This window comes from Streptomonospora wellingtoniae, from assembly GCF_031845375.1.
Lineage (GTDB): Bacteria > Actinomycetota > Actinomycetes > Streptosporangiales > Streptosporangiaceae > Streptomonospora > Streptomonospora wellingtoniae.
Genome location: NZ_JAVREK010000001.1, coordinates 228,319 through 285,989 on the forward strand (window position 1 = coordinate 228,319; position 57,671 = coordinate 285,989).

At 70.1% G+C, this 57,671-nt stretch carries 48 protein-coding genes (2 of these 48 only partly in view); 23 read left to right on the top strand and 25 right to left on the bottom strand.

Annotation, left to right across the window (positions count from 1 at the left end; all coding sequences use genetic code 11):
* The 3 genes from RM446_RS00985 to RM446_RS00995 all read right to left on the bottom strand — a co-directional run.
* Positions 1–196 carry the beginning of a DctP family TRAP transporter solute-binding subunit gene (locus RM446_RS00985; RefSeq protein WP_311543105.1) on the bottom strand. Its footprint begins 803 nt before the window's first position, so only the first 196 of its 999 coding nucleotides appear in the window; it begins with the start codon at positions 194–196; its stop codon lies off the left edge, out of view.
* A gap of 119 nt (positions 197–315) precedes the next feature.
* Positions 316–1,590 (bottom strand): TRAP transporter large permease, encoded by a 1,275-nt coding sequence (locus tag RM446_RS00990; RefSeq protein ID WP_311543106.1) that lies wholly within the window; start codon positions 1,588–1,590, stop codon positions 316–318.
* Positions 1,587–2,153: a TRAP transporter small permease subunit gene (locus RM446_RS00995; RefSeq protein WP_311543108.1), complete on the bottom strand. Its 567-nt coding sequence runs from the start codon at positions 2,151–2,153 to the stop codon at positions 1,587–1,589. The genes RM446_RS00990 and RM446_RS00995 overlap by 4 nt, the downstream gene beginning before the upstream one ends.
* 149 nt (positions 2,154–2,302) lie before the next feature.
* Here RM446_RS00995 and RM446_RS01000 point away from each other — a divergent pair, with 149 nt between their 5' ends.
* The 3 genes from RM446_RS01000 to RM446_RS01010 all read left to right on the top strand — a co-directional run bounded on the left by RM446_RS01000 (position 2,303) and on the right by RM446_RS01010 (position 5,559).
* The gene (locus RM446_RS01000) at positions 2,303–3,304 is read left to right on the top strand and encodes a LacI family DNA-binding transcriptional regulator (RefSeq protein ID WP_311543110.1); all 1,002 of its coding nucleotides are present in this window, start codon (positions 2,303–2,305) and stop codon (positions 3,302–3,304) included.
* Between the two features lie 196 nt (positions 3,305–3,500).
* Positions 3,501–3,914, top strand: a complete 414-nt coding sequence (locus tag RM446_RS01005; RefSeq protein WP_311543112.1) for a MerR family transcriptional regulator — start codon at positions 3,501–3,503, stop codon at positions 3,912–3,914.
* 16 nt (positions 3,915–3,930) lie between these two features.
* Positions 3,931–5,559, top strand: coding sequence for a peptide chain release factor 3 (locus tag RM446_RS01010; RefSeq protein ID WP_311543113.1), 1,629 nt, complete (start codon positions 3,931–3,933; stop codon positions 5,557–5,559).
* An 87-nt stretch (positions 5,560–5,646) separates the two neighbouring features.
* On the opposite strand, the gene RM446_RS01015 is transcribed toward RM446_RS01010, so the two are convergent.
* Both RM446_RS01015 and RM446_RS01020 read right to left on the bottom strand, forming a co-directional pair.
* Positions 5,647–6,855 (bottom strand): FAD-dependent oxidoreductase, encoded by a 1,209-nt coding sequence (locus tag RM446_RS01015; RefSeq protein ID WP_311543114.1) that lies wholly within the window; start codon positions 6,853–6,855, stop codon positions 5,647–5,649.
* A 196-nt stretch (positions 6,856–7,051) separates the two neighbouring features.
* Positions 7,052–7,702 (bottom strand): PadR family transcriptional regulator, encoded by a 651-nt coding sequence (locus RM446_RS01020; protein WP_311543115.1) that lies wholly within the window; start codon positions 7,700–7,702, stop codon positions 7,052–7,054.
* Positions 7,703–8,058: 356 nt separating this feature from the next.
* On the opposite strand from RM446_RS01020, the gene RM446_RS01025 reads away from it, so the two are divergent.
* The 5 genes from RM446_RS01025 (at position 8,059) to RM446_RS01045 (ending at position 12,254) form a co-directional block, all read left to right on the top strand.
* A complete protein-coding gene (locus RM446_RS01025) occupies positions 8,059–8,532 on the top strand; it encodes a nitroreductase/quinone reductase family protein (protein ID WP_311543116.1) in 474 nt (157 codons plus the stop codon).
* 100 nt (positions 8,533–8,632) lie between these two features.
* The gene (locus RM446_RS01030; protein ID WP_311543117.1) at positions 8,633–9,208 is read left to right on the top strand and encodes a GNAT family N-acetyltransferase; all 576 of its coding nucleotides are present in this window, start codon (positions 8,633–8,635) and stop codon (positions 9,206–9,208) included.
* A gap of 297 nt (positions 9,209–9,505) precedes the next feature.
* The gene (locus RM446_RS01035; RefSeq protein ID WP_311543118.1) at positions 9,506–10,789 is read left to right on the top strand and encodes a sensor histidine kinase; all 1,284 of its coding nucleotides are present in this window, start codon (positions 9,506–9,508) and stop codon (positions 10,787–10,789) included.
* Positions 10,777–11,415 (top strand): response regulator transcription factor, encoded by a 639-nt coding sequence (locus tag RM446_RS01040; RefSeq protein ID WP_311543119.1) that lies wholly within the window; start codon positions 10,777–10,779, stop codon positions 11,413–11,415. The genes RM446_RS01035 and RM446_RS01040 overlap by 13 nt, the downstream gene beginning before the upstream one ends.
* 215 nt (positions 11,416–11,630) lie before the next feature.
* Positions 11,631–12,254: a class I SAM-dependent methyltransferase gene (locus RM446_RS01045; RefSeq protein WP_311543120.1), complete on the top strand. Its 624-nt coding sequence runs from the start codon at positions 11,631–11,633 to the stop codon at positions 12,252–12,254.
* Positions 12,255–12,377: 123 nt separating this feature from the next.
* On the opposite strand, the gene RM446_RS01050 is transcribed toward RM446_RS01045, so the two are convergent.
* A complete protein-coding gene (locus RM446_RS01050; protein ID WP_311543121.1) occupies positions 12,378–12,797 on the bottom strand; it encodes an ArsR/SmtB family transcription factor in 420 nt (139 codons plus the stop codon).
* Positions 12,798–12,900: 103 nt separating this feature from the next.
* Between RM446_RS01050 and RM446_RS01055 the strand changes: the two genes are divergently transcribed.
* On the top strand, positions 12,901–14,859 hold the full coding sequence (locus RM446_RS01055; protein ID WP_449657167.1) for a heavy metal translocating P-type ATPase: 1,959 nt from the start codon (positions 12,901–12,903) through the stop codon (positions 14,857–14,859).
* 93 nt (positions 14,860–14,952) lie between these two features.
* On the opposite strand, the gene RM446_RS01060 is transcribed toward RM446_RS01055, so the two are convergent.
* The 5 genes from RM446_RS01060 to RM446_RS01080 form a co-directional block, all read right to left on the bottom strand.
* On the bottom strand, positions 14,953–16,659 hold the full coding sequence (locus RM446_RS01060) for a tripartite tricarboxylate transporter permease (RefSeq protein WP_311543122.1): 1,707 nt from the start codon (positions 16,657–16,659) through the stop codon (positions 14,953–14,955).
* 42 nt (positions 16,660–16,701) lie between these two features.
* Positions 16,702–17,379, bottom strand: coding sequence for a tripartite tricarboxylate transporter TctB family protein (locus tag RM446_RS01065; protein ID WP_311543123.1), 678 nt, complete (start codon positions 17,377–17,379; stop codon positions 16,702–16,704).
* Positions 17,379–18,380, bottom strand: a complete 1,002-nt coding sequence (locus RM446_RS01070; protein ID WP_311543124.1) for a Bug family tripartite tricarboxylate transporter substrate binding protein — start codon at positions 18,378–18,380, stop codon at positions 17,379–17,381. Before RM446_RS01070 ends, RM446_RS01065 begins: the two co-directional genes overlap by 1 nt.
* A 158-nt stretch (positions 18,381–18,538) precedes the next feature.
* Positions 18,539–19,321 carry an enoyl-CoA hydratase-related protein gene (locus tag RM446_RS01075; RefSeq protein WP_311543125.1) on the bottom strand — a complete coding sequence of 261 codons (783 nt, stop codon included), beginning with the start codon at positions 19,319–19,321 and terminating at the stop codon, positions 18,539–18,541.
* 6 nt (positions 19,322–19,327) lie between these two features.
* On the bottom strand, positions 19,328–20,542 hold the full coding sequence (locus RM446_RS01080; protein ID WP_311543126.1) for a CaiB/BaiF CoA transferase family protein: 1,215 nt from the start codon (positions 20,540–20,542) through the stop codon (positions 19,328–19,330).
* Positions 20,543–20,643: 101 nt separating this feature from the next.
* Between RM446_RS01080 and RM446_RS01085 the strand changes: the two genes are divergently transcribed.
* Positions 20,644–21,462 carry an IclR family transcriptional regulator gene (locus RM446_RS01085; protein ID WP_311543127.1) on the top strand — a complete coding sequence of 273 codons (819 nt, stop codon included), beginning with the start codon at positions 20,644–20,646 and terminating at the stop codon, positions 21,460–21,462.
* Between the two features lie 177 nt (positions 21,463–21,639).
* On the opposite strand, the gene RM446_RS01090 is transcribed toward RM446_RS01085, so the two are convergent.
* The 5 genes from RM446_RS01090 to RM446_RS01110 form a co-directional block, all read right to left on the bottom strand.
* Entirely contained in the window at positions 21,640–22,434 is a 795-nt protein-coding gene (locus RM446_RS01090; protein WP_311543128.1) for a potassium channel family protein, read from the bottom strand.
* Between the two features lie 134 nt (positions 22,435–22,568).
* The gene (locus tag RM446_RS01095; protein WP_311543129.1) at positions 22,569–23,408 is read right to left on the bottom strand and encodes a carbohydrate ABC transporter permease; all 840 of its coding nucleotides are present in this window, start codon (positions 23,406–23,408) and stop codon (positions 22,569–22,571) included.
* Complete coding sequence (locus tag RM446_RS01100; protein WP_311543130.1) at positions 23,401–24,399, bottom strand: carbohydrate ABC transporter permease; 999 nt, start codon at positions 24,397–24,399, stop codon at positions 23,401–23,403. Before RM446_RS01100 ends, RM446_RS01095 begins: the two co-directional genes overlap by 8 nt.
* A gap of 64 nt (positions 24,400–24,463) precedes the next feature.
* Positions 24,464–25,783, bottom strand: a complete 1,320-nt coding sequence (locus tag RM446_RS01105; RefSeq protein WP_311543131.1) for an ABC transporter substrate-binding protein — start codon at positions 25,781–25,783, stop codon at positions 24,464–24,466.
* Between the two features lie 223 nt (positions 25,784–26,006).
* Positions 26,007–27,047, bottom strand: a complete 1,041-nt coding sequence (locus RM446_RS01110; RefSeq protein ID WP_311543132.1) for a LacI family DNA-binding transcriptional regulator — start codon at positions 27,045–27,047, stop codon at positions 26,007–26,009.
* Between the two features lie 158 nt (positions 27,048–27,205).
* On the opposite strand from RM446_RS01110, the gene RM446_RS01115 reads away from it, so the two are divergent.
* From RM446_RS01115 to RM446_RS01145, 7 genes are all read left to right on the top strand, one after another.
* Positions 27,206–27,706: a GyrI-like domain-containing protein gene (locus tag RM446_RS01115; protein ID WP_311543133.1), complete on the top strand. Its 501-nt coding sequence runs from the start codon at positions 27,206–27,208 to the stop codon at positions 27,704–27,706.
* A gap of 1,271 nt (positions 27,707–28,977) precedes the next feature.
* A complete protein-coding gene (locus tag RM446_RS01120) occupies positions 28,978–29,481 on the top strand; it encodes a hypothetical protein (RefSeq protein ID WP_311543134.1) in 504 nt (167 codons plus the stop codon).
* 99 nt (positions 29,482–29,580) lie between these two features.
* Positions 29,581–29,928: a hypothetical protein gene (locus RM446_RS01125; RefSeq protein ID WP_311543135.1), complete on the top strand. Its 348-nt coding sequence runs from the start codon at positions 29,581–29,583 to the stop codon at positions 29,926–29,928.
* A gap of 141 nt (positions 29,929–30,069) precedes the next feature.
* Positions 30,070–34,815: a DEAD/DEAH box helicase gene (locus RM446_RS01130; RefSeq protein WP_311543136.1), complete on the top strand. Its 4,746-nt coding sequence runs from the start codon at positions 30,070–30,072 to the stop codon at positions 34,813–34,815.
* Positions 34,803–36,617 carry a UvrD-helicase domain-containing protein gene (locus RM446_RS01135; RefSeq protein WP_311543138.1) on the top strand — a complete coding sequence of 605 codons (1,815 nt, stop codon included), beginning with the start codon at positions 34,803–34,805 and terminating at the stop codon, positions 36,615–36,617. The genes RM446_RS01130 and RM446_RS01135 overlap by 13 nt, the downstream gene beginning before the upstream one ends.
* Positions 36,614–39,784 (top strand): helicase-related protein, encoded by a 3,171-nt coding sequence (locus RM446_RS01140; RefSeq protein WP_311543139.1) that lies wholly within the window; start codon positions 36,614–36,616, stop codon positions 39,782–39,784. The genes RM446_RS01135 and RM446_RS01140 overlap by 4 nt, the downstream gene beginning before the upstream one ends.
* Complete coding sequence (locus RM446_RS01145) at positions 39,781–41,517, top strand: DUF1998 domain-containing protein (protein ID WP_311543140.1); 1,737 nt, start codon at positions 39,781–39,783, stop codon at positions 41,515–41,517. Before RM446_RS01140 ends, RM446_RS01145 begins: the two co-directional genes overlap by 4 nt.
* A 39-nt stretch (positions 41,518–41,556) precedes the next feature.
* Here the strand turns inward: RM446_RS01145 and RM446_RS01150 are convergent, their stop codons facing one another.
* Positions 41,557–41,931 carry a very short patch repair endonuclease gene (locus tag RM446_RS01150; protein WP_398694272.1) on the bottom strand — a complete coding sequence of 125 codons (375 nt, stop codon included), beginning with the start codon at positions 41,929–41,931 and terminating at the stop codon, positions 41,557–41,559.
* 142 nt (positions 41,932–42,073) lie between these two features.
* Here RM446_RS01150 and RM446_RS01155 point away from each other — a divergent pair, with 142 nt between their 5' ends.
* Complete coding sequence (locus RM446_RS01155; RefSeq protein WP_311543142.1) at positions 42,074–43,195, top strand: DNA cytosine methyltransferase; 1,122 nt, start codon at positions 42,074–42,076, stop codon at positions 43,193–43,195.
* A gap of 95 nt (positions 43,196–43,290) precedes the next feature.
* Here the strand turns inward: RM446_RS01155 and RM446_RS01160 are convergent, their stop codons facing one another.
* A complete protein-coding gene (locus RM446_RS01160; protein ID WP_311543143.1) occupies positions 43,291–43,581 on the bottom strand; it encodes a hypothetical protein in 291 nt (96 codons plus the stop codon).
* Positions 43,582–43,586: 5 nt separating this feature from the next.
* Complete coding sequence (locus RM446_RS01165; RefSeq protein ID WP_311543144.1) at positions 43,587–43,844, bottom strand: hypothetical protein; 258 nt, start codon at positions 43,842–43,844, stop codon at positions 43,587–43,589.
* Positions 43,845–44,100: 256 nt separating this feature from the next.
* Between RM446_RS01165 and RM446_RS01170 the strand changes: the two genes are divergently transcribed.
* Positions 44,101–45,309: a helix-turn-helix transcriptional regulator gene (locus tag RM446_RS01170; RefSeq protein WP_311543145.1), complete on the top strand. Its 1,209-nt coding sequence runs from the start codon at positions 44,101–44,103 to the stop codon at positions 45,307–45,309.
* Between the two features lie 34 nt (positions 45,310–45,343).
* On the opposite strand, the gene RM446_RS01175 is transcribed toward RM446_RS01170, so the two are convergent.
* Together RM446_RS01175 and RM446_RS01180 are read right to left on the bottom strand one after the other, a co-directional pair.
* The gene (locus RM446_RS01175; RefSeq protein ID WP_311543146.1) at positions 45,344–46,006 is read right to left on the bottom strand and encodes a response regulator transcription factor; all 663 of its coding nucleotides are present in this window, start codon (positions 46,004–46,006) and stop codon (positions 45,344–45,346) included.
* Entirely contained in the window at positions 45,994–47,283 is a 1,290-nt protein-coding gene (locus RM446_RS01180; protein WP_311543147.1) for a sensor histidine kinase, read from the bottom strand. The genes RM446_RS01175 and RM446_RS01180 overlap by 13 nt, the downstream gene beginning before the upstream one ends.
* A gap of 223 nt (positions 47,284–47,506) precedes the next feature.
* Here RM446_RS01180 and RM446_RS01185 point away from each other — a divergent pair, with 223 nt between their 5' ends.
* From RM446_RS01185 to RM446_RS01195, 3 genes are all read left to right on the top strand, one after another.
* A complete protein-coding gene (locus RM446_RS01185) occupies positions 47,507–47,959 on the top strand; it encodes a DUF6069 family protein (protein ID WP_311543148.1) in 453 nt (150 codons plus the stop codon).
* Positions 47,960–48,020: 61 nt separating this feature from the next.
* On the top strand, positions 48,021–49,208 hold the full coding sequence (locus tag RM446_RS01190) for an alpha/beta hydrolase (RefSeq protein WP_311543149.1): 1,188 nt from the start codon (positions 48,021–48,023) through the stop codon (positions 49,206–49,208).
* A gap of 218 nt (positions 49,209–49,426) precedes the next feature.
* Positions 49,427–50,038 (top strand): DUF1707 domain-containing protein, encoded by a 612-nt coding sequence (locus RM446_RS01195; RefSeq protein ID WP_311543150.1) that lies wholly within the window; start codon positions 49,427–49,429, stop codon positions 50,036–50,038.
* A gap of 282 nt (positions 50,039–50,320) precedes the next feature.
* Here the strand turns inward: RM446_RS01195 and RM446_RS01200 are convergent, their stop codons facing one another.
* The 4 genes from RM446_RS01200 to RM446_RS01215 form a co-directional block, all read right to left on the bottom strand.
* A complete protein-coding gene (locus RM446_RS01200; RefSeq protein ID WP_311543151.1) occupies positions 50,321–51,277 on the bottom strand; it encodes an aminoglycoside phosphotransferase family protein in 957 nt (318 codons plus the stop codon).
* 274 nt (positions 51,278–51,551) lie between these two features.
* Positions 51,552–53,624, bottom strand: coding sequence for an acyltransferase family protein (locus RM446_RS01205; protein ID WP_311543152.1), 2,073 nt, complete (start codon positions 53,622–53,624; stop codon positions 51,552–51,554).
* 600 nt (positions 53,625–54,224) lie between these two features.
* Positions 54,225–54,899 (bottom strand): DedA family protein, encoded by a 675-nt coding sequence (locus RM446_RS01210; RefSeq protein WP_311543153.1) that lies wholly within the window; start codon positions 54,897–54,899, stop codon positions 54,225–54,227.
* Positions 54,900–55,071: 172 nt separating this feature from the next.
* A complete protein-coding gene (locus tag RM446_RS01215; protein ID WP_311543154.1) occupies positions 55,072–56,109 on the bottom strand; it encodes a LacI family DNA-binding transcriptional regulator in 1,038 nt (345 codons plus the stop codon).
* Positions 56,110–56,533: 424 nt separating this feature from the next.
* On the opposite strand from RM446_RS01215, the gene RM446_RS01220 reads away from it, so the two are divergent.
* On the top strand, positions 56,534–57,671 hold the 5' end (the start) of the coding sequence (locus tag RM446_RS01220; protein WP_311543155.1) for an AbfB domain-containing protein. It continues 1,211 nt past the right edge of the window; 1,138 of the gene's 2,349 nt are visible here — the first part of the coding sequence; it begins with the start codon at positions 56,534–56,536; the stop codon falls past the right edge of the window.

Below are 57,671 nucleotides of genomic sequence, written 5' to 3' on the forward strand. Positions count from 1 at the left end.
TCATGCCCACGTCGGCCTTCTCGACCTTCTCGGCGACGACGTCGATGCCGCAGCGGGTGTGCGGGTGGTCCTGGGCGTAGCTGTTGGCGAAGGAGAGGGTGAGTCCGTCGTCGGCGGACTCGCCGCCGGAGCCGCAGCCGGCGAGGGTCAGGGCGGCTACCGGCAGGACGGCCGCCCAGCGAAGGGTGGTGCGCATCGAACGCCTCCTAAGGGGGTCCTCGGGGGATGGCGCCGCTTCCGGCGGCGCTGGGTGTGCGGTACGGGGTAGGGCGCTTTTCGGCCGGACGGGTCGGGTCCGGGTCGGGGGCAGACGGGCTACAGGCCCAGGTATCCGGGCAGGAACAGCACCAGGTCCGGTGCGGCGGTGAGCAGGGCGAGGACCGCGATGAGCGGGAGGAGGAACGGGGCCGTGCCCCGGAACACCTCCTGCATCGGGGTGCGGGTCGCCGAGCCGAGGACGAACAGCACTCCCCCGATGGGCGGGGTGAGCAGGCCGATCATCAGGTTGACGATGGTGATGACGCCGAAGTGCACCGGGTCCACGCCGAACTGCACCGCCACGGGCAGGAGCACCGGAACGGTGATCACCAGCGCGGCGACGGGCTCCAGCACCGTGCCGATGAGGATCAGCGCGACGTTGACCAACAGCAGGAAGACCACCGGGCTGTCGGTGAACCCGAGCAGGAACGTCGCCAGGGCCTGGGGTACCTGCTCGCGGGCGAGGATCCAGCCGAGCAGGCCGGACGCCGCCAGGATGATCGCGATGGACGCCGCGGTCGTGGCGGTCTCCACCGCGATCCGCCACAGCGCCTTGAGGCCCAGCTCCCGGTAGCAGAACCCGAGGAAGAACACGTATGCGGCGCCGACGGCGGCGGCCTCGGTGGGGGTGAACAGGCCGCTGAGGATGCCGCCGAGCAGGATCACCGGCGCGCCGAGGGGGCCGATCACGCGCAGCACGGCGCCGCGAACCTCGCCGGGTTCGGGGCGGCGCCCGGCCAGGTGGGGCTGGCGGCGCCCCCAGATGAAGACCGCGACCGCGAGTCCCGCCGCGATCAGCAGCGCCGGGACGACGGCGGCGGCGAACAGGGCGGCGGTGGAGACGGCCGCCACCGAGGCGTAGACGATGGCCGGGATGCTCGGCGGCATCACCGGTCCGATCAGGCTCGACGCCGCTGAGAGGCCGAGCGAGAAGCGGCGGGAGTAGCCGCGGCTCGTCATCGCGGGGACGGTCATCTTGCCCACGCCGGCGACGTCGGCCAGTGCACTGCCGCTCATCCAGGAGAAGCCGACGCTGACGCCGATGTTGACGTAGCCCAGCCCGGCGCGGACCCGGCCGAAGAGCACCTGGGCGAACGCGAAGATCCGGTCGGCGATACCCGTGTGGTTGGCGGTCACCCCGACGAGGATGAACAGCGGCACGGCCAGCAGCGGAAAGCTGTCGATCTCCTGCGCGGCCGTGCGCAGGCTCAGCCCGGTGGACTGGTCGGTCAGCGCCATGTAGGCGATGCAGGGGCCGAGGATGGCGAATGCGATGGGCACCCGCAGTACGAGCAGGAGCAGGATCCCGCAGACGACCAGCGTCGCGCTCATCGGTCGGCCTCCCCGGTGTCGGCGTCGGTGTCGGTGTCGGCGGGCAGCGGCTCGGCGGGCGGGCCTGGCAGGAACGCGTTGGCGGCGGCGCGCAGCGCGGCGAGCGCCAGCCCGACCAGCGGGATCGCGTACACGAAGGACATGGGAATGCCGAGTGCGGGGGTCGTCATCGGCGAGCCGCCGAAGACCAGCTCGGCGGCCTCGGCGGTGAACGCCGCACAGACGGCGGCGACCACCAGGTTGGCCACGACCCACACCCCGCGGCGGACCCACGCCGACGGCGCGAAGTCGACAAGCTTGAGGGCGATGTGCTCATCGCGGCCGAGCAGGTAGCCCGCCAGCGAGAACGCCAGCCACACCAGGCCCAGGCGGGCCAGCTCGCCGGTCCACACCCATCCGGTCACCGGCAGGTGGCGCTGGAGGGCCTGGGTCAGCATCAGGACGAGGATCAGGGCCAGGAGCGCTACCCCCACGGCAAGTTCCGCGGTCTCCAGCCACCGCACCGCCGCCGGGCGGGACCGCGGCGGCGGCCCTTCGCCGGTTCCTTCGGAGGTGTCGGACATCCGGGGCTCCACTCGACGAGGACAACGACAGCGCTGCTCAGACCGGTCGACGCCGGTCCGCAGCGCGGATTGTGTGAACCCTAGGTTTCCGCCACATTGCATGACAAGCGATTGCCAAATGTTGTCATTCCGCGTACAACAGACGCATCATGACCACCCCCAAGCGCACGACCGTCTACGACGTCGCCCGTGAAGCCGGTGTCGCCGCCTCGACGGTCTCCCGCACCTTCGGCAACCCGCGCCGGGTCAACGCGGCCACCCGCCGGCACGTGCTGGCGGTGGCCGAGCGCCTCGGCTACCACCCCAACCCGCTGGCCACCGCCCTGCAGTCGGGCCGCACGGCGACGGTGGCGATGCTTGTGCCCGACATCGCCAACCCGCACTTCTTCGGCACCATCCGCGGTGCGGAGCGCCGCGCGACGGCCGCGGACATCACGTTCATCCTGGGGTTCACCGACGAGTCCGGCGACACCGAGCGCGACAAGATCGAGCGCCTGGCCCGCTCGGTCGACGGCTTCGTGCTGGCGTCGAGCCGCATGCCCGACGCCACCACCGCCGACCTCGCACGCGAGCACAACCTGGCCCTCATCGACCGCGAGGTCGACGGGCTGCCCGGCGTCGTCATAGACAACGCCTCGGGCAGCAGGCAGCTCGTGGACCACCTCGCCTCTCTGGGGCACCGCTCGCTGGTCTACCTGTCGGGCCCGCACGGCTCGTGGCTCGCGGGCGAGCGCTGGCGGGCGCTGAGCGCGGGGGCGGAAGAGCGGGGGATGGCCGCGACCCGGCTGGGCCCGTTCCCACCGCAGGTCGCGGGCGGCGGGGCGGCCGCCGACGCGGCGCTGGTCTCGGGCGCGACGGCCGTCGTCGCCCACAACGACCTGCTGGCGATCGGGATACTGCGGCGGCTGGCCGAGCGCGGCGTGTCCGTGCCCGACCGGATCAGCGTGGCGGGCTACGACGACATCTTCGGCGCCGACTTCTGCGTGCCCGCCCTGACCACGCTCGCCGGCCCCCAGGAGGAGGCCGGCCGCGCCGCCGTGGAGATCCTGCTGAACAAGGCCTCGGCCCGCGCCGCCGAGGACGGCCCCCGCCGCGTAGTGCTGCCCTCCCACCTGGTCATCCGCGACTCCACCGGACCGGCTCCCGCGTGACTTCGGCACCGCCCGCGCGGGAGCCGCGCGGGCGGTGGACGGAGGGTCGGTCCCGCGTCCGTGTAGCGGGGCACTCGGGACCGGCGGTCCGCGGCGCCCGGGGAGCGCAGGAGGGCTACGCTCGACGGCGGAACGGCGGTTCGGCCGGGCCCGCGTTTCTCACGTGAGGGTAGAGTTGTAGCCAGGAGGTGCGTGGATGGGCGCCGAGCACATGCAGATCGGCCAGGTCGCCCAGCGCACGGGCCTGTCGCTGCGAACCATCCGCTACTACGGCGAGGTCGGGCTGGTCGAACCCTCGGCCCGCTCACGCGGCGGGTTCCGGCTCTACACCGAGGCCGACCTCGACCGACTGCTGCTGATCAAGCGGATGAAACCGCTCGACTTCAGCCTGGAGGAGACCCGCGACCTGCTGGAAGTCCTGGACAGCCTCGCCGAGCCGGGCCTGGACGAGGACCGGCGGGCGCGACTCGCCGCCCGGCTGGACGCCTTCGAGCAGGCCGCCGACGAGCGATGCCGCGCGCTGCGCGGGCAGTTGGCAAGGGCCGAGGAGTTCGCCGAGCGGTTGAGCGACCAGCGGCGCACGCACCTCGCACCGACCGGCGACAGGTGAGGAACGAGCAGCAGCGTTGAATACCACGGCCACAGACAGCGACGCGAAGGCCACCGCGGAGGTCACCGACCAGGCCGCGCGGCGGCGCACCTTCGCGGTGATCTCCCACCCCGACGCGGGCAAGTCCACCCTCACCGAGGCGCTGGCCCTGCACGCCGCTGCCATCACCTCGGCCGGCGCCGTGCACGGCAAGGGCGAGCGGCGCGGCGTCACCTCCGACTGGATGGAGATGGAGCAGTCCCGCGGCATCTCGATCACGTCCGCGGCACTGCGCATCGACTACGGCGACTGCGTGTTCAACCTCCTCGACACCCCCGGCCACGCCGACTTCTCCGAGGACACCTACCGGGTGCTCTCGGCGGTGGACTGCGCGATCATGCTGCTGGACTCGGCCAAGGGCCTGGAACCCCAGACCCTGAAGCTGTTCGACGTCTGCCGCGCCCGCAACATGCCGGTGATCACCTTCGTCAACAAGTGGGACCGGCCCGGCCGCGAACCCCTGGAGCTGCTGGACGAGATCGAGCAGCGCATCGGCCTGCGCCCCACCCCGCTGAACTGGCCCGTGGGCATCGCCGGCGACTTCCGCGGGCTCATCGACCGCTCCGACGGCACCTACACCAAGCTCACCCGCACCCCCGGCGGCGCCACCCGCGCCGTCGAGGAGCGGATGGACGCCGAGCAGGCGGCCCGGGCCGAGGGCGAGGAGTGGGGCCAAGCCCAGGAGGAGATCGAACTGCTCGGCGAGATCGAGGCGCATTACGACGAGAAGTCGTTCCTCGCCGGGGAGTCCTCGCCGGTGCTCTTCGGCGCCGCTCTGCCCAACTTCGGCGTCTCCCAGCTGCTGGAGACGCTTGTGAAGCTGGCGCCGGCGCCCGAGGACCCCGTCGACGTGCTCGGCGAGCGGCGGCCCGTCGGCGCGCCGTTCTCCGGCCAGGTGTTCAAGATGCAGGCCAACATGGACAAGGCCCACCGCGACCGGATGGCGTTCCTGCGCATCTCCTCGGGCCGCTTCGACCGCGGCATGGTGCTCACCCACGGCGCGACCGGGCGCCCGTTCGCGACCAAGTACACCCAGGCGGTGTTCGGCAGCGAGCGCTCCACGATCGAGTCGGCCTACCCCGGCGACGTCATCGCGCTGGTCAACGCCGCCGCGCTGAGCGTGGGCGACACCCTCTACTCGGGGCCGAAGGTGGAGTTCGCGCCGATCCCCAGCTTCTCGCCGGAGCACTTCGCCGTGTGCCGGGCCAAGGACTCCGGTCGCTACAAGCAGTTCCAGCGCGGGATCGCCCAGCTGGACGCCGAGGGCGTGGTGCAGGTGCTGACCTCGGATGTGCGCGGCGAGCAGGCGCCCGTGCTGGCGGCCGTGGGCCCCCTGCAGTTCGACGTGGTCTCCCACCGCATGGCCGAGGAGTTCAACGCCCCGGTCGAACTGGCGCACCTGGAGTACTCGCTGGCGCGGCGCACCGACGCCGACTCGGCCCCGACCGCGCACGCGCTGTCGGGAGCCGAGGTCCTCAAGCGCCGTTCCGACGGCGAGCTGCTGGTCCTGGTCCACAACAAGTACCGGCTGCGCGTGATCAAGCGCGACAACCCGAACCTGATCCTGGAGCCGCTCCTGGCCGGCGGCACCGACGCCGACGCCTGACACCGCCCCACCCCCGCTGATCTTGTAGCTATCGTGAAGAAAAACGATTTCCAGTGACGATAGCTACAAGATCGACGGTGATGTGCCTCAGGTTGCGGCTGACTCGGCCGCCCGCACCGGAGCGTCCCAGTCGATCCGGTACCGCTGCTCGGCACCGAACGCCTTCTCCGGATCGAGCGCGGTCTTGAGCAGCACCCGCATCAGCACGGGCGTCAGCACCCGGGCGACGGGGCCGGGCGCCTTGAGCGTGTTCGTCTTGGCCGCGCGGGCGGCCACCTTCTCCACCCGCGGCCGACGGCTGCGCTCGTAGGCGTCGAACGCGCTGCTGGGGTCGGGGATGTCGCGCAGGCAGCGGGCGAGCTCAACCGCGCTCTCGACCGCCAGCGACGCACCCTGCCCTGAGCTGTTGGAGGGCGCGTGCACCGCGTCACCCACCAGCACCATGCGCCCGGTGTGCCAGCGCGGCACGTGCGGCAGGATGTGGAGCGACCCGCTGACCTGCAGGTTCTCGGCGGGAGTGCTGCGCATCAGGTCGCCGCCCGGGTCGTCGTCGCCGTAGGTCTCACGCAGCAGCCGCAGCCACTCCTCGGCGGGAACCTCGCGCGCCGCCGCCAGGGGCATCGGCTTGTCCTGCGGCAGGTTCGCGCCCCAGCCGGTGCGGCCGTCGGGGCGGGGCCAGTAGAGGTAGTAGGCCCGCCTCCCGAAGGTGAAGGTCTGGGATCCGGGTTCACGCCGCACCCGGTGGTCGGCAACACCCTCGAAGCCCAGGACGCCGGTGTAGCCCGGGTCGGGCGCGCCGGGATCGATCAGCTTGCGTACCACCGAGTGGACGCCGTCCGCGCCGATGAGCACATCGGCGCGCGCCGAGGTGCCGTCGGCGAAACGCGCCGTCACACCGCCGGCGTCCTCCTCGGCCCCGACCAGGCGCTTGCCGTACTCTGTTCGGACTCCTTGCGACGTCGCCAGATCGTGCAGCGCGCGGTACAGCTCGCCGCGGCGCACGAGCCGCATCGGCGGCAGTCCGGCCAGCTGCGGCAGCTCGACCTCCCGCCCGCCGAACGACAGCGCCGAGCTGTGGAGCGGGATCGAGCCGGCTTCCGCGGCGGCGCGGGCGCCGACCACCTCCAGCGCCTCCTGGCCGTTGGGGGCGATCGCGAGGCTGCCTCCGACGCCGTCGGCGGTGGAGGCGTAGGCCTCGTAGACGGTCGCCTCGACGCCCGCTTTCTGCAGCGCCAGCGCCGCGACGGGGCCGGCGATGCCCCCGCCGACCACCAGGGCGGTTCTCGTACTGGACATGACACTCCTCAGGACTCTCCGAGGCAGCGGGCGGTGCCCGTGCCCTCTGTGTTCGGTCTGCTCCGAACCGCGTCCGGTGAGGTGAGCCGGATATGCTGCGCTTGCCACATCGCGACCGGACTCGCTTCCACCGGGTGCGGTTCGAGTGCCCGGCCCCGGCGGCGGTGCTGCAACACCTCCGCCGGGGCCGTTCTCCCTATCGGTCTGCCTCCCCTTCCGCTTCTGCGAGCTCGGCGACTCCGGAGGGCGCCTCGCCCGTCGAGTGCCACCTGGCCCACTCCCCCAAGCCGGGGAAGCTCCCGGAGGACAGTTCGCCGACGAACGAGCGGACCCAGTCGGCCTCGGCCTCGCGGACGGCGATCTCGTACTCGTCTTCGACGAGGAACAGCCGCGGCACGTCACCCCGGTTCCGGTCGAGCTCCTCGCGCAGGGACGCGTTGCCCCTGTCGAGGGCGTCGAGCCGGCGCCGGAGCATCGTCAGGGCCTCCTCGGGTTCCAGGGCCGCGAGCACGGACAGGCCGGCCTTGAAGCGCGGGCGCTCCGGCTGCGGCGTCGAGACCAGCTCGGCGGCCCAGTCGACCAGCTCCGCCCGGCCGGCGTCGGTGATCCGGTAGACCGTGCGCTCCGGGCGGGCGCCCGCGCGCTCGCTCTCCACCGCCTCCACGAACCCGTGCTTGGCCAGGTTCCGCACGACGGTGTAGAGGGAGCCCCACTTGATCTCCATGTCGTCATCCTTGCTGCGGGCGCGCAGCACCGAGGCGACCTCGTAAGGGTGCATCGGCCGCTGGACGACGACGGAAAGGACGGCGAGAGCGAGCAGGTTTCCTACTTTGCGGCGGTTTGCCATGGGTGTTCCTCGTTTACGATTACTCGCTTACGAATATACGTTGGCGAGTTCCGGTTGGCAACACCCGCGACAGCGTTCCTGGCTCGGGCGACCGGGGATGCCTGCACGTGCGGCCCGGCTGCTCCCGCTGCGGTGGAGACTGAACGTCCGGGGTCGGGACGCCTGCGCCACGCCTCCGATGCCTCCGAACCTCCGACGCCGAACCGCGTCCGGCGACGCCGTTCCGCCCCGGCGGGCCTGCCCGGCCCCGCGGCGGGGCGGTGCGGTGTCCTCTTCGGGACAGCGCCGCCCCCGCGAGCCGGCGAGCGGCTAGCATCGGCCCGGCAGGCAGTCCGGTGCACCTCAGGAGGCCGCTGATGAGCCACGCGTTCCGCGCTACGGCAGGCGTGCGCGCCCTCAACGCCGTCGTCCGGTCGGCGGTGCGGCTCGGCCTCCCCGTGGGGCGCGCGCACGTGCTGACCCTGGTCGGACGGACGTCGGGAGCCCTGCGCTCCACTCCGGTCAGTCCGGTCCGGTGGGGAGGGCGGCGGTGGCTGGTCGCGAGCAGCAGCGCCGCCGCATGGGTCGCCAACGCACGCGCCGACGGCGCGGGGACGCTGCGCGGACGCGGCCGGAGCGAGGCCGTCCGGCTGGTCGAGGCCGACGGCGAGGACGCCCACGCGGCGCTGAAGGTGTTCGCCGACGAGGTCGCCCGCGGCCGGTGGCTGCGCACCCCGCCCGGCTCCCCCGTCCGCGAGTTCGCCGCCGACCTGGCCGACCATCCGGTGTTCGAGGTGCTCGGCGGCGGGGATGCGCGGCACGCGCCGCCGGAGGCCGACACGCAGGGCTGACCGGGGGCGGCCGCGCCCGTTCGACCGGTGCCGACCGGGCCGGCACGGGGGCCGACCGGTCGGCGTATGCTCGGGTCACCCACGACCCCTTGGGGGCACGATGTTCACCTGGCGCCGGATCGGCCCGCAGGACTTCCCGCTGCTGTGCGAGTGGCTGGCGCAGCCGCACGTGTCCCGGTGGTGGAACCACGAGACCTCGGTTGAGGCGGTGGAACGCGACTTCGGCCCCGCAGCTCGCGGCACGGAGCCCTCGCAGGACTGGCTCGCGCTGCTCGGGGGCGACCCCGTGGGCCTGGTCCAGCGGTCGCGGCCGACCGACTACCCGGAGGAGCTCGCCTCACTGTCCGCCATCACCGCCGTACCTGCGGGCGCAGTGGTGATCGACTACCTGATCGGGCCGCCCGACCGGGTGGGGCGCGGAATCGGCACCAGGATGATCAGGGCGTTCATCGACAAGACGTGGCACGACTGCCCGGAGGCGCCGGCAGTCATGGTCGCCGTCGTCGCCGCCAACACGGCCTCGTGGCGCGCTTTGGAGAAGGCCGGACTGCAGCGCGTGGCCAGCGGCGCCATGGAGCCCGACAACCCGATCGACGAACCGCTGCACCACGTCTACCGCGTCGACCGCCGGCCCGTGGCTGACAGCCGCCCGGATACGACCTCGGCCGGCCGCTGACAGCGGCAGGGCCGCTTCCGGTCCGCCGCCGTCCGGCGGGTCTCCGCTCCCAGCTCACCCGCGGAGGGGAGCCGTCGCGCATCCGTCGCCGCGACCGGCCCGTGCCGTTCAGGGACGCGCCGCCGGGTACCCGTCGGCGGTTGCGTGTCGCTCCGCGGGCGACCGCTGCCGGGATGAAGCAGCGTGGACCCCATGTTGTCCAGTTGGCTGGACAGCCGCCGTACATGCGGTTGCGGTTGAATCAGAGGGCGTGCCGGGCCTCCGCGGGCGCAGGGCAGGGAGTCGGAAGGTCGCACTATGAACACCGAACGGTTGCTCGGCAGCGGGCGCGCGACGCTCTTCCTGCTGGCCTCGTTCCCGACCGGCATCGCGGCGCTGGTGCTCCTGCCGCTGCTGCTGCTGGGCACCGTCCTCGTGCCGCTGGGTGCAGGACTCTTCGTGCTGCCCCCACTGCTCTCCGCCGTGCGCCGGTGTGCGGAGTGGGAGCACCGCCGGTCCCTGCGCCTGCTCGGTGCCGCACCCATTCCTGCGGCGCCGCCCTCCCCGGAACCGCGCCGGCTGCTCGCACTGGCGGGCGAGCCGGCGACGCGGCGCGCCCTGCGCGGACTGCTCGTGCACGCGCTCGTGGGCACGTTCGCCGGTGTGGTCGGTGTGATGGCCGCGGTGGGGCTGCCCGCCACGCTGCTGGAGACGGCCGTGTGGTGGGGCACCCCCGAGCGCCCCACGTTCCTGTGGTTCGAGGCCACCGACTGGACGTCGGTCCTCCTCGGCGGAGTGACCGAGGCGGTGGTCTACGCGGCGCTCTTCTTCTGGGGGAGCCGGGTCGTCGCCGGGGGATACGCCCGCCTGATGGACCGGCTGCTGTCGCCTTCGCCCGCCGAGATCGAGGCCGCACGCCTGAGCCGGCGCGTCGAGGAGCTGTCCCACACCCGCGCCGAGGCGCTGAAGGCCCACGGCGACGAGCTGCGCCGCATCGAGCGGGACCTGCACGACGGCACCCAGGCGCGGCTGGTCGAGCTGGCCATGCGCGTGGGCGTCGCCGAGCAGCTGCTGTCCAGGGACCCCGACCGGGCCGCCGAGCTTCTGGGCCAGATCCGCGGCCGCGCTGAGGAGGCGATGACCGAGCTGCGCGACGTCATCCGCACCGTCTACCCGCCCATCCTCGCCGACCGGGGCCTCGACGGAGCCGTCGCGGCACTCGGCGCCCGATGCGCCGTGCCCACACGCGTCGAGACGGGCGAGCTCGGTGTGGTGCCCGCTTCGGTGCAGGCCGCGGCGTACTTCGTGGTCGCCGAGGCGCTCACCAACACCGCCAAGCACGCGCAGGCGTCCGCCGCCGCGGTGCGCGTCGACCGCGCGGGGGCCGCACTGGTCGTGGAGGTCTCCGACGACGGCGTCGGCGGGGCCGAGGACGCGCTCGTCGCAGCCGGTCCGGACGGCGCGGCCCGCGCCCGAGCGTCCGGAGGCACCGGCCTCAGCGGTATCCGCCGCCGTGTGGCGGCACTGGACGGTACGACGTCGGTAACCAGCCCCGCGGGCGGTCCGACCAGGATCACTGTGGAGCTGCCGTGCGAGTCGTGATCGTCGAGGACAACACCATCCTCGCCGAAGGGCTGAAGCTGCTGCTGGAGACCGGGGGCCACGAGGTGGCCGCCGTCCTCGGCGACGCCGGGGGGCTGCTGGACGCCGTGGACGAGCACTCCCCCGACGTGCTGATCGCCGATGTGCGGCTGCCCCCGGACTTCCGCGAGGAGGGCCTGCGCGCCGCGATCGCCGCGCGCCGCGCCCGACCGGGGCTGCCCGTGCTCGTGTTCTCCCAGTACGTCGAGGAGGTCTACGCGTCCGAGCTGTTCGCCGACGGCGCCCGCGGCGTCGGCTACCTGCTCAAGGACCGCGTCGCCCGCGTGGAGGAGTTCCTCGACGCACTGGCGCGGGTCGCGGCGGGCGGGACGGCGATGGACCCCGAGGTCGTGGGCCAGCTCCTGACCCGCCGGGAGCGCCCCTTGGCCCGGCTCACCCCGCGCGAGCGGGAGGTGCTGGCGCTGATGGCCGAAGGCCTGGACAACACCGCGATCGCCGGCCGCATGGTGGTGACCGAGGGCGCGGTCCACAAGCACATCGGCCGCATCTTCGCCAAGCTCGACCTCGCCGACGGCGACACCGGCCACCGCCGGGTCCGCGCGGTACTGGCCTACCTGGGCGCGTGACTCCCGGGGGTGTGCGGCCGACCCGCGCTCGATCCCCTGCGCTCGCCCATCCGATGTCCGGTCGGCTGCACACCGCCTCGCGTCCGCCGGCGCGCCCGAGGCCTCCGGGGACCTGCGGCCGCTCCACCGCGCGCCGATTCGGTGGCATAGTCGTGCCGACCGGCCGCTCCGCGGGCCGCGCGGAGCGCGAGGACCGGTCGGGGAGGAGGCAGGCCGTGGTCAGCGCCTACTGGGAGGGGCCGGGAGCCGCCAAGGCCTTCACGTATCCCGTTCCGCTCCAGGCCATCGCCGCGCACCTGGACCAGGGGGCGCGCATCCTGGACTTCGGGTGCGGCTACGGGCGTGCCATGCGCGAGCTCGCACGCGCAGGCTTTTGCAACACCGTCGGCGCGGACCCCTCGGCGGCGCTCATCGCGCGCGGTCGCCGTGAGTCGCCGGACCTGCGACTGGAACACGCGCCCCGCCTGCCCCTGGTGCACCCCGACGGTGCGTTCGACGCCGTCCTGCTCGTCTCCGTGCTCGCGGTCGTCCCCGACGACGGCGAGCAGCGCCTCGTCGCCGCCGAGGTCGAGCGGCTGTGCGCGCCCGGCGGCCTGGTGTTCCTGTGCGACTACCCATTGCAGGACAGCGAGCACTACCGCGCCTCCTATGCGGCCTCCTCCCACCCCGTCCACGGAGTCTTCACCAACCCCGACGGCGGCGTGTTCCGCCACCACGAGCCCGCGCACCTGGAGTCGCTCTTTTCGGGATGCGAGGTCGTGGAGGCCCGTCGGACGGAGTCGACCAGCCTCAGCGGACGCCCGCTGAGCGCCCTGCAGTGGGTGCTGCGACGCGGCTGACCGGCCCGCGAGCCCCCCGGTCAACACCGCATCCCGGCGCCCCGAACCCGCGCCGCCCGGCGCGTCGGCGCCCTGGTGCCGGGCGTGCGAAGCGGCGCCGGTCGGCCGGAGGGGTCCGGCCGCTCAGCGGACGGTCTCGGCGCCCTCCTCGGGCAGGCCGGCGACTCGTTCCTCTGCGCCGGGCGCGGCGTCGACGCCGCCGCCCCCGAGGCGCAGGTGTTCGACGTGGTAGAGGGCGTGGTCCAGCAGCGCGGCCACATGGTCGTCGTGCAGGGCGTAGACGACCGACCGGCCTCGGCGCGTGCCCACGACCAGCCCCAGGTTGCGCAGCAGGCGCAGCTGGTGGGAGCAGGCCGACTGCTCCAGCCCGACCTCGGCGGCCAGGGCCGTGGCCGGCAGCGGGCCCTCGCGCAGGCGGGCGAGGATCAGCAGCCGTGAAGGGGTCGCCAGGGCCTGGAGGGTGGTGGCCACCTGCTCGGCGTCGACCGTGTCCAGCCGGGTGCGGGGAACGGCCTCAGCGGGGGTGGTGACTCGGTGACCCATGCGGACAGTCTACCGACCGGACCAATGAACACTTGAATTGATGTTCATGTATTCCTGTAAGGTGGACGCGCCGGTCCCGCCGTCCGCCTGGAAGGAACCCGCCGTGACCGCTGTGCTCTCCCCGCCCGTGCCCGGTACCGGCCGCGCGCCGGGGCGGCTCGCCCGGATGTTCGCTCCGGCGGAGGTGCGCTGGGCCGCCGCCGCGCTCGCGCTCTTCGCCGCCGCGCTCCCGCTGGACCTGCTCGGCGCGCCCGCCTGGACCTGGGCGCCGCTGTACGCGCTCACCTACGCGGCCGGAGGGTGGGAGCCCGCCCTGGAAGGGCTGCGCGCGCTGCGCGAGAAGCGCCTGGACGTCGACCTGCTCATGGTCGCCGCTGCGCTGGGCGCCGCCGGGATCGGCCAGGTGCTGGACGGCGCGCTGCTCATCGTCATCTTCGCCACCTCGGGCGCGCTTGAGGCCGTGGCCGACGCCCGCACCGCGGACTCGGTGCGGGCCCTGCTCGATCTGACCCCGCACCGCGCGAGCCGGGTTCGCGCCGACGGCGCCGAAGAGGTCGTGCCGGCCGCAGATCTGCGCCCGGGCGAGGTGATCGCGGTACGCCCCGGTGAGCGGGTGGGCGCCGACGGGCGCGTGATCGAGGGCGCCGGCGAGGTCGACCAGGCCTCCGTCACCGGGGAGCCCTTGCCCAAGGCCAAGGAGGTCGGCGACGAGGTCTTCGCGGGCACGGTCAACGGCACCGGGATGCTGCGGGTCGAGGTCGAGCGCGACCCCGGCGACTCGGTGATCGCGCGCATCGTCGCCATGGTCGAGGAAGCCACCCGCACCAAGGCCGGAACTCAGCTGTTCATCGAGAAGGTCGAGCAGCGCTACTCGATCGGCATGGTCGCCGCCACCGTGGCCCTGTTCGCGGTGCCGCTGCTATGGGGCGCCGCCCTGGAGCCGACCCTGATGCGTGCGATGACCTTCATGATCGTGGCCTCCCCCTGCGCGCTGGTCCTGGCCACCATGCCGCCGATGCTCGCGGCGATCGCCAACGCCGGACGCCACGGCGTGCTGGTCAAGTCCGCCCGCGCGCTGGAACGGCTTGCGCTGTGCGACCGCGTCGCCCTGGACAAGACGGGGACGCTGACCGAGGGCTCGCCCCGCCTGGCCGACGTACGCCCGCTGGCCGGCGGCCCGCTGGACGAGAACGGGTTGCTGGCACTGGCCGCCGCGGCCGAGAACCCCAGCGAGCACCCGCTGGCCGCCGCAGTCGTGCAAGGCGCCCGCGCCCGCGGACTGCCGATCGCGCCCGCCGCGGAGTTCGCCGCCGCCCCCGGCCGGGGCGTGGCCGCGACGGTGGACGGCCGCCGGGTCGAGGTCGGTTCCCCGGCACGACTGCTCGGCGAGGGCACGGCCGCCGCGGCGGCCGCCGGCGAGGCCGGGGTGCTGGAGGAGCGCGGCCGCACCGCGGTGGCGGTGCTCGTCGACGGGGAGCCCGCGGGGGTGCTGGGTGTCGCCGACCGGCTGCGGCCCGAAGCCGCAGCGGCCGTCTCCCGGCTTGCCGCGCTGACCGGTGCTCCGCCGCTGCTGCTCACGGGCGACAACCCGCGCGCGGCCGAGCACGCGGCCGCCGGGACGGGCATCACCGACGTCCGCGCCGGGCTGCTGCCCGAGGACAAGGTCGCCGCGGTCCGCTCGGCCGAGAACGCGGGCCGGCGGGTGCTGATGGTCGGCGACGGGGTCAACGACGCGCCCGCTCTGGCGGCTGCCGGGTGCGGCATGGCCATGGGCGGCGCGGGCTCCGACCTCGCCCTGGAGAGCGCCGACGCCGCCGTCGTGCGCGACGAGCTGATCGCCGTGCCCGCCGCGGTGAGCCTGGCCCGCCGCGCACGCGCGCTCGTCGTGCAGAACCTCGTGATCGCCTCGGCGTTCATCGCCGGACTGGTGGTGTGGGACCTGGCGGGCACACTGCCGCTGCCGCTCGCGGTCGCCGGACACGAGGGCTCGACGGTCCTGGTCGCGCTGAACGGACTGCGCCTGCTGGGCGAGCGGGCCTGGCGCAACGCCGCGGGCGGGTGAGGCGCCGCAGCAGGCCGCGCCGTACCGGGCACGACGCGCCCGCCGGCCCCGGAGGGGGTTGGACCGGCGGGCGCGATCGGGTCTCCTCGCGGCTCAGCCGCTCCCGGAGCCCTCGTTCCGGCGCTCGTCCCCGGGTCCGCCGACGGCCGCGCCCTCCGGGCCGTCGTGTGGCCCGCCCGGCCCACCCGGCCCACCGGGCTCGCCTCCCGAGCCGCCAGGCCCACCCGGTTCGCCCGGCTCGCCACCGGGTTCGCCGTCGGCGCCGGCGGCCGCGCCGGCCGCGCGGCGCCGCCCTGCGATGCGGGCCGCACCGCGCTTGAGCGGCGCCCCCAGCAGCGGCGCAGACAGCACCAGGACCATCACACCCAGTAGGATCAGTGACGGCGTCCGCTGCAGGAACACCTCGGTACCGCCGTCGAGCAGGAGGGTCTGGCGCAGCGTCTCCTCGGCGATGGGGCCCAGCACCAGGGCGATGACCGTCGCCGCCGGCGACATGCCGTGCTTGCGCATGAAGAACCCCAGCACCCCGCAGGCGAACATGACGCCCACCTCGACGACGCTGCCGTTGACGGCGAACGCACCGAACGCGCACAGGATTATGACCAGCGGGCCGAGGGTGCGGAACGGCGTCCTGGTGACAGCGGCGAACATCGGGATGCAGAAGATGCTGACCAGCAGCAGCATGACGTTGCCGAGGTACATGCTGGCGATCAGGCCCCAGGCGAACTGCGGCTCCTCGGCCATCAGCAGCGGTCCCGGCTGCAGTCCCCACATCAGGAAGCCGCCCAGCAGCACCGCGGTGGAGGCGGAGCCGGGGATGCCCAGGGTCAGCAGCGGCACCATCGCGCCGGTCGCCGCGGCGTTGTTGGCCGACTCCGGCGCCGCCAGGCCCTCCACCGCTCCCTTGCCGAAGCGCTCGGGGCGCTTGGACAGGCCCTTCTCCACGCTGTAGGCGATCAGCGAGGCGACGGTGGCGCCCGCGCCCGGGATCACGCCGAGCACGAACCCCAGCGGGGTGTTGCGCGCGATCGGCATCCGGGCCTGGCGCCACTCCTGCCTGCTGGGCCAGAAGGCGCCGGCGCGCCGGTCCAGCCGCATCGGCGAGGCGCCGTCCAGGTGTCCGCCGCGGTAGAGCGTCCACAGGATCTCACCGAGCCCGAACAGGCCGATGGCCACGGGGATGAAGTTGATCCCGTTGATCAGCTCGGTCGACCCGAAGGTGTAGCGCTGCGTGCCGCCGCCGACGTCGATCCCCACGGTGCCGATGGCGAAGCCGATCAGCACCGAGACCAGACCGCGCAGCCAGTTGCGGCCCACGAGCACGATGAGGGTGAGCAGTCCGATGACGACGAGCAGGAACAGCTCGGGCGGGCCGAACGACGCGGCGACGCCCGCCATCATCGGCGCGGTGACCGTGAGCAGGACGACCGCGATCGTGCCGGCGGCGAACGACGCCACCGCCGCGATCACCAGGGCCGGTCCCGCCCGGCCCTGCTGGGCCATGGGATGGCCCTCCAGGGTGGTGGCGACCCCGGCGGAGTCGCCGGGGGTGTTGATCAGCACCGCCGTGATCGTGTTGCCGTACATCGCGCCGTAGTAGACGGCGGCGAGCATGACGATCGCCGTTGTGGGATCCAGGCCGAAGGTGAGCGGGAGCAGGATCGCCAGCCCCGCCGAAGCGCCCAGACCGGGGATCGCGCCGACGAACATGCCCACGAGCACGCCGATGCACAGGAAGAGGAGGGTGGTGGGCGACAGCACTCCGATGATGCCGTTCACCAGGTTGGCGAAGATGTCCATGCTGGCTCCGAGGGATCTGCGGTCTCGGCTTGCGGATGGGCGCTAGTACAGCGGGAGGATCCCGGCGGGCAGCGGGGCGTTGAGGCCGAACACGAACACGGCGTACAGCGCCACCGGGAAGACCGCTCCGATCACGACGGACCGCACCGGGTGCGACCGGTCGCAGACCAGCAGGGCCGCGATGAGCGCGACCGAACCGGTGACCACCGCGCCAACGGGCACCAGCACGGTGACGAAGGCGACGAGGATCGCGCAGAGTGCCACCACGGCCCAGGGGTGGCGCCGCCGCGCCTGTCCGCCGCCGGCCGCGCCGGGCTCGCCGTCCGCGGCCTGCTCACCCGCGGCCTGCTCCTGCTCGCTCTCCTCGTCCGCGCCCTCCGGGCGCCGCCGGAGCACGCTCTGCACGGTGCAGATCGCGCACGCGGCGACGCCCAGGACGCCGATGATCCGCGGGAACAGACCGGGCCCCACCCGGCCGGCGGTCGTCTGCCACTCCATGCCGAAGGCCATGACCGTGTAGCCGGTCAGCACCGCGCCCACGAGGAGGTAGAAGAGGGTCTCCCCCGAGACCCGCAGGCGGCGCGGGCTTGCGGAGGGCCCGGAACCCCCGGCCTCCGGTTGCGCGCGGGACGGGCCCCGCCCGGAGGGATCGCCCCCTGTGCGTTCGGCGGATGCGCGCTGGAACGGCAGCCGCACCCGCGAGGTCGGCGTCCCCGCCATCAGATGGCCCCCTGCTCCTTCAGTTCTTCCTCGAAGCGCGCGCCGGTGGTGTCCAGGTAGGACGTGAAGTCGTCGCCCCAGCGGACGTCCGCCGTCAGGTAGTTCTTGTCCAGGTACTCCTGCCAGGCGTCGGTCTTGACGACCTTCTTCATGGTCTTGATCCACCACTCGCGGGCGTAGTCGGGCGCGTCGGGCGGCAGGATGAGCCCGCGCGGCATCGAGACCAGGTCCTTGTACCCCAGCTCCTCGCCGGTGGGAACGTCCGGCAGCGCCTTCAGCCGCTTCTGGCCGGTGAACAGCAGCGGGTTGACGTCGCCGCTCTCGACCTGGCCCATGATCGAGCCGGGGTTGGAGACGATCGCGTCCAGCGAGCCCGACGACAGGGCCGTCTGCAACTGGCCCTCCTCGTTGAAGGGCACGTACTCGATCTCGTAGCCGGCCTGCTCGGCGAGTGCGGCCTGGATGATGTAGTCGACGTTGACGGTGCCGATCCCGCCGACCGTGACCTTCCCCTCGTCCTCAGCGTGTGCCAACCAGTCGTCCCAGGTGGCGAGCTCGCTGGAGCCGGGGGTGACGAAGAGCGTGTCGTCGGTCGCGAACAGGCCGATATGGGTGAAGTCGGCGGGGGTCCAGCCCGTGTCGGCCTGCAGAGGCGTGGTGATGAACGACCCCGAGGTGGAGGAGATGACGTAGGGGTCGCCGGAGTTGCTGAGCAGGTGGCCCCATCCCTTGGCGCCGCTGCCGCCCTCGCGGTTCTCCACGACGATGTCGGCGGGGTAGAGGTCCTCCTTGTTGAGGATCTCGACGATGGTGCGGCTCATGATGTCGTTGCCGCCTCCAGGGCCGAACGCGATGGTCCAATCGAGCTCGCGGCTCGGGTAGTTGTCGGGGTTCTCCTCGACCGACGACGTGCCCGCGCCGCAGGCGGTGAGCGCGGCCACGAGGGCGGCCGAGGCCAGTGAGGCCAGGACCGGTGGCAGTACGGACTTGTTGATCGGCATGGCGGTGCCTCCTTGCCGGCACAGTGGCTGTTACGGGGGGTGGTGTGCGGGGTTCCGCTGTGGGCGTGCCGTCGCTGTGACGGCGGGTGCGGGGCGGGGATCGGGTCCGCGCCCCGCAGTCGCGTTGCGGGCCGTGCGGCGGCGGAGGCGCGCCGCCGTCAGGACCAGGTGAACTCCGGCTGGCGCTTCTCCAGGAAGGCGCGCACGCCCTCGGCGTAGTCCTCGGTGTCGAAGGAGGAGTTGCGCAGGTCGGTGGTCTCGGTGTCGTCGCGGCGCTGACCGGCCACGATGCGGCGCACGATCTCCTTGGCCGCGCGAACGCTGTACTGCGCCCGGGTACCGACCAGCTCGGCGAAGCCGTACACCAGCCCGGACAGCTCGTCCGGTTCGGCCACGGTGTCGGCCAGGCCGGTGCGCAGCGCGTGGTCGGCGTCCATGCGCTGGCCGGAGAACAGCACCCACTTGGCCTGCGCGGGGCCGACCAGGTCGACCAGCCGCCGGGTGGACTCCAGGCTGTAGACGAGGCCGAGCTTGGCGGGCGTGATCGCGAACTTCGCGGCGGTGTCGCAGAACCGCAGGTCGCAGGCGAGGGCCAGACCGCAGCCGCCGCCGACGCAGTAGCCGTGCACCATGGCGACGGTGGGCTTGGCCATGCCTTCCAGCGCCTGCTCGGCGGCGGCCACCTGCTCGTTGTAGGAGCGTGCGCTCTCGGCGTCGGAGCGCACCTCGCGGAACTCGCTGATGTCGGCGCCCGCGGCGAAGGCCTTGGTGCCCGCGCCGCGTACGACCAGTACCTTCACGCGGGGGTCGTCGTCGATGCCGCGCAGGATGCCGGGGAGGTCGCGGTACATCTGCAGGCTGATGGCGTTGCGGCTCTCGGGCCGGTCGAGGGTCAGGGTCGCCACCGCGCCGGAGCGCTCCACCTGGAGGTCGTCGGACATGGGCTCCTACCTTCCGTGCAGTTCGGGGTGCTCGTCGAATGCGACGCGCTCGGCGTAGAGCGCCTCGATCTCGGCGTCGCTCAGCCCGGCGTCGGCGAGGACGTCTCCGGTGTGCTGGCCCAGCCAGGGGGCGGGGCCCTGGATGCCGAACTCCAGTGAGCCGAACTTGGCGGGCGGGGATATCGTCCGCATTGGACCGATGATGGGGTGATCCACCTCACTGATCATTCCACGCGCGAGGATGTGCGGATCGTCCAGGGCCTCGGCGTAGGTGAGTACGGGCCCGCCGGGCACGCCGGCGCGGTCCAGGATCTTGATCCATTCGTCGGTCGTGCGGGCGGCGGTGACCTCCTCGATCTCCTCCTGGAGCTCGTCGATGTGCTCCATGCGCGCGGTGAGGGTCGCGAAGCGCTCGTCCTCCAGCCAGGCGGGCCGGTCGAGGGCGTCGACGACGAGCCGGCGCCACAGCCGGTCGTTGTTGGCGCCGATCGTGACGTAGCCGTCGGCGGTGCGGTAGGCCTGGTAGGGCGTGGAACGGCGGTGCCGGGTGCCGGTCGCCGCGGGCTGCTCGCCGCTGCCGAAGTAGGCGCCCGACTCCCAGACCGTCCAGGCCAGGCCCGCGTCGACGAGGGAGATGTCGATGTAGTCGCCCTCGCCGGTGGCGCGCCGGTTCAGCTCGGCGGCCAGGATCGAGTAGATGGCGGTGGCGCCGGCGGCGATGTCGTTGATCGCGATGCCCACCTTGGCCGGGCCGCCGTCGGGGTGGCCGGTCATCCGCATGAAGCCCACCGCGCCTTGGGCCATGATGTCGAAGCCTGGCCGGTCGCGGTAGGGGCCGCTCTGGCCGAACCCGCTGATGGAGCAGTACAGCAGCCCCGGGTTGGCCTCGCGCAGGGTTTCGTAGTCGATGCCCAACCGCCCGACCACACCCGGCCGGAAGTTCTCGATGACCAGGTCGGCGCGCTCCGCCATGCGCTGGAAGGCGTCGCGGCCGCGCGAGTCCTTCAGGTCGAGGGAGACGCTGCGCTTGCTGCGGTTCGGCATGCCGAAGGGGTAGCTCTCCCCGTTGACCTTGGGCGCCAGCCGACGCGAGTCGTCCCCGGTCCCGGGCTGCTCCACCTTGACGACGTCGGCCCCCAGCTCCGCCAGCACCATCGTGCAGTAGGGGCCGGAGAGGAAGCGGGTGAGGTCGAGAACCCGAAATCCGTCGAGTGGCTTCATCCACGCACCTGTTCCGTGATTTATCCCGTATAATGGGATGCGATCCCGTATAACAGGAACGTACGATTGCAAGCACGTTAACGTCAATGGGTTGGGCCGAATTGAGCGAGACGACCGAGGGCCGCACCGGCGCAGGTGCGAAGGACAACGGGGCTGCACGACCGGCGGTGCAGGCGATCGACCGCGCCGTCGCGATCCTGAAATGCTTCAGCCCCCGCCACCCGGAGATGGGCATCAGCGACATCGCCCGGGCGACCGGGCTGTCGACCAGCACCACCCACCGCATCCTTGCGTCGATGCAGGCCAACGGGCTCGTCCGGCAGACAGCGCAGCGCCGCTACGCGCTGGGGCCCCTGCTGGTGCAGCTGGCCCGCAGCGGGGCGTTCCCCACGACGCTGCGCGATGCGGCGCTGGGCGCGATGCGCGAGCTGCGCGCGATCGTCGACGAGACGGTGGGCCTGCACGAGCTCCTGCCGGGCAACGAGCGCGCCGTGATCGACCAGGTCGAGAGCCACCACGCGCTGCGCCGCACCTATACCGAACTGGGGGTGCCGATCCCCCTGGTCTACGGCGCGCCGGGCAAGGCCATGCTGGCGTTCCTGTCCCGCCCGGTTGCCGAGGAGCTGCTCGCCGGGACGATCGACGCGGTCACTCCGGCGACCATCACCGATCCCGACCGGCTGCGGGTCGAGCTGGAGGGGATCCGCGAGCGGGGCTACGCGCTGTCCTACTCCGAGCGCACCCCCGGTATCCGCACCGTGGCGGCCCCCGTCTTCGACCACGAGTCCGGGGTGGCCGGCAGCATCAGCGTCAGCGCGCCCGAGTCGCGGATGCCCGAGAACCGCATGTTCGAGCTGGGCCCCGTCGTCGTGCGCACCGCCGGGGAGGTCTCCGAAGTGCTCGGCTGCAGCGGCGGGTGACCACCGCGGCGGCGCGCGTGCGCACGCGGGCCGCCGCGGGCCCACGCGGCGCGCCCCCGGGCCGCGGAGTGCCCGGGGGCGCGAGAGCGGCTGCTCAGCGGGCCGCTACCCGGATTCGGCGGTGCAGGAGAGGTCCGGCTCCGCGGAAGCGCCGGAAGCGGTGAGCCCGAACTCCGGTCAGCGGCCCGCGTCGGACCTCTCGGCGGCGGTTGCGGCGCTTGTGCCCCCGGCGGCCAGCTCGGCGCGCAGTAGGCGCACCTCCTCGGTGAGCTCGGCCATCTGCTTCTGCGTGGCCGCGGCGCTCTCCTGGCCCTCGTTGAACTTCTCCACGAACCACGAGGCCAGCGTCGCGGTGACCACACCCAGCAGGGCGATGCCCGCGGTGAACAGGACCCCGGCGACCAGGCGGCCCTCCGCGGTGACGGGGTACAGGTCGCCGTAGCCCACCGTCGTCACGGTGGTGGCCGCCCACCACAGCGCGTCGGGGAACGTCCGGATCACGGAGCCGGCCGCGCCGCGCTCGGCGTCGAGCACCGCCAGGGCGGCGCAGAACACGACGAGCACCGCGGCGGCGCCGGCGTAGCGGGCGACGCTGGCGCGCAGGGTCAGCCCCGCCCGCTTGTTGAGCAGGCTGAGCACCACGATGATCTGCACCAGCCGCAGCGACCGCAGCATCGGCGCCACGAGTATCAGCAGGTCGAACCAGTTCCGCAGGACGAACTCCCAGCGCCGCGGCGCCAGGTACAGGCGGACCAGGTAGTCGGCGGCGAACAGCACCCAGATGCCGAACATCGCCGCTTCGCAGAGCGACGTCCAGCGCGCGGAGAGGCCGGGGTCGATGATCGGCCAGGCATAGGCGCCCAGGAAGAGGCCCGCGGCCGCCATCATGGGCACGATCGTCAGCCTGCGCCACCAGTCCAGCGCCGCCCCGTCCGGCGGCGTTTGGCTGCGCAGGCTCTCCTCCTCGGTCATGTTCGCTCGCCTTTCGATCCGCTTCGCGGGCGCGGCTGGGCGGCTCGAAGGGCCGCCCGGCCGCCTCCCGCCGATCCGCCGGCGGCAACGCTAGCAAGGGCGGTCGGGGCGGCCGGGCAGCGCGGTACCGGGGGCTACTTCACGGCACCCGCCGACAGCCCGGAGACGAGGTGCCGCTGCACCAGCATGAACGCGACGATCACCGGCAGGGAGATGGTCAGCGACGCGGCCAGCAGCTCGTTCCACAGGGTGTCGGTCTGGCTCGTGTAGAGCTTGAGCCCGATGGACAGCGTGCGGGTCTCGGTGTCGGTCAGCACCGAGGCGAACAGCACCTCTCCCCACGCCGTGATGAAGGCGAACACGGCGACGGCGAGGATTCCCGGGCGTGCGACCGGCAGGATGATCCGGACGAGGGCCCCGATGCGGCTGGTGCCGTCGATCATCGCCGCCTCCTCCAGGCCCTCGGGGATGGCCTGGAAGTACCCGGCCAGCATCCAGATCGAGAACGGCAGGGCGAAGGTCAGGTAGGTGATGATCAACCCGAAGTAGGAACCGGTCAGCTGGATGCCGAGGAGCTCCTCGCCCTGAACGAACATCAGGAACAGCGGCAGCAGGAACAGGATGCCCGGGAACATCTGCGTCGAGAGCACCGTCATGCTGAACAGGCGTTTTCCGCGGAACCGCAGCCGCGCCAGCGGGTAGGCCGCCAGCACCGCGACGATCAGCGCCAGGATCGTCGCCGTGATCGTGACGATGAGGCTGTTGGTGAGGTAGCGCGCCAGCGGGATCGTCGACCACATGTCCACATAGGGCTGGAAGGTGATGCGGTCGGGAACCCAGGTGAACAGCCCCCGGACGTTCTCCAGCGGCTTGACCGACGTCACCACCAGCACGTACAGCGGCATGACCGTGAACACGGTGAGGACGGTCAGGGTGATCCGGCGGAACCAGCGGAAACCCGGTGTCTCAGTCATTGCTGCTCCCCTTGGGCAGGACCATCCGGACGTAGACCGCCGAGGCGATGATCAGCGCCACCAGCAGCAGCACGCTCATCGCGGCGCCCAGTCCGAAGTTCCAATTGACGAAGGAGTGCTCGTAGATCAGCGGCGAGATCAGGCGGGCGCTGTCGGGCGAGGTGTCGCCGAAGAGCAGGAAGGGGATGTTGAACTCGTTGAACGTCCACAACCCCATGACCAGCAGCACCACGGCGTTGGCCGGACGCACCATGGGCATCGTGATGCCGGTGAACCGCTTCCAGGTCGACGCCCCGTCGATGGCCGCGGCCTCGTACATGTCCTCGGGGATGCTCTGCAGCGCGGCGAGCAGCATCAGGAACGCGAACGGCCACAGCCGCCACACCGACACCACCACCAGCACCCAGAACGCGTTCTCGCCGATCAGCCAGAACGGCCGGTCGTCGAGCAGGCCGAGGTCCTGGACCAGCAGCCGGTTGATCATGCCGTCCCGGTGGTTGAACATGAACGCCCAGATGATGGCGGCCACGTAGACCGGCAGGGCGTAGGGCACCAGGAAGAGCGTGCGCAGCACCCCGCGACCGCGGAACTTCGTGTTCAGCGAGACCGCGGCCGCCATGCCCAGCACCCACGACAGCCCCACCACGAGCGCGGTGTACACCGCGGTGCGGAACAGGCTCTGGAACAGGTCCGAGCCGAGCGCGCCTGAGGGGTCGAGCCCTCGGACGAAGTTCTCCACGCCCACGAACGGCGCCGACGTCCAGTTGCGGATGGTCAGCTGCGTGAGCGACGTGAACGCGATGTAGATCCCCAGGATCATGGGGATGATGTGGATCAGCAACTCCAGGACCGCGGCCGGCAGCACCATGCCGTAGGGCAGGAGCACGCCCTGGCGGCGCAGGCGCCGCCGGCGGGGCCCGCTCGCGGGGCCGGCGGCCCCCGGCGGGTCCTCCTCGGCCGCACGGGACCGCGGTTCTTCAGTCGTCGACATTTAGCGCCTCCATCGAACGGCCGCCCCGCCGCAGGGGGACGGGGCGGCCGGGGGACCGCACTGCCTAGTTCGCGGCGTCCATCTGCGTCTCGGCTTCCTTCATGGCCTTGCGGACGTCGGCCTCGGTGACCTTGCTGCCGGTCGCCGCGTCGGCGAAGAGCCCGGCGATCGACTCGCCGAGGACCGTCTCCATCTGGCCCTCCTCGGGGATCAGCGGCATCGGGGAGGCGTGCTCGGTGAGGATGGTGCGGAAGGTGTCCATGGACTCGCTCTGCAGCTCCTCGCTGTCGTAGGCCTTGGTGGCCACCGGCAGCGTCTGGAACTCCTGCGACAGGTAGACCTGCTCCTCGGGGCTGGTCAGGTGCTTGACCAGCTGCAGCGCGCCCTCCTTGTTCTCGGTGTCGTTGAAGACACTGATGTTGATGCCGGCCGCGTGGCTCTGGATGGGCTCACCGGGCAGCGGGTCGAGCATCGGGACCTGGGCGACCTCGTAGTTGTCGAAGTCGCGCGCCGCCATGGTGGTGCGGGCGCTGCCCTGCATCATGATCATGGCCGCATTGCCGTCGACGAAGTCGCCGATGGACTGGGTGCCGTCGCTGAACTCGGCGTTGCTGGGGTCGACGATCTCCTCTTCGGCCATCATGTCGACCCACATCTTGACCGCCTCGACCTGCTCGCCGGAGGAGAAGTTGGGCCCGTCCTTCCAGAGCTGCCCGCCGTACTGCTGTCCCAGGATGTGGGCGAAATGCGAGTTCTGCCGCTCGCTGCCGGCCTCCATCGCCAGACCGTACTGGTCGGGCTTGCCGTCGCCGTCGGTGTCCTTGGTCAGCTTCTTCGCGGTGTCCACGAACTCCTCCCAGGTGGCGGGAGGCTCCTCGATGCCCGCCTCCTCGAACATGGTGGGGTTGTAGAACAGCGCGTAGGACAGGCCGTAGAGCGGCACCGACGTCGGCGCCTCGCCCTCGGCGCCTCCGGTCGCGAAGCTGGTTTCGACGAAGCGGCCCTTGCCGCCCACCGCCTCCAGGTCGGCGCCCTCGTAGGGCACGAAGGCGCCGGTCTCCTGCAGGCTGGCCGCCCAGGTGTTGCCGATGTTGAGCACGTCGGGTGCATCGCCGCTGCTGACAGCGGTGAGGATGCGGTTGTAGAGCTCGCTCCAGGGGATGACCTCGAGCTCGACCTCGACGCCGGTCTTCTCGGTGAAGCGGTCGAGCGCGGGCTTGAGGACCTTCTTGTCCTCCTCCACGCTCGCCCCTTGGTTGCTGGCCCAGTAGGTCAGCGTCTGGTCTCCGGACTCCTCGCCGGAGCCGCAGGCGGTCAGCGCGGCGACGAGACCGAGCGCGGTGGAGGCGGACAGTACTGCTTTGGCGGGAATCTTCACGACCATCTCCGTTTCTCTGTGGCCATGTCGGCCAGGCGCCGTCTTCGGCGGGTGGCACGAGGACGGCCGACCCGGGGACCGCATGGCCGGCGAGTCGGGGGGCGGGGGCGGGGCTGGTGGGCCGGTGCTGCTCAGGAGGCCCTGGATACGTAAGTAAACCGGTTTACCGCGTGAGTGTAGGGGAGATCACTCCGACACAGGAGAGGGGGTTACAGAGTCGTTACACGTGTTACACCGGGTCGCCGGACGAATCCCTGATGCAGAGCTCACCGGTCAGCACGGTCGACAGCGGGGGCGCCTGGCCTTTGAGCATGTCGAGCAGGATGCGCGCGCCCGCGCTGCCCAGGGCGCGGTGCTTGCTGCGCACGGTCGTCATCGGCGGCGAGGCGAACGACGCCAGGGGGATGTCGTCGAACCCGGCCACCGCCACGTCGGCGGGGATGGCCAGGCCGGCCTCGCCCAGCACCGAGTACCCGCCGATGGCCATGAGGTCGCTGCCGTAGAAGACGGCGGTGGGACGCTCGTCGCCGCTGCGCGCGAGGATGCGCTCGGTGGCCTGGGCCCCTCCGACGATGGTGTAGCCGCCGTGCTCCACCGGTCCGGGTTCGAGCCCGAACTCGCCCATCGCCTGCTCCCAGTGGCGGCGGCGCTGAAGCGCGTGCAGCATGTGGCGGTCGCCCTGGACGTGGGCGATGCGGCGATGGCCGGCGTCGGCGAAGCGGCGCACCAGGCCGCGGATCGCCTCTTCGGCGTCGTTGGTGATGGTGGGTAGGTCCGAGGAGCCCTCGGGCGCGCCGACCACGACGGCGGGAGCGCCCAGGCGGTGCAGCATCGCAGGGCGCTCGTCGTCCACCCGCAGGTCGGTGACGAGGAAACCGTCGACGAAGCGGTCGCCGAACAGCCGCTCGTAGGTGGCGGCCTCGGTCTGGGCGTCCGGCACGAAGCGGATGACCGTGGCGTGCTCCTCGCCGGAAAGTACGGACTCGATGCCGGACAGGAACGACGGGAAGAACGCGTCGAAGTCCAGGATCTCCGGCGAGCGGCGCACCACCAGGCCGATGGTGCCGAGCGGTTTTCCGTTGAGCGCCCGAGCGGCGTAGCTCGGGCTCCACCCCAACTCGACCGCCGCCAAGCGGATGCGCTCGCGCGTGCCGGTGCTGACGCCGGTACCGCTGTTCAGCGCCCGCGAAACAGCGCCCTTCGTCACGCCGGCGCGTCGGGCGACGTCGCTGATCGTGGGGCGCTTGCGTCCCGTGTTCCCGGCTGTCATGGGGATGATGGTAGCCCGCCGCGGTGCGGGGACCTGTTGGGCGCGTGGGTGCGGAGGGATGTGGGGCGTGCCCGACGGGCGACGGAGTCCAGCGATGAATTCCGGGCGCGGCCGGAGTCGCCACCCACGTACACACCCTCTGCATGAGAGGCGTCACGATGCAGCAGTCTTCCAGCGGCCCCGCCGGCTTCGAGTCGGAGTTCGAGCCGGTGATCGTCACCATCGAGAGCATCACCACGGCGGTCATAGGCGGCACCGTCGCCCAGGACGACCTCCCGGCCTTCTTCGACAGCTCGTTCCGAACGCTCGCCCCGGCCATCGCGGCCCAGGGGGTTCAGATCACCGGTCCCGCGTTCGGCCTGTTCCGCGGCATGCCCAGTGAGCCCGTCGACATCGAGGTCGGCTTCCCCACCGACCACCCGGTCGACCCGTCCGGCGACGTCGCGCCCGGCAGCCTCCCCGCCGGCCGCGTCGCCCGCATGGTCCACGCGGGAGGCTTCGACAAGCTCGCCGATTCCTGGGCCCGCCTCTTCGCCTGGGTGGGCGACCAGGGCCACACCCCCGCGACCATCCAGTGGGAGGTCTACCTCACCGAACCGTCCCCGGACATGAACCCGGACGATCTGCGAGTGGAGTTGAACCTGCCGGTGGAGGGGTGAGGGCGCCGGCGCCCGTCAGAGGGACAGGAGGATCCTCGACACCCCGATGACGAGCCCCGCGATCCCGATCACGACGCTGGTCAACGCGATGCAGCACGCTCTGCGCGTCTCGACCTGAGCGTCCTCCGCCGCGCGCCGCTACTCGCCCATTTGTGAAGTGAGCATATCGGTGACCCCTTCCAGCAGGCGCACCTGGTCGTCGCTGGCCGGTGAGTCGCCCAAGCTGTCAAGGGACACCCCCAACCCTACGGAGAGACGCCTGGCCTGGCCGGTTGCGATTCCTTGGCCGCGGCTGGCCTCCGTCCACGGCGCTTTCGCGGCGGATCGACCCGGCCACCCCGGCCCAAGGACGCCGTAACGACCGGACCGTCCGGTGAGCCATCCAGCTGTGCCGAAGCGCCGACCGACTCGCCGCAGGGATCGACCACGGCAATGGCCCGCGCTGTCAACGCCACCGTTCGGTCCACCGTCGACGTTGAAACGGCGGCGTGGCAGGGGATGCATATCCTCACTCATGGCCCTCAGCTTCATAGCCGAGGTCACGTTTTGCAACAGTCGAGTCACGGAATGAGACGGAACGGTTCCCTGATCTCCGCTCACGCATCAGCCGACCGTTCCCCTTTTCTGAAGAGGTAAATCCGGTACCTCGCTATTCCCCCTCCCGGGCTCCAAACCACACACGCCGCGCGGGTCGCGCTGCCGGTCCGACGCGAGAGTCGGCACTACTTCCGACCGAACACCATTCACCGATCGACACCCGACAAAAGCAATCAATTCCAAACAAAAATCGATCGGACAGAGCGTGACAAACCATCCCATTAAACCCAACCAGACATACACTTCCCCATAAATTCACTCTCCGCTACCCCACATACACGGATCACAACAATTTCTTCGTTGACACCGAGTCACCCGTAGACCTAAACTTCCGACACATAAGAGATCGACCGAGCATGGCTTCGGTAGATTTCGTTACCTCGTTCCGGATGAGCTTGCAGCCTGAAGAACAGGTAACGGCGATGTCTACACGTCACCTCAAGAAATATTAATGATCAGCCCACTGATCCGATAATCCGAATATAGGTTGGCCTCGTCTATTGTCGACTCCAAGCCATGATCAGCAGGATCAGGATGTAGACGCTCTCGACCACGAACTTGCGAAGGTCGAAAGCGCCATCGAAGACACACTCGGTCTCGTCCGGCATGCCCGGCAGCGGGGCTCCCCCCGAGCTACGGAATGGTTAGAAATCGCTGCGAAAATCGGGCAGCGAATGGCCGATTCGCGTGACGCTCTCGCCGAGATCCGGCAAAGCGTCCTGGGAGGAGCCCGCTCCTCGCTGCTGCTGTACTTCCGCAATCATCCGGGGGAGTCGATACCACCTCACCGGCTTGAAGGCGTCGCGGCCATACGTGCCTGGCCCAGGCGAATCCGCGAACTTCGCCAGGTGGGGTGGGAGATATCGATGGAAGGTTCGGGTCCCGAAGCCTGCTACCGCCTTACATCGGACCAGCTGGAGCGCGATGTCGCCGTAAGCGAGGAGACGCTGGAGTCCGTGAAGGGCGCGAGTCCGGCGGAGCGTTTGATCGAGTATCTACTTCACATAAGTCCATGGCCAGCGAGCCCTGACCAGCTCGAACGCGTGGCCAAGGTGCCCACATGGCGTCAGGAGATCTTCGAACTGATCGACCAAGGCTGGCTCATCGAGTCTCACGCCGACAATCCGAAGGATGTCCCGGAGAGTTCTTTTCGCCTGGCAAGCCTCGAGGACGACTGACCGCTTTTGACCTCCTTAAACTCTTTCCTTCTCCGCCTAAAATTCAGCTCATCAACTCCGATCTGATTCTCAGCCACAGGACACGCAAGGAGACGCCCCATGTCCACCGACAACCGAAGGCGCCGCAGCTTTTCTCCCGGATTTAAACTTCGAGTGGTCGCCGAATACGAAACTTGCCCCTCCGACGCCGAGCGAAAGGACATTCTTCGCCGCGAAAGTCTCACGCGGGCCCAAATCGAATGGTGGCGCAACGAGGCCCTTTCCGTTCTTACGGATCGCCGGCGCTCCGCCATAGGGGAGAAGCGCAATCAAGACCGAAACGACGTGAAACTTCATTCCGAAAACGAACGGCTTCAAAATGAGCTAGCCATGCACAACAGGGCTGCGATGGAAGCCGTAGGAATGGCGTCCGCGATCGTCGAGGTCCTCTCCAAAGTCAGAGCCTAAGTCATCCGCGTCGATTGGTCGGTTCGGCGGGGCGGACATCCACTCGCCCCGTCTGGCTTCCCTGAACTCGTATCGAAGTACGCGCCCCATGGATCGGTATGCGCAACCGATTCGTCATCGCAACCCCGAGGATCGGTCTTTGTGGACCCCATCGAAGAATCACAGAGAACCAGCGACCCCCTCTTCACCTGGGCGAAAGACGGTGAGGTCATCGACGTTGTGACCAAGCAATCGGAAAGCTGCCTACGCTCGTACCAGGCCAACCCGACACTCATTGAGGAGCATGCCAACATCGAACGCTCCATCACCCAAGGGGGATACGGGCGTCGACAGCTTTATGAGCTGATCCAGAACGGTGCGGATGAGCTTCGCGGCGCGAACGACGGGCGTATCCAGGTGGTCCTGACCTCTCACGCGTTGTACTGCGCCAACAAGGGAAACCCGGTGACCCCTGAAGGGGCAGAGACGATCCTCGCCTCGCATCTTTCCCGCAAGGCGGGCGCGGAGATCGGGCGATTCGGTCTCGGGTTCAAATCGGTGCTCAGCGTTTCGGATGAACCGCGTTTCCTGAGCCGTTCCGGTTCGTTCGGATGGACGCGTGATCACGCTCGCCGGCGTATCCGTGAGCGGGTCGCCGGAGACGGTCCGGTACCGATTCTGCGAGTGGCCCGCCCCCTTGACCCAATGGAGGAGCGCCGGGCGGATCCAGATCTTGACGACCTCATGGAGTGGGCCAGTACAGTCATCAAACTGCCCCTTACGGATGAACAGCATGCTGGCCGTCTGGCGCTCGACCTGGGTAACTTCCCATCGGCGTTCGCGGTCTTCTCACCACACGTCGGCCACGTGATTTTGGAGGATCGCCGTCCACCGGTCGCGACCTTCCGGCGGGACATACGGGTCAGTGGCGAAGGTAGTCATCGCCTCCTGCACGTTTCCGAGAGCGGCAAGGCGGACAAAGACCCCGAGAAGTGGCGAGTCTTCCAGACTGTACACCACCCGTCGGCAGCTGCTCGAAAAGCAGCCGGTGAATACCATGATCGACCCGAGGTCCCGCTCGCCTGGGCCGTCCCCGTCGGACGCCCCCAAGATACCGGTGGCTTCTGGGCGTTCTTTCCCACCACCTACGAGACGACCCTGCGCGGCATTCTCAATGCGCCGTGGAAGACGAACGAGGACAGGCAGAACCTCCTCAAGGACAATGCATTCAACGATGAACTGATGCATACCGCGGCTGGGCTGATCGTCGATTCCCTCCCCGAGCTCGCCACGCCCGGCGATCCGGGGCTTCCGCTGTCACTGATCACCGCGCGCGGGCGCGAATCGCGAAACTGGGCGGACGAGCAACTTACCGGCCACGTTTACAAGGAGGCCGCCAATCGACCGTCCCTCCCGGACCAGGACGGACGACTTCGAACCCCAGCAGAGATCAATCTCCAACCGCCGGAGCTGACTCCGGCCAAGGAAAGAGCGCGCGAGGGCCGCTGGTTGGAGCAGTGGGCCAGCCATCCCGGACGACCCAGCAACTGGTGTCATCACTCCGTTCTCGACACCGTCCGCCGATCGCGCGCCGAGACCATCATGGGACAGCACAAAGCCGCCGGTGTTGAGGAGTGGTTGGAGGCTCTGGTCGAGGACCGCACAGCGGCGGCGTCAGCGGTCGCCGTGTCAATTGTGGCGGACATGGTCAAGCAGGGCCGCGCTTACGCGGATCAGGCACGGCAAGCCAAGATCCTCCGCACGTCACAGGGCGAATTGGTGGCGCCGGCCAACGGTGAGGTCTTCCGGCGATCCTCATTGGACGAGGTCACCAGCGACCTGAAGTTCGTGGATCCCGAGCTGGAACTGGATTCCGACATCGCGGAGTGCCTGGAGACCCTCGGCGTCCGTGAGGACAACGCGTTCGGCCGCTTCGCCGCGGAAGTCAAACACGGAGTCGCGTCCTATGAGACGGACGACTGGCGCCGGTTCTGGCGCCTGGCCCGCCAGGTCGGCCCGCACCACGTCGCCGACCACCTCCGTGAACACGAGATCACCCCGAAGGACCTCAGGGTCCGGAATCGGAAGGGCTCTTTCGTCGCGATGACCGAGTGCCTGCTACCGGGCCGCGTTATACGACCGACCGACACGAACGACCATTCGATCGTCCTCGATGAGACGGAGCATCGGGACGACCTCGGTCTTCTCCGTGCCCTCGGCATGTCCGACGGACCGCGCCTCGACGCCGCCCCTGCCGACGAGACCTGGTTCTCCACATACGAAGAGGCGATGATTGAGTCCTACTACGCGTCGCTCCCCTCCAATCGGCCTCGTCCGGACATAACCAGGATCCGCGTTGACGGCGCCAAGCCTGCAGGCAGTCTCGGCCTGGTCCGTCGACTGAGCCGTGCGGCCTGCGCCCGCTTCATCGACGAGATCCCTGCCGACGGTGTCGTCACAGCATGGACGGTGCATGCCGAAACCCGTCCAAACGACGATCCCCATTGGGTCGAGTCCCCCCTCCTGTGGGTGCTCAGGCGAGACGGCGTTCTGAACACCTCGTTGGGGCCATTCCCGGTGGACACGTGCGTGGGGCCGGAGCTCGCGGAGTACTCCCGGGTCCTACCTGTCGTCGCCGAGATCGACGAGAGCCTTAGCGAGGCGCTGCGACTTGCGAGCACCCTGGAGAGGGTCAATGGCAAGACCTGGACGGCTGCGTTCGAGTATGCAAGAGCCACCCAAAGTCCGGTGGAGACCGGAATGCTCTACGCCCTGGCGAGCACACAGCTGAGCAACCCCGGCAGACTGTCCTGCCACGAGGGCCAGTCCTGGTGCGAGATCCCCACCATGAACATCGCGGTAGCCGTGGACGAAGCGCAGTACCGCCGCCTGCAGGCACACGGGGAACCGGTGATCCTTGCACCCGACGGGGAAAGCGCGAAACGTCTCGTCAATGGCTGGGGGATGAAGACGTTTTCCGACGTCTACAAGGCCGAGTACCGCGCGACGCCCGTCGGTGTCGGCACCCCCCTCGAGGATGTTTTCCCTCTGATGAAGTGGAAGGAAGACCGCCCGCTTCGGGGCCTCGAGTTGATTCGGTGCACCGATCTGGAACGGCTCGTCAGCACGCCCTCCGGGCAGACCACGGAGTCGGCGACGATCGGGCATGCGGAGAACACCGTCTTCTGGGAGGTCCAAGGCGAACACGACGACGCAGCTCTGCTGTGCGAGCTGAGCCGGCTACTCAACCTGGGTCTCACCGACCATGACGTTAGCGAGACCCTCCGCAACCGCGAGCAGCGGAAGCACCAGGACTTCCTGGTCGACGTCCGCAGGAGGACCGGTCTCGCCGAGAAGCTTGTGGCGATGCTGGGGCGTGAGACTCTGCAGGAGGCACTCCCGGAAGGGCTCATCCCGGCAGTCGAGGCCGAGGAGGACGAGGTGACCGAGCACATGCTCGGCGACCTCGCGTTGACCGTCTACGGCCCGGAGGTTTTGCGAAAGTTCCGAAGCAGACTCGAGGAACGCGGTTTCGCGGTGCCGGCCCAGCTCGCCGGCGGCCACGAGGCACGTGCGTTTGCCACCGACCTCGGGTTCCCCGTGGAGTACGCGGGAATGCGTCAGCCGCAACCCGATCCGGTGGTCACCGTTCACGGTCCCACGGACTTTCGAGACCTGCACCTCTACCAACGACACATGGTGGCTCGCGTGCTGGAGACCCTCCGGTCCAAGCCGGCAAAACGCGGACTGTTGAGTCTGCCTACGGGAGCGGGTAAGACCCGGGTCGCCATCGAGGCCCTTGTTCAATGGCTCCGCTCCTCCCCAGCGGACTCGGCCCCACTTCCGATCCTGTGGATCGCCCAGACGGAGGAGCTCTGCGAACAGGCGGTCCAATCCTGGCAGTACGTCTGGCGTCACATCGGACCGCCGGACGGGGAACTCACCATCAACCGTCTGTGGAGCGGAAACGAGGCGATCCCCGTCGACGACGGCTTCCACGTCGTCGTGGCCACCGACGCCAAGCTTGACTCTGTACTGGAGACCGAAGCCTACATGTGGCTGCGTGACGCCCGGGCGGTCATCGTCGACGAGGCTCACGTGTCGATCAGTCCGCGCTACACCCTCGTGCTGGAGGCCCTCGGGCTCAGCAGGCACCGTACCCGCTGCCCGCTCATCGGCCTGACCGCCACTCCCTTCCGAGGCACTCGCCCTCAAGAGGGCAACGCGGAGGAAACCTCCCGGCTTGTCCGGCGTTATCAACAGACCCGCCTGGACTTGGACAGCGACGGTTCCGAGATCCTCGGCGTGGACCCTTATGCACACCTTCAGGAGCTCGGGGTCCTGAGCAAGGTGAGCCATCGAGAGTTGGAAGGCGTGACCCTCGACCTCGACGGCGGTGAGCGTGCCGAGCTCGAGCACAGGCGCCGGCTCCCCGGATCGGCGGAGAGACGACTTGGACTGAACTCCGCTCGAAACCGCAGACTACTCGCCGCCGTTCAAGAGCTTCCGGAGGACTGGCCGGTTCTTCTTTTCGCCACGTCCGTCGCACACGCACAGATCATGGCAGCGCTGCTCAGCCGCAAGGGAATACCCGCCGCATCGATCGACAGCAAGTCCGACCCCGGAGCCCGGCGACACACCATCGAACGCTTCGGCCAGGGGAGGATCCGGGTTCTCGCCAACTACGGGGTCTTGGCCCAGGGCTTCGACGCGCCCGCCACAAGGGCGGTGATCGTCGCCCGCCCCACCTACAGCCCCAATCTTTACCAACAGATGATCGGCCGAGGGCTGCGCGGTCCGCTCAACGGCGGCAAGGAGGAGTGCCTCATCATCAACGTCGCCGACAACATCGCCAACTTCGGCGAACGGCTTGCTTTCCGCGACTTCGAGTACCTATGGAAGAGATGATGCCCGAAGCACCGGAGCTGACCGCCGAACAGCGGAGTCTCGTCGAACAACCCACGTCGGCGCGCGTGCTGGTCACCGCGGGTGCAGGCTCGGGTAAGACGCTGTCCCTCGTTCACAGGGTCGCCCAGCTGCTCGAAGACGGGGTGGACGCCGTCGACGTCCTCGTCCTGAGTTTCTCCCGCGCCGCGGTCCGCGAGGTCCGCAACCGTCTGAGAAACGCGGAGGGCGCCTCCGGAAACGTGGACGTCCGAACGTTCGACTCCTACGCGACGTGGCTGTTGTCCGAGCTCGATCCCGACGGTTCATGGAAGGAGAAGAGTTTCGAAGGTCGCATCCAGGCGGCCATCCGCCTGATCAGAGACGACGAGGATGCGACCGAACTGGTCTCGGAGGTTCGCCATCTGGTCGTCGATGAGGTTCAGGACCTCGTCGGCGCCCGTGCGGAACTCGTCAAGGCGCTCCTGGAGTCTGACGTCGAGGGTTTCACCCTTCTCGGCGACCCGGCTCAGGGCATCTACGGTTTTCAGCTCGAGGATCGGGCCGAGCGTCTTCAGGGAGCTGCGGCCCTGTACGAGTGGATCCGGACAAGGTTCGATGACCTTGTCGAGTTCACGCTTTCCGCCAACTTCAGGGCCAGGGAGTCGGAAGCGAGGGCCGCCTTGGATCTCGGACCGCAGGTCGGCGAGGTCGACGCCGTCTTTCCCCCACTACTTCACGAGCTTCGCACCCGCCTGCTCAGCGGCGACACTCTTGGCACGCTGGACGACGCGGCCCGAGTACTCACGGGCCGGAGCTCGTCGACCGCGATATTGTGCAGGAACAACGCTCAGACTCTACTGATCTCGCGGAGACTCCACGAACTCGGCGTACCTCACCGTCTCCAGCGTGCCGCCGAGGATCGGGTGCTGCCGTCGTGGGTCGCCACGATCTATCGTGAGCTCGCGTCGAAGGGCCCGGCCAAGGAGGACGTGCTGAGGGCTCTGGCCAATGCGGAAACGGACCCGGGCGATGCGTGGAGAGTGCTCAAACGAACGGCCGCAGACCGCCGGGGCGAGACGCTCGACCTCGTGGCCCTGCGTCGCAAGCTGGCCGCGGGTACCGTACCCGACGAACTGACCCAACCGCCCTCGGATTCGCTGGTCGTGTCTACCGTGCACCGGGTGAAGGGCTTGGAGTTCGATCAGGTCGTCATCGTGGATCCCGGTCATCCACTGGACGGAATCGTGGAGCAGGCCGAGCACACGCGCCTGTTGTACGTGGCGATGACACGACCGCGCGATCTGTTGAGCCTGATCAAGCCCGTCGACGACCTTGCGACGGGATACCTCAAGCCGCTGCCGGACGGTCGATGGGCCGACGTGGGGTTCAAGGCCGGCTCGCGCTTCGGCATGGAGATTCGTGGTTCCGACGTCCGCGCCGACGATCCGGCAGGGAGCGTCGGTTACTCGGCGGAGCCGGCCGACGTTCAGAACTATCTCGCTACCCGCGTGCATGCCGGTGATGAAATCAGACTTCGACGGGCGTCTGATACCACCCTTGAGGAGCCCCTCTACATCGTTGATCACGCCGGAGAGCCCATCGGGGTGACTTCCGAGTCCTTCGCCAGGGGAATGCGGACGCTCGCCGGGAGAGGGCGAAGGCTCCCCGAGGAGGTCACGAACCTTCGAGTCGACTGTCTTGAAACGGTCGTCGGCCGAGAGGCCGCGGCTGTCAACGTCGGGCTCGGGTGGTCGGGCGTGTGGTTGCGTCCGCGAATCGAGGGCCTGGGAAGACTCGTCTGGGGAGACAAGGAGAAACGGTGACCACCACTGGCCTCGACAGGCACTATGCATTCCGTGACGAGCTCGTGGGTCGGCTCGAAAGGGACGTGGTCGGCCCTGGCGGCAAAGACGAGACCATCTCCGACCCCCCGATCACCAAGTACGCGGCAGGCATCCTTTTTCCGCAATCGCAGGACGCGGTCGGCGACGAATCCCCGCCCGAGGAGGAACCCGAGGGACACCACTCCGGCGAGACGGTCGATCCCGCGGTGACGATGGCGAACGTTCGCTATCCGTCCTCGATGGGACTGACCTTCGCCGTCGATACGTCGCTCTCCGACGAGATTGAGATCGAGGTCGAGGCGGCCCGCTACACCCTCGAACAGTCCTCAGAGGGACGACGCGGCCGAACCGGTGCGGTGGCGGAGGAGCTCTGGAGACGCCACAACCTCGTCATCGAGAAACGGACTCTGCTTCTGAGACCGGGGGCAGAGCCGAGTCCCGGTTCGGAGCCGGCAGACGGGCTCGATCTCTACTGTCTGGTTCGCCCCCCTGACCAACACGGGGTCACTGCGGTGACAGTGGCTCTGCTGAACAGGAATCGCGTCGGCCCCACGGAACGACGCGACGAGCATGCGTTCCTCCAACCGCGCATCACAGTCAGAGCCGTGGAGGGGCGGAAGTCCCCGTTCGTCGAACGTCCGTCGCCCAATGCCACCGGGGCCGACGAGGAGCTCGAGTCCTATCGGCTCCTGTACCGCCACGCGCCGACCTTCGCCGTCGGTCACGGTTGCGCGGTCGAGTGGGAACAACACACGTTCCCGATCAACGATCTCACCGGTGCCGCGGGGACCAGTTGGATCCGGACCACCTTCGTCCCCGAATACGACCTGCGCCTGACCGACTCCAACCCCGCTATCGACACGCGACGATTGCGGATGGACTACCTTGCCAACACCGCCTCCGATGCCGAGATCGTCTCCGTGCTTCGTGACCTGACCAACGGCTACCGCCAATGGATACGGGAGCGTCGAGATCAGACCTCTGAGCCGGCCGAGCCGAGCCTCAGGGCCGTTGCCACAGAGCATCTGGACAAGTGCACCACGGCCTGCGATCGCATGGACGCCGGCATCGACCTCCTCGCCGAACCCGGGGATCGCACCACGATGGAGGCGTTCCGACTCGCCAACCGCACCATGGCCACTCAGCGGGCCCGCACGGACTGGCTGAGATCGGAGGACAGATCATCCCGGACACCAGATGAGGAAAGCCCTTCCTGGCGACCGTTCCAGATCGCCTTCATCCTGCTCTCCCTGTGCGGCGTGGCCGATCGGGAGCACGAGGACCGCGACATCGCCGACGTGCTGTGGTTTCCGACGGGTGGTGGAAAGACCGAGGCGTACCTCGGCCTGATCGCGTTCGCGACGTTCCTGAGACGGTTGCGCGACCCCGCCCACGGAGGTGGCGTCACGGTCCTGATGCGATACACTCTCCGGCTGCTGACCGTGCAGCAGTTTGAACGGGCGGCGCTACTCATGTGCTGCATGGAACGGCTACGGCGCAACGCCCCCGACCGTCTTGGGCGTACCGAGATCTCAATCGGCATGTGGGTGGGCCGCGGATCGACGCCGAACAGCCTCAAGGAGGCCAAGGCCTCCCTCAACAAATTGAGACGGGGGGAGCAGGTACAGGAGGAGAACCCCGTACAGCTGAGATCGTGTTCCTGGTGCGGCAACGCGCTCGACCACGGTAGTTATCGAGTCGAGGAGGACCGCCTGGTCATCTCCTGCGGCGTTCCCGTGTGCGAATTCGCCGACGGTCTCCCGGTACACGTCGTCGACGACACGATCTATGCCGCGCGCCCCACGCTCATCATCGCCACCGCCGACAAGTTCGCTGGCCTTCCGTGGAAGCCGGTGATCGGTAGCCTATTCAATTACGAAACGAGTGACCCCCCGCCCGAGCTGATCATCCAGGATGAACTGCATCTGATCTCCGGCCCCCTCGGAACCTTGGCGGGACTATACGAGACGACGGTCGACGTTCTCGGAGATCGCCCGAAGATCGTCGCGTCCACGGCGACCATCCGACGCGCCGTCCACCAGGGGCGCGCACTCTTCGATCGCAGCGTCGAACAGTTTCCGCCGCCCGGGCTGGATGCACGGGACTCATACTTCTCGGTCGAGACACCGCCGTCCGACAAGGGCGATCGTCGATACGTCGGCTTGATGGCACCGGCCACGAGCCAGACCTCTCTCCTGGTACGCGCCTACGCCGCCCTACTGCACCACGCCCAGGCGATCGACGGGGACAATGAGGTCCGCGACGCCTACTGGACCCTGCTGGGCTACTTCAACAGCCTGCGTCTGCTCGCGGGCGCGAGGCTTCAGGTACAGGACGACGTCAACGACCGTCTTGACCTCCTCAGCCGAACCTTGAATCAACCACGTAGGGAGATCGGGCGCGACATCGAACTCACCAGCCGCGAACCCTCAAGTGCGATACCCGGGCACCTCCAGGACATGGAGACGCCGTATCCCGACGCACTCGGTGTCATCCTTGCCACCAACATGATCTCGGTCGGCGTCGACGTGAACCGCCTCGGGCTGATGGTGGTCATGGGCCAGCCTCAGTCCACCTCCGAGTACATCCAGGCAACCAGTCGCGTGGGACGAAAGTGGCCGGGACTGGTTGTAACGCTGTTCAACTCGGGGCGTTCACGGGACCGATCTCACTATGAGAGCTTCACGAGCTACCATTCGGCCCTCTACCGCCAGGTCGAGGCCACAAGCGTTACCCCTTTCTCCGCCCGGGCAAGGGATCGAGGTCTACACGCCACGGTTGTGGCCCTGGCCCGACTCCTGATCCCCCGTGCACGTCCCGCGGAGGCGGCCGCCGCCATCGCCGACTTCGACGATGAGCTCCGCGCCGTATGCGATCGAGTACTGAACCGTGTCGCGCGGGTCGCGGGAGAGGATGAGCGCGACGCGACAGAGCATCAGATCGACGAAATAATCCAACAATGGCGCAGACTCGCGAGGGAAAAGCCAAATCTAGGATACGGCAACTACCGGAGCCCTGGGTTGCTGATCGACGCGGGAAGATGGGACGAGTCCGACGATGAGGTCGGTGACCTCTTTCCCACTCTGTGGAGTCTGCGCGACGTGGATGTGGAATCGACCGTCTACCTGGACAGGGGGAAGCGGTGAGAAGACGACCCCTCGGCGGAGTTCGCCGGGCTCAAATGATCACCACCTATGGCGTCGGCTCCATGATCGCCATCGGCGGAGAGTCGTTCATGGTGGCCGGGATCAACAGATGGCCCGACGACATTTATGAACAAACAATCAACGAAAGCCGTCTCGAAAAACGGTTCGGTGTGGACTACTTCCGTCTTCCTCCGGCGTCCGAGAGCGAGAAGTACGGGGACGTCCCCGTAGTTAGGTTCCCCGAGCGCCACTCCTGCCCGGAGTGCAGGCGACTTGCCGACGCCCGGTTCTTTGGCGCCTCGGCAAGCCCCGCAAAATGCAAGAACTGCGACCGGGAACTGGTCCCCTCTCGATTCGTCGTGTGTTGCCCCAAGGGGCACATCTCCGACTTCCCCTATTTCGAGTGGTTGCACAAGGGAAGAGCCGCCGGGCCTTCATCGGAAACGAAGCATGAACTCAGCCTCAAGGCCGGAGGGCGCAGCGCGTCGTTGGGCGACATCGAGATCTCCTGCTCGTGCAAGATGCCCCCGGTCACCATGGAGGGGGCACTGCGGAAGGGGGCGCTGCACGGAATCACCGCTTGCAGAGGACGACGCCCATGGCTCGTCGACGCGAAAGACGAGCTCTGCGACGAGTCCCCCCGAGCCATGCAGCGCGGTTCTTCGGCGGTCTGGTTCTCCGACGTTCATTCGGCCATATCGATTCCGCCCTGGTCGGAAGGTGTACAGAAGCTCGTCGGCAAACACTGGCGTTCCCTCCGCAACGCTCCCGATCCGGTCGACCGGATCAAGGAACTCGAGCTGGCGGACGACCGAAAATTCAGTGTCGAGGAACTTGCCTACGCCGTCGAGCAACGACGGCGCGAGGAGTCCGGGGAAAACCTGTCCTCGGATTCCGAATTGAAGTCCGCGGAATATCAGGCCTTGCTCAGAGAGACGGCGGAGAGGTCTCGTGACCAGGACTTCGTCTGCGAACCCTGGCAGGACTCCCCCGGCCTGGAGAGCCTCGCCGTCGACCGCGTCATGCGTGTCAAGCGGCTGCGTGAGGTAAGGGTTCTTCAGGGGTTCACACGGATCGCACCGCCCAGCCCGGTGACCCCTGAGCGCCGCTCAAAGCTCCACCCGGAGGATGATCCCCCCAACTGGCTGCCGGCCGTCGAGGTCATCGGTGAGGGTGTCTTCCTCCGCATCGACGAGAAGAAGCTTCTCCGGTGGGAATCGCGGCCGGAGGTCGTCGAGCGGGTCGGGGTCGTCGACACCGCATATCGCGAGCGATTCGTTCGGGCCGACCAGACGCCCGACCGCACGATCTCTCCCCGCTTCATTATGATCCACACGCTCGCACACATAGTCCTCAATGAGTGGAGCCTCGACTCGGGGTACCCCGCAGCATCGCTACGCGAGCGGCTCTACGCCGACGACGGCATGTCAGGGTTCCTCGTCTACACGGCCACCAGCGACTCAGCCGGCAGTCTCGGCGGCATCATCGCCCAAGTCGAGTCGGGCAACCTCGGAGCCTCCATACGGGCGGCGCTGGACCGAGCGTCTTGGTGCTCAGCGGACCCGCTCTGCATGGAGGCCCACACCGGCGGCACCGACAATCTCAACCGCGCCGCGTGCCACGCCTGCGTCCTGCTGCCGGAGACCAGCTGCGAGGAGTTCAACACGCTTCTGGATCGTGCGCTTCTCGTCGGCACCGCCCAACAACCCGGGATCGGTTTCTTCAGCCTTTGACGAGTGCAGACAGGTTGAACCCGGCGGACCACAGAGTACTCAAACCCGCGCTTTGACCTGCTCCGCCACACGTTCGGCCGCGTCGCGGGGGTCCTCGTGCTCCCACACCCGCACGGGGACCCATCCCGCGTCGCTCAGGAGGCGGTCGGTCTCCCCGTCTCGTTCACGTGTTCTGCGGACCTTCTCGGCCCAGAATTCGGCGTTGGTGACCGCGACGGTGTGGTGCTCAGGGCAGCCGTGCCAGAAACACCCGTCCAGGAAGACGGCCACCTTCGCGCGCGTGAACACCATGTCCGCTGTTCGCCGTGTGTTCGGCAGCGGCCGGGCGGACACCCGGTAGCGCAGGCCCATGGCGTGGACCGCCCGGCGCAACGCGACTTCGGGTTTGGTGTCACGTCCCTTGTTCGACCGCATGCTGACTCGTACACCGTCACTGGAGGCCCAGGACTCGGATGATGCGCGGCTCATGGGGCAACCGTAGGGGAAATCTCCGTTACACAGGAGATAACCGGGGTTCCAAGGTGCTTATCGATTCGCAGACACGTACGATCGTCCCGTGACGACGACCTTGATAGACCTGTTCGCGGGATGTGGCGGCATGTCCGCGGGCTTCGCCGAGGAGGGCTTCCACCCTCGGCTTGCGGTCGAGCACAACCGGCATGCGGCCTCGACCTACGCCGCGAACTTCGGTGAGGATCACGTCTTCAACGCGGCCGAGTCCGGGGACTTCTCTGGAGACATCGAGGCCCTGCCCGACGAGGCGATTCCCGAGGTCGACGTGGTCATCGGCGGCCCGCCCTGCCAGGGATTCTCCAACCTCGGTAGCAGGGACGTCGACGATCCCCGCAACAAGCTATGGAAGCAGTACATCCGCGTGGTCCGCAACGCCCAGCCCAAGGTCTTCGTCATAGAGAACGTGGATCGGTTCATGCGGAGCAGCGAGTTCGAGCTCCTGGTCTCCGAGGCCGAAGGCGGCCTGCTGAAGGACTACACGCTCTCCTATGGACTGTTGAACGCCGCCGACTACGGCGTCGCGCAGCGTCGTCCCCGCACAATAGTCATCGGTTCCCGGATCGGCACAGTCCCCCTCCCCAAACCCACCCACTCGCGCACGCCTCAGCTCGACGACCAAGTCCTGCCGTGGCGCACCGTACGCGAACGCATCGGCGAGCTCCCCGAGTGGCCGTCCACCACCCTGCTGCCCGACACCGCGACGACACGTTTCGGAATGCCGATACCGGGGGAGTTCAAGTGGCTGGACCTGCACATTGGACGCAACCCGACGCGACTCTCACTGAAACGCTATGATCACATCCCTCCCGGCGGTGGTCGTTTCAATCTGCCCGAGAACCTCAAGCCCAACTGCTGGCGCAACAAGACCACCGGTACGACGGACGTCATGGGACGCATGCGGTGGGACCACCCCTCCCTGACCATTCGCACCGAGTTCTTCAAGCCGGAGAAGGGGCAGTATCTCCACCCACAATGGGAATCCGGTGACGGGCATCGCGTGAACCGCCCAATCACCCACCTCGAAGCAGCGCTGCTCCAGGACTTCCCCCCGGTCTTCGTGTGGTGCGGCACGAAGACCGAGGTCGCCCGACAGATCGGCAACGCCGTACCGGTCGGACTGGCGCAGGCGATCGCCCGGCAGATCAGGCAGTACATCGAGGGGTGATCCCGGATCCACCTCCGCGAGCGGTCGGACGAATCCGGGGGTATCTCGGACCCAAAGGGCGGCTTGTGGCGCCGACAACCGGATGGGACGGCCGGTTATGGCCTCGGGGACTCGCGCGAGACGTATGCCCCCTCGCCGGCTTGGTCGAACTGGGCCGCCACCCAGGACGACGACAGCAGGGACGGGCGGCCTGCTCGGGCCGGTGGATCCTCCAGCTCGCGAACGAATGCCTCTACGTCGGGTTGCACGATGGTGGGAGCGTGGTCGGTCTCCGGGTCGTTGGCTGTGGCGAGCCACAGGTTCTCGGTGCGGCGGATGCTCCACTGGGCGCCATAGCGGGCCTTCAGCATGGCGAGGAGCACGTCGTCGGTGTCGCGCGTGCTCACAGGGCTCACCTCGCCCCCGCCACGGTTGCGGGAGCGGGGCGCGCGTTCGGGCCGACCGCGACCAGCGCGCGCAATGGGCCGCTGAGGTCACTGCGGAGGTCGTCGAGTCCGTCCCCGAAGCGGACTGCGCGGTCTTCGGCGCGGTACCGGCGCCCGAGGCGGCGCCAGAGATAGACCAGGACGGCGTCCGTGTCAGGGAACTCGTGGAGACCGGCGGAGTCCATCACGTAGTACCGGTGCGAGGTCTCGCCGAACCAGATCACGGAGCCCGGGTGACGGGCCTGGACGTCGGCGGCAGCCGCATGGGCGGCGGTGTGTTCGGGTGAACGCCCCCACCTCGCAGACGTCGGACGTGGGCGGCTACTCTGCCTCATGTCATCAGCTCCTAGCTAGCTGGTGGCCGCGCCCCCGGACGCCTTGCCCGCGTCGCGGGGGTCATTTCCATCCGCCACCCTCTCTCCCCTTGTGGATTCGCGGATCGGCCTACCTGTGGGCCAATCTGTAGGCCAGACTGAAACCATGTCTTCCACGACATTGGGCGAGATGATCCGCCGCGCCCGGCGGGAGCGCGGCTGGTCCCAGGCGCGGTTGGCCGAGGTGCTGTGCGAGGTCTCGGAACGGACGACTGTCACACGGCAGGAGGTCTACCGCTGGGAATCCGGTCGCCGAATCCCCCGCTTCTGGCTTCCCTATCTGGCGAGTACCCTCGAATTACCCCGAAATCAGTTGGAACGTGCCACTGTGGAGCGCGAATCCTTCGAGACCTTCGATCCCGCGGCGACGCTCAGCGCTCTGATGCCCGATGGCGATCCGCTGGCGCACATCGACGATCCTGACGGACGCAGGATTGGTGCCGGTGCAGCGCGGGACCTCAGCGCGCGCGTGCATGCGCTTCGTCTTGCTGACGACGTTCTTGCCGGTGGTGACCTGATCGCCCCCGCGCGGCGAGAAATGTCGGCCGCGCTGCGGCTCTACCGCGAGGGAACCCACAGCGACGAAGTCGGGCGTTCGCTGCTGGTAGCGATCGGGGAATTGGCCCAGATCGTCGGCTGGATCGAGTCCGACGCAGGTGAGCACACACGCGCCGAGTCCACGTACCGCATCGGCATGTCGGCCGCCCAGGAAGCGGCCGACATGGCCCTGGTCGCCAACGTCGCCGGTTCTCTCGCGTACCAGTGGACCAACACCGCGCGCCAGCAAGACGGGGTCGCGCTGGCCCGAGCCGCTCTGGACAAAGCAGGCCAGAACGCTCACCCCAAGACGCGTGCGCTGTTCTTCGATCGGGTTGCGTGGGCGCACGCTGCGATCGGCGAGGCCAAGGAAGCCATGCGCACCCTGGACGCCGCCCACCACGCGCTCACCGAGACACCTGAATCCCCCGCGCCCGAGTGGGCCTATTGGGTGACTGAGGACGAGCTCAAGGTCATGGATGCGCGGGTCTATACCGAACTCCGGCGCCCGCTGCGGGCCGTGCCCCTCCTCCGGGACGCCCTGCAGCGCTACGACGCCACACACGCGAGAGAGCTCGCGCTCTACCTGTCGTGGCTCGCGATGGCCTACGCCGATGCCCGGGAACCTGAAGCGGCCGCCGAGACGGCGTCGCGGATGCTCTCACTGTCCACTGAGGTCGCGAGCGATCGGACGGCCGAGCGGTCGCGCGTGGTGCTGGAGCGGCTCACGGAGTTCGCCGATGTTCCCGAGGTCCGTTCCCTGCTCGATGCAGCGTGATGGTCCCCGCGCACCCCGGGACCCTGACTGCCGACTACGCCAAGCCGGCGTCGTGGGCCATGAGGGCTATCTGAGTGCGGTTGTCCAGGTCGAGCTTGGTGAGGATGCTGGATATGTGGGCCTTGACCGTCGGGACGCTCATGTGGAGGCCGGTCGCGATCTCGGCGTTGGACCGGCCCTCGGAGACGGCCAGCACCACCTCGTGCTCGCGCGGGCTCAGGGCCTGCAGCGCTGCGCGGGCCTGTTCGTAGGTGCCCGCCTGGGTGGCGGCGCGGTCCATCAGGCGGCGTGTGATGCGGGGCGAGAGGATCGGGTCGCCTGATGCGACCTTGCGGATCGCGTCGACGATCTCCGGGGGCGGGGTGTCCTTGAGCAGGAACCCGCCCGCTCCGGCGCGCAGTGCGTGCAGGATGTTCTCGTCGCTGTCGAAGGTCGTCAGCACGATGACCTCGGGAGCACGCGGCTGCGCGCGCACCCTTCGGGTGGCGGCGATGCCGTCTACCCGCTCCATACGCAGGTCCATCAGCACGACGTCGGGCGTGTGCTCGCCTACGGCGGCCGGGACCTCGTCGCCGTCGGCGGCTTCGCCCGCGACGGAGATGCCGTCGACGCCGTCGAGCATCATCGACAGCCCACCGCGGACCAAGGCGTCGTCGTCGACGATGAGGATCCGCAGCGCACTGCTCATGCGGGCCATGGTAACCGGGCGTGCAGCCGGAACCGGTCGCCGTGGAGGCCCTGGTCGAGCACTCCCCCGGCGAGGTGCACACGCTCGGTGAGGCCGACCAGCCCCGTCCCGCTGCCGTACGCCGCGGCCGACCCTGCCGCCTGCGGTTCCGCCGGCGTGCTGCCGCCGTCGCCTCCGCTCAACCGCTCGTCCGGCACACCGCCCGCATCGGCTGCGCCCGCTGCCCTGCCCGTACCGCCCGCTTCCCCGACCGGGTTGGTCACCGTGACCGCGAGCCCTTCGCCCGGCCGGCCGCTCACCTCCACCTCGACCGGCCGCCCCGGCGCGTGCTTGCGGGCGTTGGTCAACCCTTCCTGGACCACGCGGTAGGCGGTCCGGCCGACGGCGGCGGGCAGGTTCTCGGCGTCGGCCGCCTCGTCGCGCACCTGTACCCGCATCCCCGCGGCACGCGACTCCTCCACCAGAGCGGGGACGTCGCCCAGGGTAGGACTGCGCCCGGCGACACGGGCGGCCTCTTCGGCCGCGTCCTCGTCGCGCAGCACCAGAATGACCTCCCGGAGCTCCTCCAGCGCCTGATGCACTCCCGTGCGGACCACCCCCGCCGCCTGGGCGAGGCGCTCGGGCGGCGAGTCGGGGCGGTACTCCAGCGCGCCGGCGTAGGTGGCCAGCAAGGACAGCCGGTGGGCGAGCACGTCGTGCATCTCGCGCGCGATGCGGGTGCGCTCGGCCATTCGGGCCTCGGCCACCCGCCGCCCCTGCTCGGCCTCCGCCCGCCGGGCCCGTTCCCGCAGGGACATGACCAGGGCGCGGTTGGCCCGGACCAGCGCGCCCCAGCCGACCATCGCGCCGTAGCCGGCGGTGATCACCACCAGCCACCAGCCGTAGGAGAGCCCGCTGTTGGGCTGCCACAGCCCTTGAACCGCGTGCGCGGCGACACCCGCCGCGGCGGTCGCGACGGCGACCGGGAGCCGCCGCCGCTGCGCGACCTGCAGCACCGCGAGCGTGGCCGGCGGTGTCGCGGCCGGGGAGAGCGCGGCGAGCACCGCCAAGCCCAGCGCGCCGGTCACCGGGCGCCACATGAGCAGCGGCGCGAGGGCGCACCCGAGCACGCCGACCGCGATGTCCAGTGCCAGCGTCGCGCCGTCGGGCTGCATGCCGTGGCGGGCCCAGATCGTCAGGGCGACCAGCACGGCCGAAACCGCGGTCACACCGACCGCGCCGCGCCGCCTGCGGGCCGCCGGGACTTCGGGTTCGGCCGCCGGAGCGGCGATGACCTCCTCGTTCACCGGGCAAGGCTAACCGCCGGGCCCGCGCGGCCGACACCGACCGAAGTAGGGGGTGCACCCGCCGGGAGTAGCGGCGGGGATGTCCGCTCGCCTGATGCGCGGGCATCGCCCGCCTTGGGAGTCTGTGGAGGTCCGGGCGGGACGGCGGCACAGCCGGCGGCCCCGCCGCACAGCAGTCCGGCCCGCGGGACACGGCGTCCCGGCGGGCGGAAGGAGAACAGCGATGACCAGTCGAACCGGGGCCGCACGCGCCGCCGAGAACACCACCCCCGAGCACACGCGTTCCGCGGGCGGCCGGGTCCTGCGCCGCGCGCTGGCAGCGGTCGGTGCGGCCGTGGCGGCGCTGGTGCTGTGGGCGGTGGCGGTCCCCGTCGCGGGGATAGAGGTCACCGCCTACCGGGCCGGGACCCTGGGGCCCATCGGCCCGGTGTCCATCGGGGCCTCGGCCTTGGCGATGGGATTGGCTGGATGGGCGCTGCTCGCGGTGCTGGAGCGGCTGATGAAGCGGCCGGGGCCGGTCTGGACCTCCGTTGCGACCGCGGTCATGCTGCTGTCGCTGGCGGGCCCGCTGATCTCGACCGCCGACTCGGCGAGCATGTTCGTGCTCCTGGCGATGCACCTCGTCGTAGGCGTCGCGGTCATCCTCGTCCTGGCACCGACGGCGCGCCGTCGATGAGCGCGGCGTACCGCCGCTCCCCCGCCGCCGTACCGCCGACCAGTCGCACTCGGGAGTGACCATGTCCTTCGGCTACCTGCCCTACGGCTACCTCGCGGGCGTCGCGATCTTCGCGGTGTGCGCCGCGTTCGCGCTGGCTCCGGTGCGGCGCCCGCGCCCGTGGGACGCGGTGAGCTTCCGGCTGGGACTGGTCATCAACGAGATGCCGGTGTTCGCCCTGTACTGCCTGCTCGCCTCGACCGGGCTGGCATGGGCGCAAGGCGACCTCCGCAGCCCCGCCGCCTGGTCGGTGGCCGGCCTGGCGGGGCTCACCGCCGTCGGACTCGCCGTGATCGTGCGCAGGGGGACGCGTGCCCGCCCTGTGCTGGAGCGCGCGCTGGACGAGGGCCTCGGCGCGAACTGGCGGTCGGCGATCCGGGCCGACCTGGCCGCGGGACTGCGGCGCCGCCCGCCCTACGCGCGGATCCTGCTCCGCCCGTTCCTGGTGCGCCGCCGGGACGTCGAGCGCATCGCCGACATCGCCTACGGCGACGCCGGCAAGCGCAACCGGCTGGACGTCTACCGCCACCGCTCTCGGCCGGCGGGAGGCCCGGTACTGGTCTACGCACACGGCGGCGGCTACAACAGCGGCCGCAAGGACCGCGAAGGGCGACCGCTGCTCTACCGCCTGGCGAGCCGGGGGTGGGTCTGTGTCAGCGCGAACTACCGGCTGCGTCCGCAGGCGGGCTTCGACGAGCACCTGGCCGACTTCAAGAAGGCGATCGCCTGGGCGCGCGAGCACGGTCCCGAGTACGGCGCCGACCCGACGGTGCTGGTCGCGGCGGGCAGCTCCGCGGGCGGCCACTTGGCGGCGCTCGCCGCGCTGACGCCGGGCGACCCGGCGTTCCAGCCGGGATTCGAGGACGCCGACACCTCGGTGACCGCTGCGGTCTCGCTGTACGGCTACTACGGCCGCTACTACGCGCAGCCGGGCGCCGAGGCCGACCCGCCCACCTCGCCCGCCGACCACCTGCACGCCGGCGCGCCCCCGTTCTTCGCCGCGCACGGCGATCGGGACACCGTCGTGCCGGTGGAGTCCGCCCGCGAGTTCACGGCCGCGCTGCGCAGGGTCTCGGCCGAACCCGTCGTCTACGCGGAGCTTCCCGGCGCACAGCACGCGTTCGACATCGTCCACTCCCTGCGCTTCGAGGCGGTGGTCGACGCCGTGGAGGCGTTCGCCGCCCGGATCCGCTCGCGTGAACCGGCATAGCACCGTTGATCTTGTAGCTATCGTATAGGGAAATCGTTTTCCTTCACGATGGCTACAAGATCAGCGGGGTTCGGGACGGTCCCCCGCCGCGGGACCCGAAGGCGGGTGCCGACCCGCGCTGCCGACGGTCCGCGGACGGGGGCGCCGTGTGCGGCCGGTCTCCGTCGTATGCTCGTACAGCGGCAGATGGCGCGACTGCAACGGGTTGGGAGCCGAACGTGGGCGACGCGCAGGAAGGACCGGCGCCGGCTGCGCCGGCGCTACGGATCGCCGACGCCGATCGCGAAGCCGCCGCCGAACGCTTGCGCGAGGCGGTGGCGGTAGGCCGGCTCGAACTCGCCGAACTGGACGAGCGCCTCTCCGCCGTGTATGCGGCCAAGACCCGGGCCGATCTGGACCCGCTCACCGCCGATCTGCCCGCCGAGCCCGCGGCGGCCCGCCCCGGCGTCGAGGCACCTCCGCTGACGCTGGAGACCAAGAGCGGCATGCTGAAGCGGGACGGCTACTGGCAGGTGCCGGACCGGATCACGGCCGAGTGCACGTCCGGAAGGATCAAGCTCGACTTCACCGCGGCCGAGTGCCCGCACCGCGAGGTCTCCGTCGAGGCCCACGCCAAGTCCGGTTCGGTCGTGCTGGTGGTGCCGCGCGGCTGGTGGGTGAACCTGGATGAGGCCACGGCCTCCAGCGGCACCGTCGTGAACAAGGTGAAGGGGCCGCCTGCGTCCGGGGCACCCGGGCTGCGTGTCAGCGGCGAGGTGAGGTCGGGCACGATCAGGGCGCGCCATCCGCGCCGCAGCTTCTGGGCCTGGCTGCTTCGGCGCCCGGCCTGACGGACCGCAGCAGACCGTCGGCTTCGCCGGGCCCCTGGGACTCAAGGGCCGAAGCCGTCCAGTCCGCCCGCACGCCGCTTCCCCGGCCGGGACGTGCTGGGGTGGGCGGAAGGCGAACCCCGAACCCGGGGTCCTCCGGGCGACGCCCAGCGCCGGTGACGCCATGCGCCGCGCCGGGTTCAAGCGCGGCCCCGCGGAGTGGTTCCTGCTCCGCATGACCTACGGCCGCGCGTCCGCGCCCGCCGCGCCGGCCCATTCGGGATGACGGTCGAGCGCCTCGCCTCACGCGCCGGCGGCGCGCTCGGCCAGGACCTCGCCGATGACGTGGCGGGAGTTGGCCGCAAGGGGCGGGTTGGTGGCGCGGTAGTAGGGAAGCTGGATGAGGGCGATGGACAGCGCCCAGGCAGCGGCCCGCTGCCAGGCGGTCCGGTCGGCGCCGACCGCGCGGCGGAACGGCTCGCGGGCCCCGGCGGGCAGGAGGTTCCAGGCGGGGACCAGGTCGGCCGTGGGGTCGCCGACCCCGACACCGCCGAAGTCGATGACCGCGGCGAGCCGGCCCTCCCGCACCAGGACGTTGCCGGGCGAGAGGTCACCGTGCAGCCACGCGGACGGACCGACGGGGCCGGGCAGGCGCAGGGCCGCCTCCCAGGCCGCGGTGGCCGCCCGGGTGTCGATGGTGTCGTGCAGGGCTTCGATCGCCGCGCGCGTCTCGCTGTCCCGCTCCGCCAGCGGTCCCCCGCGGTCGGACTCCGGAGCGCCGGCGGTCGGGACGGAGCGCAGCGCGGTGATGAAGGCCGCCAAGTCCTCGGCCAGGCGCACGGGGTCGACGGCGCCCGCGCCGGAATCGGCGGCCGAGCCGCGGCCCACCTCCGCGCCCGCCCGCGCGAGGCCGTCGACAGTGGGATTCTCGCCGTCCAACCAGCGCAGGACCGACCAGTTCCACGGGAAGCCCGCTGTGGGCGCCCCCATCCCGAGCGGAACGGGCACCGCGCTCGGCAGGTGCTCGGCCAGATAGGGCAGCCACCGCTGCTCAAGGCAGACCGCATCCGCCGCGCCTTCCCGGCGCGGCAGGCGCACGGCCATATCCGTGCCCAGCCGGAACATCGCGTTCTCCGTCCCGGACGACTCCACCCGCGAGACGGGAAAGCCCGCCCACCGGGGAAAGCGCTCGGCGACCATCCGGCGGACGAGATCGTCGTCGATATCGGGTTCGCCCGCGTGCAGCTTGGCTTGCATCATGTCCCCTTCGCTCCGACCGGGAAGGCCCGCGCCGCGGGCCGCGCGTTCGGGTGTGGAGCACGCGGAGCGATTCAACCTCCGCGCCCCGCGGGCGTCCACCGGTTTTCCCGGCCGGCTCGGGACGCGCGCGGGCCACGGCTCCGCATGGCGGTACGCGCCGGACAGCACCCTCGTTCGGCTCCGGCGCGATCGCTCCGGCCCTTCTCCTCGTGTCCTCGCGACCGTGGCGGCCCCCTCGACTCCTCCGCATCCGGTGGCCGCAAGGGACGGGCGGTCAGGGGGCCGGTACGACCCCGTCGAGGGCCCGCGAGAGCTTGGGGGCCAGCAGTTCGGAGTAGGTGGCGGTGATGTGGTTGCTGTCGCGGTAGACCATGACGTTGCCGATCACCGGAAGGCAGGTGTCGCCGGTGCAGAACTCGTCGGTGAGGTCGACGATGTCGGCGTCGGCGTCGTTCTCGGCGGCGAGCACCTGGGGATCGTCGTTGGAGAAGGCGTCTTCGGCCGGCTTCTCGCATTTCGACAGGTCGTCCCTGTGCAGCGACACGCACTCGGGCAGGCGCGTGGCCATCCGGGGGGTGTCGCGGATGGCCACGACGTCGGTACCCGCGTCCTCGAGCGGCCCCCACAGCCGGTTCATTCCGGCGGCGATGTCGACGGCCCCCTCCGACTGCGTGGACGCCGAAGCCGCCTCGTTGTTGGCGCTGGAGGTGGTGAAGAGGATGTCCGGCTGGATCTCACTGCTCAGCTCGTCGAACAGGGCCTCGTTCCACTCCGCGCACTCGGCGTAGGCGCCGCCGTCGTGTCCCATCGTGGTGAGGGTGAAGGAGCACGAGGACTTGGCGTAGACGTGGAGCTGCCAGCCGCGCTCCTCCGCGATCTTCCGCAGGGCGGGCGCCCATTGGGCCGCGTGGGAGTCGCCCGTCAGTGCGACGGTGGTCTCGGCGTCGTCGGGGCCGTAGACGCACGACCGCAGTTTCGTAGCCCCCGGGTTGGCCTGGCATTGGGCCCAGACGTCGGGAAGGTCGTCGCTCGCGGCCACCGGCGCGGGATACAGCGGTGCATCGCCCGATCCCTCCGGCTCCGACGTGCCCAATGCCGCGGGGCCCACATGCTGCACCGGATCGAACTCCACGCTCTTCAGCCACTCGTACCGCGCCATCTGACCGGCGCCGATCAAGCCGACCACCACCGCGGCCGCCACCGCGAAGGACGCCGCGCGCTTGCCCGAGCGCAGCAGCCCCCACCGCCGCACCGGATCCTCCACGGCCGCCTTCGTAGCGCAGGCCAGCAGCACCGCGACCACGACCACCAGCCCCGCATACAGCGGCTCCAGGTTCGACGATCCCGTCATCACCAGCGTGAACACGATCACCGGCCAGTGCCACAGGTACAGCGCATACGAGATGTCGCCGCCGAAACGCGCTGGACGGCTGGCCAGCACCCCGTACGTGGACCAGCGGCCCCCGTTCTCCCCCGCGGCGATCACGGCCACAGCCCCCGCGACCGGCAACAGCGCCGCCAGGCCCGGGAACGGCGTCTGATCGTCGTAGTTCAGCGCCGCATAGCCGATAGCGGCCAGGCCGGCCCAGCCCAGCACCCACCGTGCCGCCGCCGACAACGTGATGTGGGCAGCGCCGACTGCCAGCACGCCGCCCGCGGCCAGTTCCCACATCCGCGTCTGCGGCAGGAAGTACGCCGGCTGCGCATCGGAGGCGGTCAGCACGGCCGAGAACCCGAGAGACACCGCGAACACCCCGGCTGTGACCGCCAGGATCGCCCGCCGGCGCCCCAGCAGGGGACCGCCGGCCGCCCAAGCCACGAACAGCAGCGGCCACAGCAGGTAGAACTGCTCCTCCACCGCCAGCGACCAGAAGTGCTGCACAGGGCTGGCCGCGCTCTCGGCCGCCAAGTAGTCCACCGACTGGTCGGCCAGCAGCAGGTTCTCCACGTACAGGGCGCTGGCTGCCAGCTCCTTGGCGGTCCCCGCCAGCCGCGGCTCCGGCAGCAGCCAGAACGCCGCCAGCCCGGTGGCCGCCAGCACCACGCTCGCCGCGGGCAGAATCCGCCGGATCCGGCGGATGTAGAACTGCCCCAGCGACACCCGCCCCTCGGTGCGCGCCTCGCGCAGCAGCAGCGAGGTGATCAGGAACCCCGAGATCACGAAGAACACGTCCACGCCCACATAGCCGCCGGGCAGCAGGTCGTGGTCGACGTGGTAGACCAGCACCAGCCCCACCGCCACGGCGCGCAGCCCCTGCACCTCCGGCAGGAACCGGCGTTCCGAGCCGACGGGAGGTGGTGCGGTGGTGGTGGAGGCGGTGGACGCGGATCGTGTTTCAGCAGACACGGTATGCGATTCGTGACGGGAGCAGAGGGCCGAACCCGAGGGGAGGCATGCCGAGCACCTCCATGGTGTCGTGACTTCCTCGTTACAATCAAGGCGTTACCGGAACTTTATGTGAATCCTTATAGAATCATGTGAGTTCTCTCAGGATTTCGCAACTCTCCCAGGTCAGCGCACCGACCCCGGCGGGCCCTCGCCACGCGGCCGTGCCGGGGCCCGGATCCGGGCCCCGGCACGCCGCCCCTCGGTCCTCCGCTGCGTTCTCGTCCGACCGGCCCGAGCCGGAACCGCGCCGCGCGTGGACTGTCGCGTTCCGCCAGCTGTGCGCCGCCGGCGCGGCCGAAGCCGTCCTCGGAGCCGTCGGCGCTCTGGCGCGCACGGTCCACGCGGTGCGGGCGGTGCGCGCTCGGCCGGTTGCCGCCGTGTCCGCAGCGCTCGGCGGCCCGGACGCCCTCGGGAGACCACGGTCGCCAGCCCCGGTCGCCCCCGGTAGCACCGCCGCGGGCGAGGACCGTGCGCGGGCGAGCCGTATGCGGCGGCCTCACCGCCGTGCCGCGGGTGCAAAGAACCCGCCGCGCTCGGGGCCCAATGGCGTGCCGGCGTTCACTGAGCCTTGTTCGCGACCTCGGGACCGACCGCTGCGGCCGGGGACGCGGGAGCGGCGACGGGCTCGGCCGCCCGGCGGCGCCGGCGTAGAACGAAGCGCACAGCTTCGGTGACGATGCCGATACCGGCGGAGAATCCCACGCCGATCGTGACCGCGAGCAGGTGGTTGCCCTCGAAGGTCTCGCTGGCTGCGAATCCGATCAAGCCCGAGTACAGGGCCCACAGCACGGCGGCGAGCGCGGCGAATGCGCTGAACCGGGCGAGGGGGTAATCCAGGGTTCCCGCGGTGAGCGTCGTCGCGGTGCGCCCTCCCGGGACGAAGCGCAGCGCCACGATCATCAGCCCGCCGCGCTGCCGAAGCGCGTCGGCCGCCCATTCGCGGGCCGCGCGGCCCCGCTTGCCCGGAAGCAGGCGAGCGGCGGCGCGGGTGCCGAGCAGGCGCCCGATCGCGTAGGAGACGTGGTCGCCGACGAACGCGCCCGCCGCTGCCACGGCGATCGCGCCGGCGAGGCTGGTATCGCCGGAGGCGGCCAGCGACCCGGCGGCGATGACCGTCGTCTCGCTCGGGACCACGGGAAAGAAGGCGTCCAGGACGCATACGACGAAGATCGCCAGCAGCGCCCACGGCGAAGCCATGGCACTGGAGACGATCTCGTTGACGGCTTCAACCACGTGGGACGGCCGTTTCCGGCTGGTGCGTTCGGCCGGCGCCGAACCCGGCGGTTCGGGGAGTCGGGGGGCGGATCGCAACGAGGTCGGACATAGCCGGAACACTATGGGCGGCGCCGGTTCCGCCGCGATGGTGGCGACGCCCCGGATTCGCGTAGTGGTACCCCTACCGCGGTCAGCCGGACTCCAGGGGGCGGCCCAGTGTACTTTCACGGCGGATGAGGGCGAACCCCGGGCGGATGTGGCGCGGCTCGGCCTGCGCGGCCTCGTCGCCGCCGTCGAGGCGGGCCAGCAGCGCGTCCACCGCCGCCTGGGCGATCGCCTGCTTGTGCGGGGCGATGGTGGTCAGGCTGGTCGAGCAGTAGCGGCCGTCGTCTATGTCGTCGAAGCCCACCACCGCGACGTCCTCGGGCACACGCACGCCCCGCTCGGTGAGTGTGCGCATCGCACCGACGGCGATCAGGTCGTTGTAGCAGAACACGGCGTCGGGGGCCGCGCCCGAGTCGAGGAGGCGGGCCATCGCCTGCGCGCCGTCCCCGCGCGTGTAGCCGTCGGTGGCGGCGACCAGCTCGTCGCCGTCGGCCGCACCGGGCGACTCCGCGATCGCCGCGCGCCAGCCGCGCAGGCGCAGGTGCGCGACCCGGCGCACGCGCCCGTGGCGGGCGCCGAGGAAGGCCACGCGGCGCCGGCCCAGGTCGAGCAGGTGCCGGGTGGCGGTGCGCGCGGCGGCGACGTTGTCGATGGCGATGTGGTCGTGGGGCGCCTCGTACTCCCGCTCGCCCAGCAGCACCAGCGGCGCGTCGTTCCCGCGCGCGAGCAGGTCCTCGTTCTCCAGCTCGATGGGGCTGAGGATGAGCCCGTCGATCAGGCGCGCCCGGAACCCCTGGGCGAAGAGGACCTCCTGATCGCGGCGCCCGTTGGTGTGGTCCAGCAGCACGATGTAGTCCAGGCCGGCCGCGTAGCTGATCACAGCGTCGGCCAGCTCCGCGAAGTAGGGGTTGCCCAGCTCGGGCAGCGCGAGCGCGATGATCCCGGTGCGCCCCTTGCGCAGGTGGCGCGCAGTGAGGTTGGGGCGATAGCCCAGTTCGTCGATGACCTGCTGCACTCGCTGACGGGTGGCCGGAGTGACGTGCCGATAGCCGTTGACCACGTTCGACACCGTCTTGACCGACACGCCCGCGCGTGCGGCCACGTCCTTGAGGCTGATGCCCACAGCGTCTCCTTCGCACGCGCGCCGCCTGGCCTGCTCACATCCGTGCGCCACTCCGAGCCTACGGAGCGATCGGCACGGCGCGGCTCCGGATGAAGGCGCTTACCGACGTACGGGCCGACCGGGCCCTCGGCCTGCTCGGCGCCTCCCGGTGCCGGCCCCCGGGGTCGATGCTGACTTTTCCATCGTTATACAACACCGGCGACCACCCCGTACATGGGCGCTGCTCACCGCACGCATCCGATTCCCCGCGGTGCGGTGGGCCTCCCGTGCACTGCGCGCAGCGGCGAGTCGGGGTCTGGACAGCCGCGTGTGACTGTGCTCTCATCATGAATGGAACCGGGTTTCCCACGTTGTAAAAAACGGGACCCGGTCAGCGGACCCGCCGGCACCCGCTCGACCGGACCCTCATACCCGGAGGCTTCGGATGAGACGCTTCCCCCATGACCTCGATCCCCCGTCCCCGTCCGACGAACCCCGCCCGCGATTCCGCGCCGGGCGCCGCCGCTCCCCGCTGACCGCATTGGCGGCGGCTGCCGCCGCCGCACTGCTCCTGCCGCTCATGCCGGCCGCCCCCGCGCAGGCCGCCGAATGGGAGCCGCAGGAGCCCCCGCTGACCACCCCCTGGACCGACGACGTCTCGGCGGACAACGCGCTGCCCGAGTACCCGCGCCCGCAGATGGTGCGCGACGAATGGCGCAACCTCAACGGCGAGTGGGAGTGGGCTCCCGCCCAGGAGGGCGAGCAGCCGCCCTTCGGCGAGTCCCTCGACCGCACCGTCCTCGTCCCCTATCCCGTGGAGTCGGCACTGTCCGGTATCTCCGAGGACACCGACCGCATGTGGTACCGCCGCACCTTCACCGTGCCCGACTCCTGGAAGGGCCGGCACGTCAAGCTGAACTTCGACGCCGTGGACTACAAGGCCGAAGTGTGGGTCAACGGCACCAGGATCGGCGCCCACCGGGGCGGCTACGACCGGTTCTCCTTCGGCATCACCGACGCGCTGCGCCGCGGCGAAGGCAACGAGATCATCGTGGGCGTGCACGACCCCACCGACTCGGGCCAGCAGGCGGTCGGCAAGCAGCGCAACGACCCCGGCGGGATCTTCTACACGTCCTACTCCGGGATCTGGCAGACCGTGTGGATGGAGCCGGTCGCGCCGGCGCACACCACACGCGTCGATCTCACCCCCGACGTGGCGGGCGAGAAGCTGGAGGCCGTGGTCCGCGCGGCGGGCGGCGGCGGGCTGACCGCGCGGGTGACCGTCCGCGACGGCGGGAACGTGGTGGGCAGGGCGAGCGGGAGGCCGGGCACGAAGATCGAGGTGCCGGTGCCCGACGCGCACCTGTGGTCGCCCGACGACCCGTTCCTCTACGACGTCGAGGTCGAGCTCACGCGCGGCGCCAAAGTCCGCGACCGGGTCGAGAGCTATGCCGGCATGCGCTCCGTGGGCACCGAGACGGTCGACGGCGAGCGGCGGATGGTCCTCAACGGCGAGTACCTCTTCCAGATGGGCCCGCTCGACCAGGGCTACTGGCCCGACGGGATCTCCACCGCGCCCACCG

What these genes read in the sequence shown, in the direction of transcription:
- RM446_RS00990 (WP_311543106.1), bottom strand. Translation starts at nt 1,590, where the DNA reads ATGAGCGCGACGCTGGTCGTCTGCGGGATCCTGCTCCTGCTCGTACTG.
- RM446_RS00995 (WP_311543108.1), bottom strand. Translation starts at nt 2,153, where the DNA reads ATGTCCGACACCTCCGAAGGAACCGGCGAAGGGCCGCCGCCGCGGTCC.
- RM446_RS01000 (WP_311543110.1), top strand. Translation starts at nt 2,303, where the DNA reads ATGACCACCCCCAAGCGCACGACCGTCTACGACGTCGCCCGTGAAGCC.
- RM446_RS01005 (WP_311543112.1), top strand. Translation starts at nt 3,501, where the DNA reads ATGGGCGCCGAGCACATGCAGATCGGCCAGGTCGCCCAGCGCACGGGC.
- RM446_RS01015 (WP_311543114.1), bottom strand. Translation starts at nt 6,855, where the DNA reads ATGTCCAGTACGAGAACCGCCCTGGTGGTCGGCGGGGGCATCGCCGGC.
- RM446_RS01020 (WP_311543115.1), bottom strand. Translation starts at nt 7,702, where the DNA reads ATGGCAAACCGCCGCAAAGTAGGAAACCTGCTCGCTCTCGCCGTCCTT.
- RM446_RS01025 (WP_311543116.1), top strand. Translation starts at nt 8,059, where the DNA reads ATGAGCCACGCGTTCCGCGCTACGGCAGGCGTGCGCGCCCTCAACGCC.
- RM446_RS01030 (WP_311543117.1), top strand. Translation starts at nt 8,633, where the DNA reads ATGTTCACCTGGCGCCGGATCGGCCCGCAGGACTTCCCGCTGCTGTGC.
- RM446_RS01035 (WP_311543118.1), top strand. Translation starts at nt 9,506, where the DNA reads ATGAACACCGAACGGTTGCTCGGCAGCGGGCGCGCGACGCTCTTCCTG.
- RM446_RS01050 (WP_311543121.1), bottom strand. Translation starts at nt 12,797, where the DNA reads ATGGGTCACCGAGTCACCACCCCCGCTGAGGCCGTTCCCCGCACCCGG.
- RM446_RS01060 (WP_311543122.1), bottom strand. Translation starts at nt 16,659, where the DNA reads ATGGACATCTTCGCCAACCTGGTGAACGGCATCATCGGAGTGCTGTCG.
- RM446_RS01065 (WP_311543123.1), bottom strand. Translation starts at nt 17,379, where the DNA reads ATGGCGGGGACGCCGACCTCGCGGGTGCGGCTGCCGTTCCAGCGCGCA.
- RM446_RS01070 (WP_311543124.1), bottom strand. Translation starts at nt 18,380, where the DNA reads ATGCCGATCAACAAGTCCGTACTGCCACCGGTCCTGGCCTCACTGGCC.
- RM446_RS01075 (WP_311543125.1), bottom strand. Translation starts at nt 19,321, where the DNA reads ATGTCCGACGACCTCCAGGTGGAGCGCTCCGGCGCGGTGGCGACCCTG.
- RM446_RS01080 (WP_311543126.1), bottom strand. Translation starts at nt 20,542, where the DNA reads ATGAAGCCACTCGACGGATTTCGGGTTCTCGACCTCACCCGCTTCCTC.
- RM446_RS01090 (WP_311543128.1), bottom strand. Translation starts at nt 22,434, where the DNA reads ATGACCGAGGAGGAGAGCCTGCGCAGCCAAACGCCGCCGGACGGGGCG.
- RM446_RS01095 (WP_311543129.1), bottom strand. Translation starts at nt 23,408, where the DNA reads ATGACTGAGACACCGGGTTTCCGCTGGTTCCGCCGGATCACCCTGACC.
- RM446_RS01100 (WP_311543130.1), bottom strand. Translation starts at nt 24,399, where the DNA reads ATGTCGACGACTGAAGAACCGCGGTCCCGTGCGGCCGAGGAGGACCCG.
- RM446_RS01105 (WP_311543131.1), bottom strand. Translation starts at nt 25,783, where the DNA reads ATGGTCGTGAAGATTCCCGCCAAAGCAGTACTGTCCGCCTCCACCGCG.
- RM446_RS01110 (WP_311543132.1), bottom strand. Translation starts at nt 27,047, where the DNA reads ATGACAGCCGGGAACACGGGACGCAAGCGCCCCACGATCAGCGACGTC.
- RM446_RS01115 (WP_311543133.1), top strand. Translation starts at nt 27,206, where the DNA reads ATGCAGCAGTCTTCCAGCGGCCCCGCCGGCTTCGAGTCGGAGTTCGAG.
- RM446_RS01120 (WP_311543134.1), top strand. Translation starts at nt 28,978, where the DNA reads ATGGCCGATTCGCGTGACGCTCTCGCCGAGATCCGGCAAAGCGTCCTG.
- RM446_RS01125 (WP_311543135.1), top strand. Translation starts at nt 29,581, where the DNA reads ATGTCCACCGACAACCGAAGGCGCCGCAGCTTTTCTCCCGGATTTAAA.
- RM446_RS01135 (WP_311543138.1), top strand. Translation starts at nt 34,803, where the DNA reads ATGGAAGAGATGATGCCCGAAGCACCGGAGCTGACCGCCGAACAGCGG.
- RM446_RS01150 (WP_398694272.1), bottom strand. Translation starts at nt 41,931, where the DNA reads ATGCGGTCGAACAAGGGACGTGACACCAAACCCGAAGTCGCGTTGCGC.
- RM446_RS01170 (WP_311543145.1), top strand. Translation starts at nt 44,101, where the DNA reads ATGTCTTCCACGACATTGGGCGAGATGATCCGCCGCGCCCGGCGGGAG.
- RM446_RS01175 (WP_311543146.1), bottom strand. Translation starts at nt 46,006, where the DNA reads ATGGCCCGCATGAGCAGTGCGCTGCGGATCCTCATCGTCGACGACGAC.
- RM446_RS01185 (WP_311543148.1), top strand. Translation starts at nt 47,507, where the DNA reads ATGACCAGTCGAACCGGGGCCGCACGCGCCGCCGAGAACACCACCCCC.
- RM446_RS01190 (WP_311543149.1), top strand. Translation starts at nt 48,021, where the DNA reads ATGTCCTTCGGCTACCTGCCCTACGGCTACCTCGCGGGCGTCGCGATC.
- RM446_RS01200 (WP_311543151.1), bottom strand. Translation starts at nt 51,277, where the DNA reads ATGATGCAAGCCAAGCTGCACGCGGGCGAACCCGATATCGACGACGAT.